This window comes from Gardnerella sp. C0684A1 (genome assembly GCF_055326835.1).
Window position 1 is genome coordinate 1 of the sequence record NZ_JBLTSX010000004.1, and the last position, 57,671, is coordinate 57,671.

General features: G+C 40.6%; 45 protein-coding genes, 4 tRNA genes and 1 riboswitch (1 of these 50 running past the window's edge). Of the genes, 33 read left to right on the top strand and 16 right to left on the bottom strand.

Features of this window, described 5'->3' with window-relative positions:
* Positions 1-153: 153 nt before the first annotated feature.
* From ACNEUN_RS04445 to ACNEUN_RS04470, 6 genes are all read left to right on the top strand, one after another.
* Positions 154-1,122, top strand: a complete 969-nt coding sequence (locus ACNEUN_RS04445) for an ABC transporter permease (protein WP_463631112.1) — start codon at positions 154-156, stop codon at positions 1,120-1,122.
* A gap of 64 nt (positions 1,123-1,186) precedes the next feature.
* Positions 1,187-2,071, top strand: a complete 885-nt coding sequence (locus ACNEUN_RS04450; RefSeq protein WP_463631114.1) for an ABC transporter permease — start codon at positions 1,187-1,189, stop codon at positions 2,069-2,071.
* A gap of 16 nt (positions 2,072-2,087) precedes the next feature.
* On the top strand, positions 2,088-3,779 hold the full coding sequence (locus ACNEUN_RS04455) for an ABC transporter ATP-binding protein (RefSeq protein WP_463631116.1): 1,692 nt from the start codon (positions 2,088-2,090) through the stop codon (positions 3,777-3,779).
* Between the two features lie 91 nt (positions 3,780-3,870).
* On the top strand, positions 3,871-4,365 hold the full coding sequence (locus ACNEUN_RS04460) for an S-ribosylhomocysteine lyase (RefSeq protein ID WP_463631118.1): 495 nt from the start codon (positions 3,871-3,873) through the stop codon (positions 4,363-4,365).
* An 82-nt stretch (positions 4,366-4,447) separates the two neighbouring features.
* Positions 4,448-5,803, top strand: coding sequence for an alanine racemase (gene alr, locus ACNEUN_RS04465; RefSeq protein ID WP_463631120.1), 1,356 nt, complete (start codon positions 4,448-4,450; stop codon positions 5,801-5,803).
* Between the two features lie 81 nt (positions 5,804-5,884).
* On the top strand, positions 5,885-7,168 hold the full coding sequence (locus tag ACNEUN_RS04470; RefSeq protein WP_463631276.1) for a deoxyguanosinetriphosphate triphosphohydrolase: 1,284 nt from the start codon (positions 5,885-5,887) through the stop codon (positions 7,166-7,168).
* A gap of 388 nt (positions 7,169-7,556) precedes the next feature.
* Here ACNEUN_RS04470 and ACNEUN_RS04475 read toward each other — a convergent pair whose 3' ends face one another.
* The gene (locus tag ACNEUN_RS04475; RefSeq protein ID WP_463631122.1) at positions 7,557-9,308 is read right to left on the bottom strand and encodes a zinc-ribbon domain-containing protein; all 1,752 of its coding nucleotides are present in this window, start codon (positions 9,306-9,308) and stop codon (positions 7,557-7,559) included.
* A 362-nt stretch (positions 9,309-9,670) separates the two neighbouring features.
* On the opposite strand from ACNEUN_RS04475, the gene ACNEUN_RS04480 reads away from it, so the two are divergent.
* The 4 genes from ACNEUN_RS04480 to dnaG are packed head-to-tail and all read left to right on the top strand — an operon-like array spanning position 9,671 to position 13,433.
* A complete protein-coding gene (locus tag ACNEUN_RS04480) occupies positions 9,671-10,879 on the top strand; it encodes an AMP-dependent synthetase (RefSeq protein WP_463631124.1) in 1,209 nt (402 codons plus the stop codon).
* A 7-nt stretch (positions 10,880-10,886) separates the two neighbouring features.
* A complete protein-coding gene (locus ACNEUN_RS04485; RefSeq protein ID WP_463631126.1) occupies positions 10,887-11,078 on the top strand; it encodes a hypothetical protein in 192 nt (63 codons plus the stop codon).
* A gap of 2 nt (positions 11,079-11,080) precedes the next feature.
* Positions 11,081-11,341 (top strand): hypothetical protein, encoded by a 261-nt coding sequence (locus ACNEUN_RS04490; RefSeq protein ID WP_463631128.1) that lies wholly within the window; start codon positions 11,081-11,083, stop codon positions 11,339-11,341.
* A 10-nt stretch (positions 11,342-11,351) separates the two neighbouring features.
* Complete coding sequence (dnaG, locus tag ACNEUN_RS04495; RefSeq protein ID WP_463631130.1) at positions 11,352-13,433, top strand: DNA primase; 2,082 nt, start codon at positions 11,352-11,354, stop codon at positions 13,431-13,433.
* A gap of 90 nt (positions 13,434-13,523) precedes the next feature.
* On the opposite strand, the gene ACNEUN_RS04500 is transcribed toward dnaG, so the two are convergent.
* Complete coding sequence (locus tag ACNEUN_RS04500; RefSeq protein ID WP_463631277.1) at positions 13,524-15,218, bottom strand: acetolactate synthase large subunit; 1,695 nt, start codon at positions 15,216-15,218, stop codon at positions 13,524-13,526.
* 310 nt (positions 15,219-15,528) lie between these two features.
* On the opposite strand from ACNEUN_RS04500, the gene ACNEUN_RS04505 reads away from it, so the two are divergent.
* Together ACNEUN_RS04505 and ACNEUN_RS04510 are read left to right on the top strand one after the other, a co-directional pair.
* Positions 15,529-16,722, top strand: a complete 1,194-nt coding sequence (locus tag ACNEUN_RS04505) for an SLC13 family permease (protein ID WP_463631279.1) — start codon at positions 15,529-15,531, stop codon at positions 16,720-16,722.
* A 72-nt stretch (positions 16,723-16,794) separates the two neighbouring features.
* A tRNA-Arg gene (locus ACNEUN_RS04510) sits at positions 16,795-16,867 on the top strand.
* A 77-nt stretch (positions 16,868-16,944) separates the two neighbouring features.
* Here the strand turns inward: ACNEUN_RS04510 and ACNEUN_RS04515 are convergent.
* The 5 genes from ACNEUN_RS04515 to ACNEUN_RS04535 all read right to left on the bottom strand — a co-directional run bounded on the left by ACNEUN_RS04515 (position 16,945) and on the right by ACNEUN_RS04535 (position 23,512).
* Complete coding sequence (locus ACNEUN_RS04515; RefSeq protein WP_427877255.1) at positions 16,945-17,343, bottom strand: Fur family transcriptional regulator; 399 nt, start codon at positions 17,341-17,343, stop codon at positions 16,945-16,947.
* 229 nt (positions 17,344-17,572) lie between these two features.
* Positions 17,573-18,745 carry a 5-(carboxyamino)imidazole ribonucleotide synthase gene (gene purK, locus ACNEUN_RS04520; RefSeq protein WP_427877253.1) on the bottom strand — a complete coding sequence of 391 codons (1,173 nt, stop codon included), beginning with the start codon at positions 18,743-18,745 and terminating at the stop codon, positions 17,573-17,575.
* Positions 18,729-19,193, bottom strand: coding sequence for a 5-(carboxyamino)imidazole ribonucleotide mutase (purE, locus tag ACNEUN_RS04525; RefSeq protein WP_463631281.1), 465 nt, complete (start codon positions 19,191-19,193; stop codon positions 18,729-18,731). The genes purK and purE overlap by 17 nt, the downstream gene beginning before the upstream one ends.
* A 165-nt stretch (positions 19,194-19,358) precedes the next feature.
* Positions 19,359-22,145 (bottom strand): bifunctional lysylphosphatidylglycerol flippase/synthetase MprF, encoded by a 2,787-nt coding sequence (locus ACNEUN_RS04530; protein ID WP_463631133.1) that lies wholly within the window; start codon positions 22,143-22,145, stop codon positions 19,359-19,361.
* Positions 22,142-23,512 carry an alpha/beta hydrolase gene (locus tag ACNEUN_RS04535; protein ID WP_463631134.1) on the bottom strand — a complete coding sequence of 457 codons (1,371 nt, stop codon included), beginning with the start codon at positions 23,510-23,512 and terminating at the stop codon, positions 22,142-22,144. Before ACNEUN_RS04535 ends, ACNEUN_RS04530 begins: the two co-directional genes overlap by 4 nt.
* 354 nt (positions 23,513-23,866) lie before the next feature.
* Here ACNEUN_RS04535 and ACNEUN_RS04540 point away from each other — a divergent pair, with 354 nt between their 5' ends.
* Complete coding sequence (locus ACNEUN_RS04540; protein ID WP_463631136.1) at positions 23,867-26,059, top strand: LTA synthase family protein; 2,193 nt, start codon at positions 23,867-23,869, stop codon at positions 26,057-26,059.
* 122 nt (positions 26,060-26,181) lie between these two features.
* On the opposite strand, the gene purD is transcribed toward ACNEUN_RS04540, so the two are convergent.
* The 6 genes from purD to purT all read right to left on the bottom strand — a co-directional run bounded on the left by purD (position 26,182) and on the right by purT (position 36,321).
* Positions 26,182-27,453 carry a phosphoribosylamine--glycine ligase gene (gene purD / locus ACNEUN_RS04545; protein WP_463631137.1) on the bottom strand — a complete coding sequence of 424 codons (1,272 nt, stop codon included), beginning with the start codon at positions 27,451-27,453 and terminating at the stop codon, positions 26,182-26,184.
* Positions 27,454-27,503: 50 nt separating this feature from the next.
* Positions 27,504-28,538 carry a phosphoribosylformylglycinamidine cyclo-ligase gene (gene purM / locus ACNEUN_RS04550; RefSeq protein ID WP_463631138.1) on the bottom strand — a complete coding sequence of 345 codons (1,035 nt, stop codon included), beginning with the start codon at positions 28,536-28,538 and terminating at the stop codon, positions 27,504-27,506.
* A gap of 46 nt (positions 28,539-28,584) precedes the next feature.
* Positions 28,585-30,063, bottom strand: a complete 1,479-nt coding sequence (purF, locus tag ACNEUN_RS04555; RefSeq protein WP_463631140.1) for an amidophosphoribosyltransferase — start codon at positions 30,061-30,063, stop codon at positions 28,585-28,587.
* Between the two features lie 48 nt (positions 30,064-30,111).
* Positions 30,112-33,855 (bottom strand): phosphoribosylformylglycinamidine synthase, encoded by a 3,744-nt coding sequence (locus ACNEUN_RS04560; RefSeq protein ID WP_463631142.1) that lies wholly within the window; start codon positions 33,853-33,855, stop codon positions 30,112-30,114.
* A gap of 169 nt (positions 33,856-34,024) precedes the next feature.
* Complete coding sequence (gene purC, locus ACNEUN_RS04565) at positions 34,025-34,804, bottom strand: phosphoribosylaminoimidazolesuccinocarboxamide synthase (protein ID WP_463631144.1); 780 nt, start codon at positions 34,802-34,804, stop codon at positions 34,025-34,027.
* Between the two features lie 173 nt (positions 34,805-34,977).
* Positions 34,978-36,321, bottom strand: coding sequence for a formate-dependent phosphoribosylglycinamide formyltransferase (gene purT, locus ACNEUN_RS04570; RefSeq protein WP_463631146.1), 1,344 nt, complete (start codon positions 36,319-36,321; stop codon positions 34,978-34,980).
* 140 nt (positions 36,322-36,461) lie between these two features.
* Here purT and ACNEUN_RS04575 point away from each other — a divergent pair.
* From ACNEUN_RS04575 to ACNEUN_RS04605, 7 genes are all read left to right on the top strand, one after another.
* Positions 36,462-36,537, top strand: a tRNA-His gene (locus tag ACNEUN_RS04575).
* Positions 36,538-36,687: 150 nt separating this feature from the next.
* Positions 36,688-39,402, top strand: coding sequence for an FtsK/SpoIIIE family DNA translocase (locus ACNEUN_RS04580; RefSeq protein ID WP_463631147.1), 2,715 nt, complete (start codon positions 36,688-36,690; stop codon positions 39,400-39,402).
* 134 nt (positions 39,403-39,536) lie between these two features.
* Positions 39,537-40,265: a CDP-diacylglycerol--glycerol-3-phosphate 3-phosphatidyltransferase gene (gene pgsA / locus ACNEUN_RS04585; protein WP_463631148.1), complete on the top strand. Its 729-nt coding sequence runs from the start codon at positions 39,537-39,539 to the stop codon at positions 40,263-40,265.
* Between the two features lie 44 nt (positions 40,266-40,309).
* The gene (locus ACNEUN_RS04590; RefSeq protein WP_463631149.1) at positions 40,310-40,981 is read left to right on the top strand and encodes a CinA family protein; all 672 of its coding nucleotides are present in this window, start codon (positions 40,310-40,312) and stop codon (positions 40,979-40,981) included.
* Between the two features lie 12 nt (positions 40,982-40,993).
* On the top strand, positions 40,994-41,227 hold the full coding sequence (locus ACNEUN_RS04595) for a DUF3046 domain-containing protein (RefSeq protein ID WP_463631151.1): 234 nt from the start codon (positions 40,994-40,996) through the stop codon (positions 41,225-41,227).
* A 197-nt stretch (positions 41,228-41,424) separates the two neighbouring features.
* Positions 41,425-42,552 carry a recombinase RecA gene (gene recA, locus ACNEUN_RS04600; RefSeq protein ID WP_427877228.1) on the top strand — a complete coding sequence of 376 codons (1,128 nt, stop codon included), beginning with the start codon at positions 41,425-41,427 and terminating at the stop codon, positions 42,550-42,552.
* A 50-nt stretch (positions 42,553-42,602) separates the two neighbouring features.
* A complete protein-coding gene (locus tag ACNEUN_RS04605; RefSeq protein WP_427877226.1) occupies positions 42,603-43,271 on the top strand; it encodes a regulatory protein RecX in 669 nt (222 codons plus the stop codon).
* A gap of 66 nt (positions 43,272-43,337) precedes the next feature.
* Here ACNEUN_RS04605 and thrC read toward each other — a convergent pair whose 3' ends face one another.
* Positions 43,338-44,858 (bottom strand): threonine synthase, encoded by a 1,521-nt coding sequence (gene thrC / locus ACNEUN_RS04610; RefSeq protein ID WP_463631153.1) that lies wholly within the window; start codon positions 44,856-44,858, stop codon positions 43,338-43,340.
* Between the two features lie 179 nt (positions 44,859-45,037).
* On the opposite strand from thrC, the gene ACNEUN_RS04615 reads away from it, so the two are divergent.
* The 10 genes from ACNEUN_RS04615 to ACNEUN_RS04660 all read left to right on the top strand — a co-directional run bounded on the left by ACNEUN_RS04615 (position 45,038) and on the right by ACNEUN_RS04660 (position 53,510).
* Positions 45,038-46,393 (top strand): glutamate-5-semialdehyde dehydrogenase, encoded by a 1,356-nt coding sequence (locus ACNEUN_RS04615; protein ID WP_463631155.1) that lies wholly within the window; start codon positions 45,038-45,040, stop codon positions 46,391-46,393.
* A 110-nt stretch (positions 46,394-46,503) separates the two neighbouring features.
* Positions 46,504-46,998 carry a phosphoribosylglycinamide synthetase gene (locus ACNEUN_RS04620; RefSeq protein WP_427877572.1) on the top strand — a complete coding sequence of 165 codons (495 nt, stop codon included), beginning with the start codon at positions 46,504-46,506 and terminating at the stop codon, positions 46,996-46,998.
* Positions 46,988-47,812, top strand: coding sequence for a nicotinate-nucleotide adenylyltransferase (gene nadD, locus ACNEUN_RS04625; RefSeq protein ID WP_463631283.1), 825 nt, complete (start codon positions 46,988-46,990; stop codon positions 47,810-47,812). Before ACNEUN_RS04620 ends, nadD begins: the two co-directional genes overlap by 11 nt.
* 97 nt (positions 47,813-47,909) lie before the next feature.
* Positions 47,910-48,932 carry a ribose-phosphate diphosphokinase gene (locus ACNEUN_RS04630; RefSeq protein ID WP_427877568.1) on the top strand — a complete coding sequence of 341 codons (1,023 nt, stop codon included), beginning with the start codon at positions 47,910-47,912 and terminating at the stop codon, positions 48,930-48,932.
* Between the two features lie 130 nt (positions 48,933-49,062).
* Positions 49,063-49,133 (top strand) — tRNA-Gln (locus tag ACNEUN_RS04635).
* 68 nt (positions 49,134-49,201) lie between these two features.
* Positions 49,202-50,662 (top strand): bifunctional UDP-N-acetylglucosamine diphosphorylase/glucosamine-1-phosphate N-acetyltransferase GlmU, encoded by a 1,461-nt coding sequence (gene glmU, locus ACNEUN_RS04640; RefSeq protein ID WP_463631156.1) that lies wholly within the window; start codon positions 49,202-49,204, stop codon positions 50,660-50,662.
* Positions 50,663-50,728: 66 nt separating this feature from the next.
* The gene (rsfS, locus tag ACNEUN_RS04645) at positions 50,729-51,151 is read left to right on the top strand and encodes a ribosome silencing factor (RefSeq protein WP_463631158.1); all 423 of its coding nucleotides are present in this window, start codon (positions 50,729-50,731) and stop codon (positions 51,149-51,151) included.
* 24 nt (positions 51,152-51,175) lie between these two features.
* Positions 51,176-51,994, top strand: coding sequence for a histidine phosphatase family protein (locus ACNEUN_RS04650; RefSeq protein ID WP_463631160.1), 819 nt, complete (start codon positions 51,176-51,178; stop codon positions 51,992-51,994).
* A gap of 476 nt (positions 51,995-52,470) precedes the next feature.
* Positions 52,471-52,971, top strand: a complete 501-nt coding sequence (locus tag ACNEUN_RS04655; RefSeq protein ID WP_463631162.1) for a LytTR family DNA-binding domain-containing protein — start codon at positions 52,471-52,473, stop codon at positions 52,969-52,971.
* An 89-nt stretch (positions 52,972-53,060) separates the two neighbouring features.
* Positions 53,061-53,510 carry a DUF3021 family protein gene (locus ACNEUN_RS04660; protein WP_463631163.1) on the top strand — a complete coding sequence of 150 codons (450 nt, stop codon included), beginning with the start codon at positions 53,061-53,063 and terminating at the stop codon, positions 53,508-53,510.
* Between the two features lie 147 nt (positions 53,511-53,657).
* Here the strand turns inward: ACNEUN_RS04660 and ACNEUN_RS04665 are convergent, their stop codons facing one another.
* Positions 53,658-54,062 (bottom strand): pyridoxamine 5'-phosphate oxidase family protein, encoded by a 405-nt coding sequence (locus ACNEUN_RS04665; RefSeq protein ID WP_004106472.1) that lies wholly within the window; start codon positions 54,060-54,062, stop codon positions 53,658-53,660.
* A 361-nt stretch (positions 54,063-54,423) separates the two neighbouring features.
* Between ACNEUN_RS04665 and ACNEUN_RS04670 the strand changes: the two genes are divergently transcribed.
* The 3 genes from ACNEUN_RS04670 (at position 54,424) to ACNEUN_RS04680 (ending at position 57,506) form a co-directional block, all read left to right on the top strand.
* On the top strand, positions 54,424-55,401 hold the full coding sequence (locus ACNEUN_RS04670) for a DMT family transporter (RefSeq protein ID WP_463631165.1): 978 nt from the start codon (positions 54,424-54,426) through the stop codon (positions 55,399-55,401).
* A 174-nt stretch (positions 55,402-55,575) separates the two neighbouring features.
* Positions 55,576-55,648 (top strand) — tRNA-Ala (locus tag ACNEUN_RS04675).
* A gap of 115 nt (positions 55,649-55,763) precedes the next feature.
* A riboswitch (Lysine riboswitch) is annotated at positions 55,764-55,950 on the top strand.
* A gap of 149 nt (positions 55,951-56,099) precedes the next feature.
* Positions 56,100-57,506 carry an amino acid permease gene (locus ACNEUN_RS04680; RefSeq protein WP_427877566.1) on the top strand — a complete coding sequence of 469 codons (1,407 nt, stop codon included), beginning with the start codon at positions 56,100-56,102 and terminating at the stop codon, positions 57,504-57,506.
* 91 nt (positions 57,507-57,597) lie between these two features.
* Here the strand turns inward: ACNEUN_RS04680 and ACNEUN_RS04685 are convergent, their stop codons facing one another.
* On the bottom strand, positions 57,598-57,671 hold the end of the coding sequence (locus tag ACNEUN_RS04685) for an ATPase (RefSeq protein WP_463631166.1). It continues 832 nt past the right edge of the window; 74 of the gene's 906 nt are visible here — the last part of the coding sequence; its start codon lies beyond the right edge, outside the window; it ends in the stop codon at positions 57,598-57,600.

Consider the following 57,671-nt stretch of genomic DNA (forward strand, 5'->3'; position numbering starts at 1 on the left):
GGCAGAATGGGACACTCGCGCAGAACGCAATCTGCGCTAGTGTCTTAAAACAGGCAGAATGGGACACTCGCGCAGAAATCATACTGCGCGCGTGTCCGAATTCGTATACTTGCGGTGAGCTTTGACTGGAAGCCTATAAAAAGGAGGCGGTTTATGTTTCGCATGATATGCCAACGTTTGCTGCTTTTCATTGCGGCGTTATTTTGCATTTCTACAGCCGTATTTCTTGCTTTGCGTGTTCTTCCAGGAGATGTTGCGCAAGTTATGGCCGGCTTGAACGCTCCTAGCGGTAAAGTAGAGCAATTGCGCGCTGAGCTTGGTATTGATAAACCACTTTTTACGCAGTATGTTGACTGGATTTGCGGCGTTTTTCGTGGTGATTTTGGTGTATCTATGTTAACCGGCCGTTCCGTAAGTTCAACTATTGCTATGCGCGCTTCCATTACTTTCCCACTTATTATTATGGGATTGATAATAGCTCTTGCAATTGGTATTCCGTTAGGATGTCTTCAAGCTATTTACCGCAAAAGTAAACTTGTAAAATTAACTCGTTTTATGGCGCTAACTGCAGGGTCTGTGCCGGCTCTTTGGGGCGGTATGCTGCTTATTTTGCTTTTAGGAAAAGGCGTTGGCGTTTTTAGAATCCTACCTACTCAAGGTTTTCCAACTGATGGCTGGGGTGAGTTTGGTGAAGCTTTTTATTCTCTGCTTCTTCCAGCTTTTAGTGTTGGAATTATTGTAGGCTCTGGTTTTATGCGTTACACGGCTGCCGTTTTAGAAAATATTTCGGATAGCGAAATTGCTTCTCAATCTATGGCTTGTGGAATGACTAGAAAGGAAGTTGTTTGGAAGGTAGGCTTACGTTTGGCACTTCCGCAGCTTGTTTCTGTTATAGGCTTGACTTTTGCTCACATGGTTATGGGCGTTATGGTGATTGAGAATCTTTTCTCGCTTCCAGGAATGGGTATGGGTTTGGTGAGAGATGTTGGTTTACGAGATCTTATTGCAGTTCAAGGCGAGCTTTTTATGCTCTCAGCTTTGTTTTTAACTATCGGATTTATAGTAGATGTTTCTCACCAGCTTCTTGATTCACGCTTATCTCAAGATTCTGAATCTAACTAGTTTTTAAAAGTTGAGTAAGAGTAAGGAAGTGAGTTTAGTGATGAGTTCCGTTATTAGTTCCCTTATGAGTTCCGTGAGTAAGTTAATTAATAAACTTAAGTTTTTATTTTTAGTGAGATTGTGGAATATTTCTTTTGGTAAATTTGTGTGTGTAACGCTCGGCTTGTGGATTACAGTATCCATAATTTCTTTATTCTGGACGCCGTACTCACTGCTTTATACTAACGGTTTTGCAGTATGGCAGAAGCCGTCTTGGTCTCACTGGCTTGGAACTGATGGTGCTGGATCAGATATTCTTAGTTGGCTTATGGCTGGTTCTCGTATTGAACTTATTTTAGTTATCTGTACCGTGATTATTTCTGCTAGCATTGCCTCGCTTTTGCTTAGTTTAATGATTTCTAAAACCCAGATTATTAGTGGCTCAAGTGTTATGTTCGTTGATGCGCTGATTTCAATACCGACTGTGTTAATTGCGCTTATGCTTGCTGTTCCGCTTGGTGCTAGTGTTCTTGTAATCGTATTGTCTTGTGCAATTGGTTATGGGCTTAATTTGGCTCGAATTGTGCGTCCAAGTGCTGAACTCGCTTTGCGATCTGATTATGTAACTTTCGCAGTTTCTCAGGGTGCTTCTAGACGTTACGTACTTATTAGTCACGTATTTCCTAATATAATTCCTGTTGCATTAGTTCAGCTTTCGCTTTCTGCAGGAACCGTAATTTTAGCAGAAAGCGGTTTAACTTATTTAGGAGTTGGCGTACCTTCCGGTGTTGCAAGCTGGGGAAGAGTTTTGGCAACTTCTGTAACTCTTATTCATGTAAATCCTTTAGCGGTACTTTGGCCTGGTTTAATAGTTACTTTAGTTGTTGTGGCGTTGAATTTATTTGGTGATGTACTTAGAGTCGCGTTAAAACCTACATCTAAAAGTAGTGTAGTTGAGTTAAAAAATTAGGTTGAGGGGTAGTTAAATGAGTTTAATTGTTAATAATCTTAACGTTACTTTAGGTAATTCTTGTGTATTAAATAACGTGTCTCTTAAAGTTGCAGATGGTGAGCGTGTGGGTTTAGTTGGCTCATCAGGATCCGGTAAGTCTATGCTGATTCGTGCTGTTACTGGTTTACTTCCAGAAGGTGCAAAAGTTTCTGGATCTTGCAAACTGGGTGATTTGCAGACAGTTGGGGCTAGTGATATTGAAATAGCAAAACTTCGCGGAAAATACGTGGGAGTTGTTTTTCAGCAGGCTAATCGCGCACTAAATCCTGTTTTAACAGTAGAACAGCAGGTTTCATTGCCTCTTCGAATACACTATCTTCTGAATGACGATGATGTTCATAATCGTGTTTGTAATATGCTTGAGAAGGTTGGTTTATCACCTAAACTTGCTTCTAAGCGCACTTTTGAGCTTTCTGGAGGCCAGCAGCAGCGTGTAGGAATTGCCACAGCGCTAATTACATATCCAAAACTTATTCTTGCTGATGAGCCTACTACGGCTCTTGATTCTGTTACTCAGCGTGATGTTGTAAGTATGCTCACTTCACTTGTGGACGATATGGGCGCATCAATGCTTTTTGTTACTCACGATTTTTCTGTGCTTTCTCATTCAGCTCAGCGCTGTTATGTTCTCGATTCTGGGAATTTGGTTGATAGTGCTTGTGTGAAAGATTTGCTTGAAAATCCTAAAGTTACTTCAACTCGTATTCTTGTTGAATCTGCTAGAAAACTTACGCTTAGAGCAAAAAATTCGGAAAGTGCTTTTTCGGAAAGTGCTTTTTCGGAAAGTGCTTTTTCGGAAAGTGCTTTTTCGGAAAGTGCTTCTGCTTCTGCTAAAGATACTTCCACTGAAAATATTTCTGATAGTATCTGTAAATCTGAAAATTCCGCAACTTTGCTCTCTGCAAAAAACATTCACGTAATATTTGGTAGTGGCAAAAAAAGTTCTGAAGTATTAAAAGGTGTCGACTTAAATCTTAAAGTTGGTGAATCTTTAGCAATTATAGGCGGATCTGGCAGTGGTAAAACTACTCTTATTCGATCCATACTTGGTTTGCAAAAAATTTCAGAAGGAACTATCGAATACGATTCCAACATAATAGCTTTATCAAATAGCAAAAAAAGTGACTTTTTAGCGTTACGTAGTGAAACTTCCTTAGTTTTTCAACATCCTTTCGCAGCATTAGACCCACGCTGGACTGTGGAAAAAAGTGTTGCTGAGCCGCTTAATATAAGACATAAAAATATGAATCTTAGTAAGGAAGATGTAAACAATCGTGTTTATAGTGTTTTGAAATTAGTTGGTTTAAAACCAGAAAATTTTGCGCAAAAATATCCGCATGAGCTTTCTGGCGGTCAGGCTCAGTGCGTTGCTATAGCTCGAGCGCTTATTAGCGACCCTAGAATACTTATAGCAGATGAACCTATGAGTGCTATCGACGTTGCTGAACGTACTCGTATTCTTGAAGCTTTTGCTACGATTCGATCTAAACGCCCAAACATGTCTTGCATATTCGTAAGTCACGATTTAGGTATGATTCAGCATTTAGCTACACGCGTAATCGTACTAAATGACGGAAAAATAGTAGAGTCTGGAAGCGTAAGTCAAGTACTTAACTATCCTAAGAATTCTTATACGCGAGAACTTGTAAACGCAGCAATCTTATAAAATCTAAAGTTATTTCACTCAATTTACTTAATTTGCAGGATACAGTCTAATATGTATATAAGTATTTCATGAGTAAATGAAGGGAATAATTATGAGCGAAAATTCTAAGCAGCGTCCGCGTCCAGAAAGTTTCGAATTAGATCATACTAAAGTAAAAGCTCCTTACGTGCGTTATATTGATACGCAAAAAGGCCCTAATGGTGATGTAATCTCAAATTATGATATTCGCTTAACTCAGCCTAATGAAGAAGCTATTCCTACAGCAGCTTTGCACACAATCGAACATACAATAGCAGTACTTTTAAGGGAACATATTGACGGATATATTGATTGCTCTCCTTTTGGTTGCCGTACGGGCTTCCATCTTCTTACGTGGGGAGAGCACAGCACTGACGAAGTTGCTCGCGCGTTAAAAGAGTCCCTTGAGTTTATAGCTTTCAAGGCTACATGGGATGATGTTCCAGCAACCACAATTAAATCTTGCGGTAATTATCGAGATCATAGTTTGTTTGGTGCGCGTCAATGGTGCAAGGATATTTTAGCTAAAGGTATTAGCTCGGATCCTTTTGAGCGTAAACTCGTGTGAAAGTATCTTAAGGTAAGTAACTAAGTAAGTAACTAATTCTAAATTTGAGCGCATTCTTGAGTGTAAAAGTAATAGGTGAATAATGAGTACAGATCCTAAAAATACGGTGACATTAGCTGAAAACTATGCTCGCGCGTTAAGTACATACCCTGGTCAAGTAATTGTCGATTTGAAGGCGCTTCGAGACAATATGCGCACTTTGGTTGCGCGAGTTCGTAAAGATTTGCAGCCTGGTCAGAATGCGCCGGAAGTTATGGGAGTCGTAAAAGCAGACGGATACGGTCACGGTCTTATTCCTAGTGCGCTCGCGGCTTTAGCTGGAGGCGCTACTTGGCTTGGTACAGCTCAACCATACGAAGCGTTACGTTTGCGTGCAGCAGGTATTGGTTCCAGCCGTTGCCATATTCTCACTTGGCTTACTAGCGCTCCAACTACTAGATTTGCAGATCTGATTACGGAGAATATCGATATCTCAGTAGGCTCTATTGACTCGCTCGACGCTGTAGCTTTTGCTGCACGTGCTTTAGGTAAGCCTGCTCGCGTGCACGTAAAAGTCGATACTGGTTTTGGACGAAATGGTTTTACTCCAGAAGGTTTTAATGCCGCTTTAGAAAAGTTAAAGCAGTATTCGAGCGAAGGTGTGATTGAGGTTATTGGCCAATGGAGTCACTTAGCTGTGGCAGATTCTCCTGACGTTCCAGAATTTGTAGACGCAACCGACCGGCAAATTAATCAATTTAACGAATTTACAGAACGCATGCGCGAAGCGAATGTTGCGCCTAAAATCCGCCATTTAGCGAATACTGCTGCAACGCTTAATCGTCCTGAAATACGTTTTGAACTTGTTCGTCCAGGAATTGGTTTGTACGGATACGAGCCGGATCCTGCAATGGGGGATTCTCAAACTTATGGATTGCAGCCAGCTATGACTCTTCAAGCGCAACTCGGCACCGTAAAATCTGTAGAAGAAGGGCATGGAATTTCATACGGACGCACGTATTTAACTCCAAATAATACGAGTACTGCTATTGTGCCTCTTGGTTATGCTGACGGTATTTTGCGTTCTGCTTCCGGATTTGATATGCAAGGTGCACGTCATGTTGATAAACCGGGCGGACCAGTGAGAGTAGAAACCAATAAGGGTGCGCGAGTTTTGAACGTTTCTGGGCGAGTTTGCATGGATCAGTTCATAGTTGATTTAAAAGGCGATGCTGCAGAGTTAGGCGTTCGAGAAGGCGATACTGTAACGCTTTTTGGACCTGGAAGAGGTGTGGAATTTGCCGAGCCTACTGCTGACGATTGGGCAGAAGCTGCAGGAACAATCAGCTACGAAATCATGACTGGAATCGGGCCTCGTGTGCCGCGGCTTTATCGTAACGCTTACGAAGTGCTATCTTCTAGCGATATTGCAAAACTGGACGCAAAAAGCTTGATATAAAAGCTTGATATAAAAGCTAAACTTAAGCGCTAGATCTAGGTTATTAATTAAGAGGTTTTAATGTGTGACGAAGTTTTTTCTATAAGCGATGAAGTTATCGCTTCAGATAATGAAGTCGTTGGCGAATACGATTTGCGTGACACTGAGCGTTATGCAAGCGAGCCTCATCATACGCGTGTTCGTACTCCTTTTGAGCGCGATCGTGCGCGAATCATACATTCGTCTGCATTGCGTCGGCTTGGAGCAAAAAGTCAGGTTTTAGTTGCGGGATCTGATGATTTTGTGCGCACTCGTTTGACGCATACTTTGGAAGTTGCTCAAATCGGTAGGCAAATCGCGGCAATGCTTGGATGCGACCCAGATGTTGTTGATTGCGCTTGTTTATCACACGACTTGGGGCATCCTCCTTTTGGCCATAACGGCGAACGCGTACTTGCGCAAATAGCGAAAAATATTGGCGGTTTTGAAGGTAATGCTCAAACTCTCCGCTTACTTACGCGTTTGGAGCCGAAAGTTTTTCGAGAAAATGGCAGTAGCGCAGGTGTTAATCTTACTCGAGCAGCATTAGACGCTACTGTAAAGTATCCGTGGGGATTAGAGGATGCAAAAGCGCACGATAAAGGTGAGCGTGATCTGAAATTCTGCGTGTATCCAGATGATCGCGACGTGTTTGAATGGCTGAAAATTGGTGCTCCTAAAGATGCGCGTCCAATGGAATGCCAAATAATGGATCTTTCGGATGATATTGCTTATAGTGTGCACGATATTGAGGATGCGATTGTTGTAGGCGCTTTTAATACACAATGCGTATCTGATCCTTCTTTAGCGGACAGTGTTATTGAAGATACTCATGCATGGTATGGAAAGCAATGGGATTGCGATAAGCTTTTGGCAGCTTTTCAACGTTTGCGTAAGCTTAATGTTTTCCCGGAAAATTTCGACGGTTCGCGCAGATCTTTAGCTAAGTTAAAAAATATAACAAGTATGCTTATAGGACGTTTCGCCGTTTCTGTTGAAAAAGCAACTCGCGAAAAATATGGTGATGGGGCGTTAATCAGATATCGTGCGAATGTTGTGATTCCAGAAAACACAAGTTATGAAATGATTATGCTGAAAAGTTTAGCTGTTCATTTTATTATTGCTCCTCGCGAGCGTGAAGTTTATAGGCGTGAGCAGAAAATCATCACCGATTTAGTGGAAGTTTTTATGAGTAAATCTCCTCGTCCGCACGATGCTATGGAAGAAGTGTTCGTAGGGGATTGGAACGAGTGCACTAACGACGATGAGCGTCTTCGCGTGGCTATTGACCAGGTGGCAAGTCTTACAGACGGTTCCGCTACAACTCTTCACGCGGCTTTGTGCTAAGAGTGTGTTGTTCTGAGTGAGTTGTGAGTGTGTATTTGTTGTAAAGACTAAATTATGTGAAGAAGATCGCGCATGTTTTGCGTAAATTTCGTAAGCGAGATCGGTTGCAGTATTTTTACGTACTTTATATGAATTCCGCTTTTTAGATTGTTTATTTCATCAAATGATTTTGTGTTTTCGACAGTTTCGCCCTTAATTCTGTTTATTTCATCGGCTGGTTTTGTGTTTTCGACAATTCCGCCTCACATTTTGTCGATTTCACCAAATGATTTTGTGTTTTCGACAGTTTCGCCTCACATTTTGTTGATTTCACCAGATGACTTGGTGAAATAAACAGAATTCGTATAAAAGCGTTGTTAATACCTAATCGCTGTATACTAAGCGCATCTTACAATGATTCGCTAGTGGAAGTATTCCAATCGAAAGGCTCTTCCACAAGATAGTACGCGTTCGAATCATCCGGGGCTGGAGCGAACGGCACTGCACGACCTTTTATACTAGGAATAAAAGGACTCCAATCAGGATAGCTAGTCTTAGGCAAATCAACTCGCGTTTGCTTGTACAATTTAGGATTCCTGCGCAAAATAAACGGACGCTTTAAATCCGGTTGATTCTTTCCTTTTCCAACGAAATATCCGCTATTTAAAAGCTCATCGAACTTAGCGCCAACAGGCACAACCACCATAAAATCTTGCATAACGTAGTAGTATCCAACGCCATAACCAGGATCCTTTTCAATATCATCGTCTCCATTTGTGCCATCCATAACTGTTTCGGCATCAATATACTTGCCATTTACACATGCTGACCTGTCGTCAGCATTATGCTTAATATGTCCGTCACAGAACGATGAATCCCTTCCAGCATACAATTCAACTGCGCCTGTATCTCCAGAAATAAGATTGTTCTTCATATATTTTGTATTTTCAATATTTTTATCATATATAGCATAATCAGTAGGATCTTGGCCCCACACACTCATATAAAGAACATCTATATCGTTATAATCAGCAGTAGAGCCGCTTTTGTCAACTTCTTCCGTAATGACGCCGTTAATATATTTTTCTTCTGACCCAAGGAATGAATACGGCAACAGTTTTATGCAATTACCACTCTTCGTGCACCACTTGCCAACAAAAGAGCCTGCTCGAGTTACAAGATAAGCCGTTTTATCGCCGAAATCCGTCGGCTCACTAACAACATCCTTAGCTTTGGAAGCGTCAACTCCATAGTAAAGTGTTACTGAACTTGGATTTCCCTGAGTGCCCAAAGGTGGGTAAGCACCAACGATTTTGCCGAAATATTTTGCAGAAGAAAACTTCGGGCGAAGATCCACGCTGAAAGGGTTGGAAGATAGCATATCCTTGGCTTTGTCTTTATCCACACCAAACACGTCAACTGGCACGCCGTCAGTGTTTTCGCCAACTGCGATATGTATTACGCCGTCTTTACCAACAGCGTTTCCAGGCATTGGGCTAGACGCAACTATCTTGTCAGTAGACTTTTCGCTTACAGGCACGTGGTGAAGCTTCACAGGTACACCCATTGACTTCACAATTTTTTCGGCTTTTTCTAAACTTGCACCGACAACGCCTTTCGCTGGAACGCCAGGACCTTTAGATCTTAAAATCTTAACAACCTTGCTAGTAGACTCCTGTGAACCAGACTTAACATTCACATATCGAAGGAAGTTTCCCTGTTTCTCAGAACTAAACTCGTCTATAACTTCCGTGCGGAAACCTTTATCATTCAAAGCTTTTTCAACACTATTTGCAGACTCTCCAAGTTTTGCACTAGGAATTGTTGCGGAATTTTTAAGGTAATACCATACTGCTCCAGCTAATACAAGTGCAATTGTTAGCACTATGCTGGTAATGATGATTGCAATTTTTCTTCTACTATTATTTGACTTATTGTTAGTTTTTTGATCTTCAACGGTTTTATTTTGTTGGAGTAGTTGTAATTGAGAAGATTGTTGCTCAGATTGTGTTGGTTGTGTTGGTTGTGTTGGTTGTGTTGGTTGAGTAGGCTGTGCTTCTTGAGATTGTTTAGTATATGTATAACCTTCAACAGGAGCTCCACACAAACCGCAGAACTTGTCTCCTGTATTAATTCTGTTTCCACAATTCTCGCAAAACATGTTCAACCTTCTTACAATCTTTACAGAATTTCTACTCTTTCTGATAATAAATATCTATTTATATATTACATTCGAATTAAATAATTTTGCTATCAATAGAAATGTCGATTTCACCAAATGATTTGGTTTTTTCGACAGTTTCGTCCTTAATTCTGTTTATTTCATCAGACGGTTTGGTGTTTTCGACAATTCCGCCTCACATTTTGTCGATTTCATCAAATGATTTGGTGTTTTTGACAGTTTCGTCCTTAATTCTGTTTATTTCACCAGACGATTTGGTGAAATAAACAAAATAAATACCCTATATCCACATTGCAAAAAATTTATTGCTCCTGCGTTACTTTAAAAATAATCTTAATTTCATGAACAGAACAAAGTTAAATCTAATTGCAGAAAATGCAGAAAAAGAAAAGCGTTGTATATATGCGACAGATGTAAATCAGCATCAATCGCTGATTAGGCAGGTGAAAGCGGGTACGTTTGTGCGAACTTTTCGTAATCTTTATGCTCGAAAAGATTATTGGGAAAAACTTTACTTGCATGAAAAGATACGACATATAGCTATTCCACTTATGGAACGTCATTCAAATTGGAAATTCACTGCTTCCACTGCAGCTGCGCTTATTGGATATCAGGTTGTAGAAAATTATGATGATCCTGATTATGTGCATAAAAAAGGGAATGTATCGTATCCTGCTACGCAGATTTATATTAGTTGCGGAAGCTATAAATCTAATACAGATAATCCATGTTTGAACAGAATTCATGCTACTGGCAATGAGCAAGATGGCACAAGTGATGATGTTCGCATTGTGACTTATGACGGTAGTACAAACAGGCATAATGGAACAATGAGCGCAATTGGCAAAACTAGTGCTGGAAATGGTAGACGTGCAGGAAAGTTAATAAAGCTTCCGCATTTTAGCGACAACATTAGTGATGATATAAAAAGCCATATTGTAGATAAAAGCACAATGCTATTTGACGCGTCTATAACAAAGCCATTTAGATCTGCTTTAGCAATTTTCGATTCAGCAGCAAAAGACAATGTGAATTTTGCTAAGGTTATTGAAATTTGCCGAAGAAGATGTGAAAATGCTAAAGCTTGTAAAAGCAGTAATCATATTACGGATTTTTCTTATGATATTGAGGATTTTGGGGAAACCTATAACGAATATGATGAATCATCTGGAAAGTGCTACGGTACAAATTATTCCGGTCAATTAGGCTATATGCAAAATCGCGTAACGGCAAATTCTCAACTTTCGTTTGAGAATGTATTTGGAAGTAACATACAAGATAATTTGACTCAATTACGAAAACTATGTTACTTCGCAAATGGTTTAAGTGAAAACGGAGGCGAATCATTCGCGCGCGGCACAATGATTACTCTTGGTTTTATGGTTCCTAAACTGCAGCACGAGTTTGTGTTACAAAGTTACGGTATTAAATATAGGTCTGATTTTCTTTGGAAACTTCCTAATGATGATTTAATTATTGGAGAGCTTGATGGATATAGCAAATATTACATTGATGAATTTGATAATAATCATGCAAATATTGATATATAACAACCAGATGCTACGAAATTCATATAATCAAAGCGTTATTAATCATAATATTGACAAACAGGCGGAGCGTGAGGCGCTTCTTATGAAAGAGTGTGGAGTAAGTAAAATAGTTCGTTTTAATTTTTCGGAAGTTATTGATTATAAAAAGTTGGAAAAGAAGCTTACTGCTGCTGGAGTGCCAAGAATTATGAGGATGTGAATGTGAATATGTCGATTTCACCAAATGATTATGTGTTTTCGACATTTTCGTCCGGTATTTTGTTGATTTCACCAGATGGTTTGGTGTTTTTGACAGTTTCGCCTCACTTTTTGTCGATTTCACCAGATGGTTTGGTGTTTTCGACAGTTTTGCCTTGCGTTTTGTTTATTTCATCAGATGGTTTGGTGTTTTCGACAGTTTCGTCTTGCGGAAAGCAAACGAAAGTTATGTGCGTAATACCGCTAGCCGCAGGTTTGCGATAAGCTAGATAGCATGGTTGGAATGATTGTGAAAGAAGACATTGAGCGCGTGCGCGCTGCGGCAGATTTGTACGATATCGTATCTGCATCAGTTACGCTTAAGCCTTCCGGAACCGGCACTTTTGTGGGACTTTGCCCATTCCATGATGAAAAAACGCCAAGTTTTAGTGTGCGACCGAGTTTGGGAGTGTGGCACTGCTTTGGCTGCGGTGTTGGCGGCGATGTGTTTAAGTACGTCGAGCAGAAAGAGAATATTGATTTTCGTGAAGCTGTTGAGTTTTTAGCAGACCGGTACCATATTGAAATGCATTATGAAAAATCGCAATCAAGCGATTCTAAAGGTAATGCTGGTTCTAAACGTGCAAGACTTTTAGAAGCTAATGAGGAAGCTCAAAAGTTTTTTGTGTCACAACTTAATACATCTGAAGCAGCTCCTGCGCGAAATCTTCTTGCCGGCCGTAATTTCACTGAGCAGCAAAGTGAGCGTTTTTCTTGCGGTTACGCACCTAAAGGTTGGGATAATTTAGTTAGATATTTATCTAATAAAGGTTTTACTCGTCAAGAGCTGTTAGACGCTGGCTTGGCTAGACTCGGTCAGCGAGGAATATACGACTACTTCCGTGGGCGTTTAACTTGGCCTATACGCGATTCTACTGGCCGCACGCTTGGTTTTGGTGCTCGTAAACTTTACGAAGATGATTCTATAAGCGCAAAGTATATTAATACTCCAGACACTGCATTGTATCGTAAAACGCAAGTTTTGTACGGCATTGATTTAGCTAAAGCAAATATTGTTAAAAAACGACAGGTAGTAATTGTTGAAGGCTACACGGATGTAATGGCATGCCATTTAGCTGGTATCGATACTGCTGTTGCAACATGTGGTACAGCTTTTGGCGTAGAGCATGCGAAGATCATACGTAGACTTATTGCAGATGATTCTTTAGGTGGAATTCAGCTTATTGGCCCTCTAAAAGTGAACGGGCAGTCAGTTAGTTCTAGAATTGTGTTCACTTTCGACGGTGATGCTGCAGGACAGAAAGCTGCGTTACACGCTTTTGGTTTAGATTCAGCATTTTTGACGCAGACTTTCGTCGCTGTAGCAGATAATAATCTTGATCCTTGCGATTTGCGTATTCAGCGAGGCGACGAAGCTGTGCGATCGCTTGTTGCGCATGCAAGTCCACTATACGATTTCGTTATTGATACGGTAATTAACCGTTTTGACACATCCTTAACTACCGGTCAAATGGGTGCGGCTAAAGCAGCAGCTCCACTTATAGCGCAGATACGCGATCGTTCACTTCTTGATTTATATACTCGAAAAGCGGTTCGTCTGATTGGTGTTGATTTGGCTGTTATGCGTCGTGAGGTTGAAACTGCTAGGCGACGTTTGAGAGTAATAGACGACGATGCTTACACTCAAAAATATAATATTCCTCAAAGTTTAGGAGTACGGCAGGTATTAGATTCACGTTCTAGCGGTTCTAATCTTTCGCGTATTGCTGCAGCGCGTAGCGCGGCTTTAAATCAGAGTTATTACCGAGTTGACGATACTGTATTTATGTGCGAGCAGCAGTTTATGGCGTTACTTTTGCAAGTGCCTCTTGCTTTTGATGAGAAGCTTTTTGCGCAACTTACTTTGAATAATTTTATGACTCCGGTATTTCGTACTCTATTTCAGGCTTTTGTTGCTGCTGGAGGTTTGCCAACAGGTAACGTTACGCAAGGATTATGGCTGCATATTATGACTAAGTCTGCGGGTCCTTTACTTGAGCCTGTAATTACTGAGCTTTCTGTTATGCCTTTGCCACTTCAATCTACTTATAGTTCTTCAGTTGATGAAAATTCTCAGCAGAATCAGCAATCTTCATCTGGTTCTCCTTCGGATTTTTTGCGCGTTGCTACTTCGGCTGAAAGTAAGTATGCTAATGAGCTGCTTATTCGATTACTTGATGTTGGTTATATGCGTCGCATTGGTGCAGCTCGCGCTCGCATGGCTAAGCTTCCTGATGGTCAGGAAAAGATTGCATTGCTTGGGCAGATTACTTCAATGGAAACTGCTAGAAAAGATTTACAGTCGCAAATTATGTAAATTAGAAATATAAAACGTACTTAACACTGATTAGTTCGGTGTTAAGTACGTTTTCTAGTTTATTTTCTATTTATTACGGAATCGTTTTATTTAGTTACTAAAATCAATATCGCCAAGCTTTTCAATAAGCTTCATATTTTCGCTGTAATCAACTGGGCAAGAAATTACGTCAACGCCGCTTTCCTGTTCCAAAGCTTCACGCAGCATATTGTACAAGTCTTCCGGCTTTTTAACTACGTGACCTCGCGCACCAAAACTTTCAGCCAATTTTGGCACATCCGGATTATGAAAATCAACGTACTCATGTTCGCCTGCGTGAAGTTCCATTTTCCACTTAATTAAGCCGTAAGCGTTATCTTCCCAAACAAGCACCACCATGCGGCTTCCAACGCGAACAGCAGTTTCTATTTCTTGCACATTCATCATGAAGCTTCCATCGCCCATAACAGCCAAAATTGGTTTCGTGTTAATTTTGCCGCAATCGTTACGAATAAACGAAGCACCAACAGCGCCAGGAAGTGTCCAAGCCATAGTTGAAAGACTGTTGTCGATTATGCAAGTATTCGGATGCATAGTTGGATACAAGCGTGCCATCCACATTTTCAAAGCACCTGTATCTACCAGTACTTTCGTGCCTTCAGGAACAGCGCGACGAATATCGTATACTACGCGCTGTGGTTTCATTGGCATGCTTTCATCGTTTTCGCAAGAATGTAGTTCTTCTGTAAGTAGCTGTCGAATACGCGGGTGGCTTACGTCGAAAGTAATGTTGCGTGTTTTTAATACTGAAGTAAGAGTTTTAAGCGTTTGGCCAATATTTGCCATAATGTTCAGCGCAGTAGGGTAGTGCGCATCAGTATCTTCCACGAAAGTATTGATGTGAATAATGGTTTTATCAATATTCGGGTTGATTTTCTTAGGATCAAACTGCTGAATCGAAAAACCTACGGCAATAATTAAATCAGCAGTGTCAAAAGCGAAGTTTTCGTAGTCGCGATGCATAAAACCAACGACGCCAAGTGCATTCGGATGATTATCTGGGAAAACGCCTTTACCTTCGAAAGTAGTTGCAACAGGTACATTAAGCTGCTCAGCAAACTCGAGAAGCTGATTTTCCGCGTGCGAGCGTGCAACGCCATTTCCTGCCAAAATAATAGGCTGCTTTGCTTTACTAATGATTTGAGCGGCTTCGTCAATAATGTCTGGTGCTGGCATGATGTGAAGCGGATGCGGAAGTGGAAGAGGCTTTGCGTCGTCAGGCGCTGGCATTTCGCTAATATCTTCCGGAATAACAAGGCAGGTAGCTCCTGGACGGTTGCGTCCTGCAATAGAGAATGCTTTTCGAACCATTTCTGGCGCAGAAGCTGGAGCAAGCATCATAGAAGACCATTGTGTAATCGGCTGGAATAGTGCAACCAAATCTATAATCTGGTGAGATTCCTTATAAAGTCTAGAAACGTTACCTTGCGCGCAAATCGCAACAAGTGGGGTAGTGCTTGCGTTTGCTTGAGCTACAGGAAGCGTAAGATTTAGCGCTCCTGGGCCAAGAGTTGCCAAGCATACGCCCGGCTTTCCGGTAATGTGAGCGTAAGTTGCGGCCATAAAACCGGCGCCTTGTTCGTGGCGAGTGAGTACAAAACTAATTCGACCGTCGCGCTCAATCGCTTCAAGAAGTGGAATATTTTCCTCGCCTGGAATGCCAAATACTACTTCTACGCCTTCATTTACTAAACATTCGACTATTAAATCTGCTGTATTGCGTTTGTGATTTTTACGTAGATGCATCTGTCGTTCAAGTTTTTGTTTAAGCTTCTGGTCTTCAGTTTCTTTTATTTCTGCCATAATCCGCTTCTTGTTTAGACAACAAATTCTTTGCTCTATATGATATACATATTTTTGTCTTTTGTAACAATTAAGTCTATGCGCGTGTCATAAAAAAGGGCGGATTTTTGTGTTGCGTATTTGCGGCTAAATCTAGCCCTTAATACTTCCTAATACCTTGCTATTTCAACGATTTTGTCGGGAGTTGTAAATGTTAAGGGAATGGGTTTCTAGTATAATAGAACGAGTCATATTTGCTGTTTACGGAGGAATGATGAGGCGCTGGCTGCTGAATCTCGTCAAGTGTGAAACTATCCTTATCGTGGCAGCTATTTTAGCGGTTATTTCTTGTTTTCTTGTACCACCAGATCCACAATATTTTGGCTACATTCACGTTAATACTATTTTGCAATTAGTTTGCCTTATGATGGTTGTCTGCGGTTTTCAGCGTATTGGCGTATTTCGTGCTATTGGTGCCAGATTGTTGCGAAGAGTGCATACTGAGCGCGGCTTGGTTTTGATATTAATTTCGCTAACGTTTTTCTCATCTATGTGGATTACTAACGATGTGGCGTTAGTTACGTTTGTGCCGTTTGCTTTATCTGTGCTGGTTATGGCTAATGCTGAGAAGCATGCGATTCTTGTTATAACCCTTATGACTATTGGTGCGAATGTTGGCAGTATGTTAACGCCTATTGGTAATGCGCATAATTTGTATTTGAAGGCGTTGACTCACATGTCTACCCAAGATTTTTTGGCTATTATGGCGCCTTACACTGTTACAGCTGCATTGCTTATGGTTGCGTTTGCTTTTGTTTTCTTCAAATCAGATCGTGTTGATCAGTTTGAAGGATTGCATGGCGAAGATATTGAGCAGAGTGTTCTTGCTCCTTCTCATGGTCGTCCGCAGCCTGATGAGATTCGTATCATGGGTTATGGTATGAGTTTCACTCGTTGGCGAGTTGCGGTTTATAGTGCTCTATTTGTTGTGTGTTTACTTGGTGTAAGTGGTTTGATTCCTGATTGGGCAATGTTGCTTATTATGGTTCTAGCCTTTTTCTTGTGTGATCGACACGTTTTTCGAGTGCTTGATTGGGCATTGCCTCTTACGTTTATTATGTTCTTTATTTTTATTGGCAATATGCGTCGCGTACCAGGTTTCAGCGATCTTGCTCAAATGTGGGTTGGTACGCATCCTATGGAAGTTTCGATTGCTTCAAGTCAATTTATTAGCAATGTTCCGACTACAATTCTTCTTTCTGGTTTCTGTAATCAGTGGAAGCTTCTTATTATTGGCACAAATCTTGGTGGCATGGGTACTTTGATTGCTTCCATGGCTTCTCTAATATCGTATAAGTGTCTTACTCATGATTATCCGAATCATAAGGGTAGATATCTTCTCACGTATACTATTGTGAATCTGTTCTTCCTTATGGTTCTTATGACTCTCGCTTGGGTTATTGAATAAGTGTAAGTTTATTTTTAAAATCTTCTTTTGAAGGCGTGTTTATATTAAGTTTTTGCTATAATTGCAGTTTGCGCCTCTGTAGCTCAAAGGATAGAGCAACGGCCTTCTAATCCGTTGGTTGCGCGTTCGAGTCGCGTCGGGGGCACTAAAAAAGCCCGGAATTTCAACAATTTCGGGCTTATTTTTTATTATTATTTTATTACTGTTTTTTACTATTATTTATTACGCATTTTGGCATGATTCACATAAGCCAAAAACTTCCAGCGTGTGATCAACTACAGTATATCCGTGAGATTCAGCCACTTTATGAATCCAACCTTCGTCGTCAGGTGGCTCAATATCAACAGTTTTACCACATTTTTCACAAACTAAATGATGGTGATGAGTGTTCTCGTCACAAATGCGAAATAGCTGCTGTCCGTTAAAACGCACTGTATCAACGTCGCCACTTTGCGTAAGTGCGTTAAGTTGTCGGTACACGGTAGCTAAACCGATAATTTCGCCATCTCCTGCGAGTAGTCTGTGCAAGTCTTGTGCAGAAATAAAATTACGAGACTCACGCAGATAACCTAGTACCGTATCTTTTTGCTTAGTGTGTCTTCGTACTGGATTACTGGCCATCTTGAGTCCTTTCAAATGCTTTACTCTTATTTAAGTTTAGTACTTGTTTGAGCTTTGAGACTAGTTCAAAACCGAATTCTACATGAATTATACAATTCAAAATCAATCGTCGTAATGCGTTCTACTTCTTATTATCATCTTGCATGCGATAGACCCTAACGTATCGCGAATAATACGTTAGGGTCTATTACACGTTCTTCGAGCTGTAAGATATTTTATTAAATGTAACTTAATCTAATTCATCATCCCAGCAACCAGTAGCGTCTAACTCTGCGGCAGCTTTTATAGGATCGTCGCACAGAACCGTAATATGCCCCATCTTTCGGTTTTTGCGCACTTCAGCTTTACCATAATCATGAATATGCCATTCAGGATGATCGAGAAGCATAGAGCGCACAGGAGCTACGTGTTGACCTAGTACGTTTACCATAACCGCAGGGGATAGAAGTCGTGGTTTTTGCAAAGGCCATCCTACGATTCCTCGAATATGAGCCTCAAACTGATCAATATCGCAAGCTTCTATCGTGTAATGCCCAGAATTATGCGGTCTAGGAGCAAGCTCATTTACTATTACGTGATTGTCGTGCGTAACAAAAAGCTCAATTCCTAAGGTTCCTGCTAATTTAAAGCCATTTGCGATTCTCATAGCTAATTCGTGAGCTTCTTTATCTACCTGCGGATCTACATCTGCAGGAACAAGAGTCATGTGCAAAATACTGTTATGATGCACGTTTTTAGCAAGAGGATAAGTAACGTAGTCTTTTCCGTTTCCTGAAACAATTATTGAAGCTTCAAAAGCAAAATCGACGAAGCCTTCAAGAATGGAAGGAGGGAACTTTCCGCCACGATCTGCGCGATGATGAATATTCGCAACATCTTCTTCTGTGCGCAAAACGTCCTGTCCGTGGCCATCGTATCCGCCTCGGCGAGTTTTTAAAATCGCAGGCAAACCGATTTCGTTAATAGCAGCGTCTAATTCGTCAAGATTATTGACTTCACGCCATGGAGCAGTTTGAGTGCCATGCTTGTTAATAAACTGCTTTTCGAACACGCGATCTTGTGTTACTCGAAGCAAATCAGTTCCTTGCGGAATGGCAGTTAGATGACGAACTTTATCGAGTGCATCAGCGTTAACGTTTTCGAACTCGTATGTTAGTACATCGCAACGTTCTGCAAGTTCTCGTAATCCTTCAGGATCATCATAGTTTGCTTCAACCTGCAAGTCTGCAACCTGAAATACAGGGCAGTCTAATGTAGGATCTAACACTCCGATTCTAAATCCCATGTGTCTGGCTGCAATAGCCATCATACGACCTAGTTGACCGCCGCCAATAATTCCTATTGTTGCGCCTGGCATTAATCTTTCTACGGCACCATTAGTAACTTCAGATAAGCTCGGCATTAGATTCCTCGACTTTCGCCTTTAATGATTCGCGATACTGGTCGAGTTCTTTAGCCAGACGCTCATCTGTTATACTTAGTATGCTCACTGCAAGAAGACCAGCATTAGTTGCGCCAGAATTACCTATTGCTGTTGTTGCAACAGGTATTCCACCTGGCATTTGAACAATAGAAAGTAACGAATCTAATCCCGATAATGCGTGAGAACGCACAGGAACACCAACAACTGGTAGTGTTGTTTGTGCTGCAATCATGCCTGGTAAATGCGCAGCTCCTCCAGCTCCAGCAATAATCACACGGAAACCAGCAGAGCGAGCGTTGTGAGCAAAATCTGCCATAAGTTCTGGTGTTCTATGTGCTGAAATTACTTGTTTCATATATGGGACATGGAATTTGTCGAGCATTTCGCAAGCGTGACGCATGGTTTCCCAGTCACTTGAAGATCCCATTACGACTGCGACGGTTGGCTTTATTTCTAACACGATGACCTCCCTGACGTGCAATAGTTACTTTACGCAGAAGTGAGGAGAAAACGCCGACAGAACGTGTTATCAGCACGTTAAATCAAACAAAATTTATGTTACATTTTCGTATATGCTGCGTTGCGCCGCAGATTATTTTTTATTACGCAGTGACTTTACCATTTCTAAAAGTTGTTTTGGTTTTGCTTCAGGAAGGTATGAACTAGTAACTGCTAATGATATTTGTGCGAGTTTAGCGGAATCAAGATAGCATACATACACTGGGCTTGCTTCAGGCTGGAACTTCTTTTTAAAGAAGTATAAAGATTTAAAGCCATAAGCAGGTTCTAGAATATCAGACATCATTGCAAGAGTGTGATTCATAATATTTGTTGATTTTTTACTTCCGCTTGTTAGCTCGTCCTCTTCGATTCCTGCTAGAGGAGCTGCAGATAGGCTCATAAATTCTACTGCCGAATCAGGATTGCTGATTCCTTCATCGCGTAAGCGTTCAGCCATTCTTGCTATAAGAAGTTCCATAATTCCGTTAGGACTGTCTGTACGATGTCTCATAAAATCAAGAGTCCAGCCAATTACCTTATTGTTACGGTACGTAGGCATCCAACTTGTTACTCCTAGTACTTTTCCGCTTTCGTCTATAGCGTATAAAATTTTCACACGATTATCGTGTAATTCATCTAATCCGCCTAGAGTAAATTTCATTTCAGGAAGTGCTTTTAATTCTGCCCACTCTTCAGAAATTTCGACGATTTGCTGCTGTACTTCATTAGGAGCTTCCTCGTACGTGCTAAGCACATCTATAATACCGTCGCGTTTTGCCTTATTAATAGCAGTTCTAATATCCTGCCATTTTCTACCCTTAGTTTGCCACTGATTAGGGTATACGAGCATGTCTGTGCCAATTTTAAGAGATGTAAAACCTAATTCTTCTAGCGCTTCGCGTTGTTTTTCGTGCACTGCGTAAAATACAGGTGACCATGAGTTCTTTTCGCAAAGTTGTATAAAGCCGTTAAAATCCTGCTTATACTCTTTCTCATCTCCAAAAGGTCCTGTAAGAGTTAAAGCAATATCGTATTTTAATCTGTACGCTATAGCGGATTTTCCTGTATGAGAGAACCAGTAGTGGTTTCCTGGCCATGTAGTCATGAAACTCATTGTGTTTCCGCCAATTTCCACTAGTTCGCTAGCTTTGATCCTATCGTTTTCGTTGGTAACAAGCTTAATTCTGAACCATGTGAAGCATACTACGAATAGTACGAGCCAAAACACTACGCCAACGCCTTGTGTTACGAAAGATGCTAGAGGTGTTCTAGGTATAAGCATAGCGTTTGAACGATTTCCGAATCCCATCGGCATCCATCGTCCTGGCAAATCTCTAAGCAAATGGTACAAGTCAGCAGAAGGTAGGAAGCTTCCTGGAGTCATTAATCCGAAGAAAACGTAACTTGCTCCAGTAGCGCATAGGGTGATAATAATAACAGCAAAACCTATGCCTACGCTCACAATCTTCGTATCGTTTGAAAAATGACGTATATGAATAGCAAGCAATATTGCTATCAAAAGCGGAGGAAGTGCCGTAAGCATAAACGCTACTGCTACAGCGTTTCTTTGATGTATTATAGAGCTTTGTTTCGTAGCAATAATAGGCAAAAACATAAAGTACATTGTGGCGTACAAGGCTGTAATAGCGTTAAAAATTATGGCTGTCCAAGCGGCTAATCGTCTACCTTTCAGAAGACCCCATGCTATTAGCATAAGAGTTAGCATAGGAAGCATAATTCTAATCCATAATCCACCAATAGCTACATGTTGTAAACCTGAGTGGATAAGGCAGCTTGCAGAACTGTGGTTGGTCATGCATCTTGCAAGCCAGGTTTTAGTGCCCATTTGAGGCGACATAAAAAGACCTAAAGTTGTTAAAATTCCTGCATGAGATCTGGAAGATAAAGCAAAAATTGGTCCTGAAGCCATTACTAATTGCGTTACAGAAAAAAGTCTGCGTATCTCGTAATCGGTTCCTTCCCACCAATTAACATTCTTATTGGCAGACTTATTTTTTTGCATAAGATTTCCAATAACATGTCCCGTAAGAGCCGCAAAAATAGTGCAATAATCGCCAGGATTTCCACTATAAAGCAGCATTGCAGATGTTATTGCGTATCCCAAAACCAGCATTCTACGATGCCAAAGAATAGACTCATACGTTGCTGCAGCCATAAAAGCGCCTATAAAAAGCGTAAAAGGCGAAAGTCGTATAGGAATACGTGTAATCCAATGCATATTACTTATGATGATAGAAAGATTTCCTATAACCATAAGGCCAATTAGCATACCTACTAGTGTGCTGGTAATAGAAACCAGCAGCATTCGAAGCTTTCCCATTTTTGTTTCTGCTAATCCAACTAGTAGGATAGCGAGAATTACGTTTACTAAAAGAGAAGGAACACTGTTTACGAAGAATAGTGTGTGACAAAGTTTTACGAGAAGCGTGCCAATATTTCCGTGGCCGAAGAATAATGTAGGGCCTTGAGTAGGTTTGTGTCGTGCGAAAAATTGCGAAAGTGTAGCGTTTGCTCCATATTTGTAAAAATGTAAAACAGTAACAACAACCCAATTTATGAAATTAACTGCTATAAGAGCAATAGCTACAGCTACAGCGCATGAACGTTGTTTCAACCATTCATAAATATCTTTAGCGAGAATTACTACGTGCTGAGTTTTATTATTAGCTGAATTTAGCCTAGCATGTGAGTTTAGTTTTTCACCTGATCTTAGATTATGGCTTTCGCCACTGTTTTCTGAGAACGCTATGCCAGTTGCGCTATTCGCTTCTTTAGAATCGTTCGCGTAGTTTTGATTTTCGTTGCTTTTTAAAGATTTATGATTATCAAAGAAAAATAGTGACATTGTTGCTCTCATTTCCCTTTAATATCGTTGAGTATTTTTACATCAGCATAAGAATTAAGTTCTGCAGTAGTGTCTGAAATTCCAGCTTGTTTACAGAACTGATCAATAACAACATGCAATCCTGCTTGCACAGTATGCCAGTCGTGTCCTGATTTTTGAGCAAGCATTGTGATTACACGCATTCCGCTTTTATGAGCAGTTATAGAAATAGTTGATTGATTCGACTGAGATTTTGGATCCCACAATCCGGCAATAGCATAATAGTTTTGTTTAAGAGGAGCGTTTTTTCTCATAATCTTTTCAGGAATATGGCTTTCGTAATCTTTTTTATTACCGTTGAAGTATCTACTAATAGTTTGATTTTCGTCTTTCCAAGTAGGTTCTATTTCGCCGCCAGCAGAATACATACTTGAGAAAATATCCGGGTGTGCAGGAACAAGTTGCGTAGCGCAAGTGCCGCCTTGCGAGAAGCCACCCATAAGCCAAAGCTTAGGGTCTTCGCTTACAGGAAGGTGCTTTTTAATCCAATTAGGCACATCTTTAGTGAGATAAGTTTCTGCTTTACCGAAAACAGGAGTGTCAGCACACAGAGAGTTATGAGAAGATGAACCGTTTTGATCTGGAGAAATCACTATAGGAGCAAGTCCTGAATGATTTTTTGCGTATTCGTTGAGCATGGATGCGATATTGCTTGCTGAGAAGAATCTTGTAGGACTACCAGGCTGTCCTGCTAGCATAACCATTACTGGAAGTTTAGGAGCGTGTTTACTTAAAGCTGCAGGAGGCAAATAAACATTAGCTGTTCTCGCTTTAAAGTTAGATTCTGTTGCTGGAATATGTACGGAACGCACTATGCCTTGATTGCGTACGTGAATTTTTCCACTTTTATAAAGTGCTTTCCATTGATCTATTGTCGTAGTTGGAGCGTTCTGCTCGCTTTCTCTTAAAGTAGGAAAACTACCCCAACCAAATAGTGAGCCTATAGTTGTGTATTCTCCATAAACCATATCTACGCAAAGCATTGTGCACAATATTGTCAAAAGTGATGCTAGAACACAAACTACAAGTCTTATACCCTTAGACATGAATGCTGTAGCAATTGCAAAACCCAGGAAAGCGAAACCTGCGGATATTGCGAAAATAACAAGCCAACCTAAACTTACGCCAAAAACTAAGAATACGTCTGAAATCAGCCAAGCTATTAATCCACCAACTATAAGACTTGCGAAGGCTGCTCCAAGCTGAATTGCAAGCGGAATCCAATACTTTCCGCGTTTTGATTTAGTAAAAACAAGAAAAGCTATTGCTATGCCAGTAATAGAAAAAAGTACTGTAGGAAACCAGCCATCCATCAAACTAATGTTTGCTAATTGCTTCATTCCGTTGCGTTCCTACACTTTCCGTTAAAACACACTTCTACTATTAGCTAGCGTTTGTTGCTATCTTTAATAGACTGCACATACAGTTTTACTATATGCACAATATTAAATCGCTGATTCTACGTCGGGTTTTCATTTTATTCACATCAAATTTTTGTGTGAATATCAAACACATTTAATCATAGATATTATGGACGATTATTTAATCAATCTAAGGTATGAATTTTGTGAAATTTAATAGTTTTAAGCAAAAATAAGCTTTATGTTTGTGTTTTATTATGCTATGACGATAGCAATTACTACAATTTATTACTATTAGCAAATTCGCATATACTTAATGAGCATGAGGATACTATGGATTCAACGGATTCAACACTGAAAGAGAAAGATTTAAAAGATTTATCCAGTGATGAAACCATTGATAAAGCTAGCGATAAAAATAGTAATAAAGTTGCTAGCAAAACTAGGAATGTTTTTGTTGCGCGCTGCTTTGAAGTATTAAAATCAATACATTTTACAGTTCCAGTGTGGGTTTATGCAGTCCTATTTGTTCTTATAGACGCTCTTATAGTTTTTGTTATACAGCTTGGCGTTAGGCGCAGCGGACGCGTTGGTATGACATCTTCAGCTGCAGGAAAATACTTCTACATTTTTACTAAAATGTGGAAGAATCTAAATTTTGTTTTCCTGCTTAATATGCTTATTGTTGCATGCATTTACGGTCTTATACTAATGATTATTAACAGGTTCTGGGTCACAAGCATGCTTATGTTTGCGCTCGCTGTTGTTATAGCGGTTATTGAGTATATGAAAGTTAATGTTCGTTACGAAACTGTACTTCCTGCTGATTTGAATTTTCTAAAAAGTAATACTGGCAATATTGCAACATTCCTTCCAGATAATGCTCCTACTGTTATTACTCAAGCTGTTTTGTGTATTTTTATTTCTTTGCTTATAACAGTGGCTTTGCATATGGTTGACAGTAGGCGAGGAAAAGTTTTTTATTTTAAAAATTGGCGTTACTGCATACTTAGCCGCATAGTTATTTCGATTATGCTTCTTTCTGGGCTTAGCTGGTATATTTCTGGAGTTGGTACCGTTGATTCTTCTGCGAATAAGTTTGCTAGATATTTTGGCGATTCTGCAGCAATGTGGGATTCTGTTTATGATGCGCAAAGAAACGGTGCGCTGGTAGCGTTTTTGCGACAGATTAATCCTAAGATTATGGATCAGCCTGCACAATACAGTCAGGAAACTATGGAGGCTGTTTATAAGCGTTACAAGCAAGAAGCTAAGGAGATTAATCGTCTTAGAACTGAAAGTATGAAAGACAATACTGTAGTTTATATACTTTCTGAATCTTTCTCCGATCCTTCAAGAGTTCCAGGTATTAGTGTTAATAAGAATCCTATTCCATTTATAACTGATGTTAAAAATCGTACAGATAGTGGTTTGATGCTATCTTCTGGTTACGGCGGTGGTACTGCGAATCTTGAGTATATGTCTCTTACTGGGTTAAGTATGGTGAACTTTGATTCATCTCTTACAAGCCCTTATCAGCAGCTTGTGCCGAATGCTTCTTGGACTCCTACTGTGAATAGATATTGGGGTGACAAATCTAATTCCGTGGCATTCCACCCGTATGAGCCGAGCATGTATTTGCGTTCTACTAACTATAAAAAGTTTGGTTTTAGTAAGTTTTATGCTTTGCAAGGACCGGACGTAATACAGCATAAGGATATGATTGATAAATCTCCATACGTTTCCGATGATTCTGCTTATACAAGTGCTTTAGATGAGATTTCTTCTGCTAAAAAATCTCAGTTTGTGCAAATTGTTACCATGCAAAATCACATGCCTTACCGTAATTGGTATGCGAATAATGATTTTAAAGTTCAGGCTTCTGAAGGAAGTCAAGATCTTGGTGACGATGAGACATCTTCTATAGAAACATATTCTAAAGGTATTAATTATACGGATCAGGCAACTAAAAAGTTTTTGGATGGTTTAGATAATCTTGATAAGCCTGTTACTGTAGTTTTCTACGGTGATCATTTGCCAGGAATTTATAGTACAGCAAGTGACGATGATAAGAATTCTCTTGCGCTTCACTTAACTGACTATTTTATTTGGTCTAATAAAAAGTCGCTTGAGATTAAAGATGAGTCTAAAAATAATGTAGAAGATAGTAAAGAAAATAAACAGAATAACCAGTACAAAACTGGTGTGTATTCTTCACCTAATTTCTTTATATCTCAAGTTGCAGAACACATGAACGCTAAAGTTTCTCCATACCTTGCGTTTTTGACTAGGCTTCACGAGAATATTAGCGCAATGGAGCCTCCTGTTGTTAATAGTATTCAGGGTTGGGATAGGATTCCTGCTGGACAGCCTATTTATTTAGACGGCAAAGGAAACCCTATGGCTGTAGCTGACATGGATAAGAAAACTCGTGATCTTTTGGAAGACTATCGTCTTATACAGTACGACATAACTTGCGGAAAGCACTATCTTAAGAATACTGATTTCTTAAATATACCTAGCTGATTTTAGTGCAGTGCGCGTTAAGTAAATAGTATGTGTAGAATTTAGTTTTGGCCTGCAACAATATTTTTATTGCAGGCCAAACGAGTATATAAAGATGAATAAGAGTAGATAAATAATTTAGTCTACTGCAAAGCTTTAGATGCGATATCGTGCCTAAAGAACATGTGCGGAAGATTAAGATTATCTAATATGCTATAAACGTTGTTTTGAGCGTCTTTTACGTCGTTTCCATGCACTTGTACAAGAGATACTCTGCCTGAAGAAGTAAGAAGTTTTCCGCTTTCGTCATCGCTTTTTACTCCTGCATAATACACGTGCTGACCTTTATTTTCGTCAACAGGAATTTGAGGAAGAGGAGTTCCAGTAACTAAAGTGCCAGGGTAGCCTTCGCTAGCAATGATCACACCGAGCGTAACACCGCTATTTTTCCAAGTAAAAGTTGGATTCTTATGCTGCAAAATATTCCATATAGCTGCACCAAAATCTGAAGTGAGGCGAGGAAGTACAACTTCTGTTTCTGGGTCTCCAAAACGAGCATTAAACTCAATAACTTTAGGACCTGTTGCTGTATCAATTAAGCCAGCATAAAGCACACCGGTAAAAGGCGTACCCTCTTTAGCTAATCCTTCAACAGTTGGACGAACAATTTCTTCGATAGCACGCTGAACTGTTTCGTCGCTAATTTGTGGCACAGGGCTATAAGCTCCCATGCCGCCAGTATTTGGTCCTTTGTCGCCGTCGTAAGCGCGCTTGTGATCTTGAGAAATAGGCATAACCCAAAAATCAGTTCCGCTTACGAAACTCATAAGTGAAAACTCTTGTCCTTGCAAAAATTCTTCAATAACAACTTTTGCTCCGGCTTGACCAAAACGATGATCGACGAAAATATCCTCCAAAGCATCAACTGCTGTTTGCTCATCCATAGCAACAGTAACGCCTTTTCCTGCAGCTAAACCGTCCGCTTTAATAACAATTGGAGCGCCGTGTTCAAGAACGTATGCGCGTGCCGGTTCTAAAGAATCAAAAGTGCGATAAGCGGCAGTTGGAACGTTGTGACGAGCCATAAGCTTTTTTGCGAAATCTTTAGAGCCTTCAATTTGAGCCGCAGCTTTGTTTGGGCCAAAAGCGGCAATTCCATGCGCTTCAAAATCGTCAACAATGCCATTCATAAGCGGAACTTCAGGACCAATGAACGCAAAGTCGTAGTTGTGCTCTTTTACGAAGTTAATAAGAGCTTCATGATCTGATTGACTTATATTTGCAGTTTGAATGCCATCTGCTGCAATACCAGGATTTCCAGGAGCAACAGTTACTTCATCAACGCTTTCTCCATTAAGCAGAGAGCGTGCAATAGCGTGTTCGCGAGCGCCAGAACCAACTACTAAAACTTTCATCTTTAATCCTTTATTGCTTTAAGATTTTGCTGTCTACTGTTTTGTGTTACTTACAACAACTCAACTGCAGCGTTTTCGCGCTTAGTCATTTTGCCAATAATATAAGCGGTTTCGTTATGCTCGTTTAATATTCGCATTGTGTCGTTTGCTTTGCTTCCGTCAACTGCCAAAACCATGCCAATGCCCATATTAAAAACGTTGAACATTTCAGCGTGAGCAACGTTTCCGGCTTTTTCAATAACGCCAAAAATAGGTGGAACGCTCCAGCTAGTGGTATCAATTTTTGCAGCCAAATCGTCAGCGTACATGCGTGGAACATTTTCAATAAATCCGCCGCCTGTAATATGAGCAACTCCCTTAATAAGATGCTCAGCAAAAAGTGGCTTCAAAGCTTTTACGTAGATTCGAGTAGGTTCAAGAAGAACTTCTCCAAGTGTCTTGCCATTAAGCTCATCCAACTTCGTATCTACGCTAAAACCTGCTTCTTCAAACAGGGCTTTGCGAACAAGAGAGAATCCGTTTGAATGAACTCCTGAAGAAGGAAGTCCTATAAGCACGTCTCCGGCTGTAATAGTGGAGCCGTCAACAATATTCGAACGTTCTGCAACGCCTACTGCAAAACCTGCAAGATCGTACTCATCTTCGTCGTACATTCCAGGCATTTCAGCAGTTTCACCACCAATTAAACCTGCTTCTGACTGTACGCAACCGTCTGCAACGCCTGAAACTACTTTTTCAAGTATTTCAGGATTGTTTTTTCCGCACGCAATGTAATCGAGGAAGAAAAGCGGTTCAGCACCTTGAGCTGCAATGTCGTTTACGCACATAGCAACGCAATCAATGCCAATAGTGTCATGCTTATTCATCATTTTTGCAATAATAAGCTTGGTTCCAACACCATCCGTTCCAGAAATTAGAACTGGTTCTTTATATCCAAGAGATGCTAAATCGAATAATCCGCCGAATCCGCCAATGCCACCTACAACACCAGGGCGATCAGTGCGTTTAACATGCGATTTTATGCGTCTAACTACTTCGTAACCTGCTTCTACGCTAACTCCAGCTTCATCGTATGCGTGTGGCATATCGTTTCCTTTCTGCGCTTTACTAAAGTATTTTTGCTGCCTTAAATTATTCCGTAATATATTTACTATGCTTAGAAATTTCTTGAATGTGTTTCCGTTCCTCTTCACTTAGTGAGGCAAGAAACTCTTCTCTGTAATCGTCTAAAGCAGTAGGGTAGTCGCCATTAAAATAAGCAACACACAAACCGCCATATGGAGCAGGTTTGTGTAAACCAATTGACTCAATCAAACCATCTAAAGATAGAAAAGCTAAAGAGTCAGCTTCGATATATTCGCGAATTTCTTCAACAGAATGTTTTGCTGCTATAAGCTCTTTAGTGGTTTGAATATCAATACCGTAGAAGCACGGGTATTTTAATTGTGGAGAAGATATGCGTACGTGAACTTCCTTAGCTCCAGCTTCTCGCAGAAGACGAACTATTCGGCGAGAAGTAGTGCCACGCACAATAGAATCGTCAATAACAATAACTCGTTTACCTTCAACAACTCCTCGCACTGCTGAAAGTTTCATACGAACTCCCTGCTCTCTTAGTGCTTGAGTTGGTTGTATAAAAGTGCGAGCAACGTACTGATTTTTAATTAATCCCATTTCGTTCGGTATGCCACTTTCTTCAGCATATCCGGAAGCTGCAGATAAGGAAGAATTTGGTACGCCAATTACCATATCTGCGTCAACTGGAGACTCTTTAGCTAAACGAGCACCCATACGTTTTCTTGCAAAATGAACATTTATGCCGTAAATATTAGAGTCTGGTCTAGCGAAGTAAATAAACTCCATAGAACATACTGCGTGCTGTATTTTATCAGTGTAACGTTCAATAGTGTAACCATTGTCGTTTATTACTATAATTTCTCCAGGCTCAATATCTCTTATAAATTCAGCACTTACGATATCTAGAGCGCAAGTTTCTGAAGCAAGAACGTACGCTCCATTGCTCATCCTTCCTAAAGAAAGTGGGCGGAAACCGTTAGGGTCTGTAGCACCAATAAGCGCGTCTTGAGTTAGAAGAAGATAAGCAAAACCACCGTGAACAATATGCAAAGACTCTTTCAGCTTATCCATAAAGGTTGGTTGAGATGAGCGTCGGATAAGATGCATAAGTATTTCAGTATCTGAATTTGAATGGAAAATTGCTCCCTCGTCTTCTAGTTTGTTGCGAAGAGTAGTGCAATTAGTTAGGTTTCCATTGTGTGCTAGAGCTACGTCACCATCGTGGAATCTAAATAGGAATGGTTGTATGTTTTCTACGCTTCCAGAACCTGCAGTAGCGTATCTAACGTGACCAATTGCACGGTTTCCAGTAAGACGATCCATTACTTTTTCGTTACTAAAAACTTGTGTGAGTAATCCTAGTCCTCTGTAACCGTGAAGTGTTCCGTTATCGTTAGAAACAATTCCGGCACCCTCTTGGCCGCGATGCTGTAAAGCATGCAAACCAAAATACGTAAGTCGTGCAGCGTCTGAATGTCCCCACACGCCAAAAACGCCGCATTCTTCGTGGATGTCTTCAAGTTCCGCAGACATACAACCCCTTATCTCTAGTTATCTATCAATAAAATTTTAGTATAAAAATCAGGCAGTGAAATATTCGACACCAGCAGCAAACAGTGGTTGCGAAGTAAAATCTGGAATATTTTTGTACAAATCGCAGCCGGATCGTTCACAATGTCCCATTTTTCCTAGCACTCTTCCGTCAGGGCTGGTAATTCCTTCAACAGCCATAATCGAGCCGTTTGGATTTACTTTCAAATCCATGCTTGGAACTCCATTGCTATCAACATACTGAGTGGCAATTTGGCCATTTTTGATCATATTTTCTAATACTTCAGGTTTAGCAATAAAACGACCTTCGCCGTGAGAAATAGCCACAGTGTGAATATCTCCAACTTTAGTATTTGCTAACCATGGTGAACTGTTTGAAGCAATTCTTGTTCTAACAATACGGCTTTGATGGCGACCAATCGTATTGTAAGTAAGAGTTGGGCAGTTCTCGTCAATTGGCACAATATCTCCAAACGGTACAAGTCCTAACTTAATAAGCGCTTGGAAACCGTTGCAAATGCCTAACATTAAGCCGTCGCGATTGTTTAGCAAATCTCTTACAGCTTCAGTAACTTCAGGATTTCTAAAGAATGCTGTAATAAACTTTGCAGAACCGTCAGGTTCGTCACCGCCAGAGAAGCCGCCAGGAATCATAACAATTTGACTTCTTTTAATTTCATCAACTAATTGTTTAGTTGATTCAGCAATATTCTTAGCATTCAAATTATTAATGATGAGCGTGTGAGCGTCTGCGCCAGCTTTTTCAAATGCAGCTTGCGTATCATACTCACAATTATTTCCTGGGAATACTGGAATAATTACTCGAGGGTGAGAAAGTTGCGTATGTGAATGTTTAGTAGTTGATGCTGAATTTTCTTTGTTATAAGACAAAGTTTGTACAACTTCGCCCTTCTCTCTGTAAGGGAATATGCTTTCTAAGCCTCTTTCCCAAACTTCTTGGATTTCAGCTAAATCAATACTCTCTCCAGTTGCGGAAGTAAGCACATAGTATTTACTTGTTTCGCCTACTGTGGAAATATCAACGCAATCATCAGATTCATCTAATTGCGTATTATTTTCAAGCTCAATGTAGAAACTACCGTAAGAAGGTTTAAATAGTTCTTCATCGGCAAAAGTATTGCACAAGTTAATTCCAATATGATTGCCGAGAGTCATCTTAAACAAGCTTTCTGCTCCTGCTCCATAACCTGGAGTTGATATAGCTAAAGCTTGCTTGTTTTTAGTAATATTTTCTACAATTTCAAGAACTTTCAGGAAACTTTCTTTTTCAGGAGTTATTCCGTCTTCCTTATATTTAGGCGAAATTCTAACTATCTTATGATCGGATCCCTTAAATTCAGGAGAAACTGCAAGTCGAGCATCGCCAGTAGAAACTGCGAATGAAATCAAAGTTGGTGGAACATCGAGATTTTCGAAACTTCCACTCATAGAATCCTTGCCGCCTATTGCGCCAACACCGAAATCAATTTGTGCACTTAAAGCTCCAAGAACAGCTGCAGTAGGCTTACCCCAACGTTCAGGAACATCTTTTGGTTTTCCAAAATACTCTTGCAAACTTAAGTAAGCTCGTTCTCTAGTAAAGCCGCTGGCAACAATCTTTGCTAAAGATTCCACAACAGCAACATAAGCACCAGTAAACTGATTCTTTTCCATAAGATACGGATTGAAACCCCAAGCCATTGCTGAAGCAGTGTGAGTTTTACCAAAAACTGGGAATTTAGCTACCATAGCTTGAGCAGGAGTAAGCTGACGTCTGCCGCCAAAAGGCATAAGAACAGTTGCTGCTCCAATCGTAGAGTCGAATCTTTCTGACAAACCTTTATTTGAAGCAATATTAATATCGCTTACTAGTTTGATCATTCTAGCGTTTAGAGATTTTTCTTCTCCGCAAAGCCAAGGCATGGAATAGTTTTCGCTATTTTCCACATGCAAGGCTTGCTGTTTTGCAGCTCCGTTAGATGCTAGGAAATCTCTACTTAAATCAACAATAGTGCTTCCTCGCCAAGTCATGCGCATGCGAGCTTCTTCTGTAACAGTAGCAATAATCTCTGCTTCAAGATTTTCTTCACGTGCGTACGATAAGAAAGTATCTGCATCTTCTGCAGCAATGTCAACGGCCATGCGTTCTTGAGATTCAGAAATTGCAAGTTCTGTTCCGTCAAGACCCTCATACTTTTTTGATACTTTATCGAGGTTTATTACTAGGCCGTCTGCGATTTCTCCTGTTGCAACAGAAACTCCGCCAGCACCAAAATCATTACAACGCTTAATAAGCTTGCAAGCGTCTTTTCTGCGGAAAAGTCGTTGCAGTTTACGCTCAATAGGTGCGTTACCTTTTTGAACTTCTGCGCCGCACTCTTCGATACTTTCTGTATCTTGAGCTTTAGAAGCTCCAGTAGCTCCTCCAATACCGTCGCGTCCAGTGCGACCGCCGAGAAGAATAATAACATCTCCAGGAGTTGGAGTTTCTCTACGCACGTGATCTGCTGGGGTAGCAGCTACAACTGCTCCAACTTCCATTCTTTTAGCAACATATCCAGGATGGTAAAGTTCATGCACTTCGCCAGTTGCTAAACCAATTTGATTTCCGTAAGAAGAGTATCCTGCAGCAGCAGAAGTTACTATTTTTCGCTGCGGAAGCTTACCTTCAAGCGTTTCGTTTACGGGAGTTCTTGGATCTGCAGCTCCCGTAACTCGCATAGCCTGGTAAACGTAAGATCTACCTGAAAGAGGATCTCTAATGCATCCTCCTATGCAAGTTGCAGCTCCACCGAAAGGTTCAATTTCTGTAGGATGATTGTGTGTCTCGTTTTTGAATAAGAATAGCCAATCTTCGTCGTGACCGTTTACGTCTACTTTAACTTTTACAGTGCAAGCATTAATTTCTTCAGACTCATCTAAGTTTTTAAGAATTCCTTGCGATTTCAAATACTTAGCACCTATAGTTGCCATGTCCATAAGGCAAATAGGTTTATTTTCGCGATGTAATTCTTTTCTTAAAGAAAGATACTTGTTAAAAGCTTCTTCTACAGCACTGTCATCAATAGTAATATTCGTAAGTTCTGTACCGAAAGTAGTGTGACGGCAGTGATCAGACCAGTACGTGTCTATAACGCGTATTTCCGTAATAGTAGGATCGCGCTGCTCTTTTTGGAAGTATTGCTGGCAGAATTTAATATCAGCAAAATCCATAGCTAAGCCGCGTTTGCAAATAAACTTTTGCAATTCAGCATCGTCTAAATTAATAAAACCATTTAATATCTCAACGTCAGCTGGCACTACTGATTCTGTTTGTAAAGTTTCTACAGTGTCGAGAGATGCTTCACGAGCTTCAACAGGGTTAATAATATAATGCTTTATTTTTTCAATACTGTTATTATCAAGATTGCCTTTTAGTGCAATAACCTTCGCACTTCTTACTCGTGGGCGCTCGCCTTGGCTAATAAGCTGAATGCATTCGCTTGCAGATTCTGCTCTTTGGTCAAATTGTCCTGGCAAAAATTCTATTGCAAAAACTTTTTCGTTTGTGTTAATTGGAAGATAATCATAAGTGTTGTCAACAGGAGGTTCACTTAAAACTGTTTTAACCGCTGTGTTGAATAAATCTTCACTTATACCTTCAACGTCGTAACGGTTTATAATGCGCACTGAATTTAGCGCATCCATTCCGAGATTCTCTTTTAAATCATGTAGAAGATGTTGTGCTTCTACGTCAAAACCAGTTCGCTTTTCCACATATACGCGAAATACCACGAGAAACCTGCCTTATTGGTTGATAAATGGTTCGTTGCGATGTTTAAGTTATAAGCTATTTTATTTTTATTTATTTTTAAGTTTTAATTTTTAATCTGCTAAGTTTGTTTATTTTGCGTCTCTTATAATGCGTGTGGCTCGTGCATTTTTAGCACGAGCCACAAAAACATTAATCTTTTACGCACTCTTCAGGTTTACGCACAGTAACGTCTAAACCTTCGCTGTTTGCGAGTGCTTCGAGTCTTTTATGAATTTCTTCGTAAGCAGGAATAATGTCGCCTAAATCGCGTCGGAAAAGATCTTTATCTAAGTGACTTACGCCTGCTTCAGCATTGCGCTTATCCCAAAGTCTGCAAGTATCTGGTGTTATTTCGTCAGCAAGCAGAATATTTCCTTCAGCGTCTACGCCTTCTTCAATCTTAAAATCAACGAGTTGCACGTCGATCTTGGAGAATATGTCAAGAAGAGCATTGTTTACAGCATGAGCCTGTCGGGTTATTTCCGCCATTTCTTCATCTGTTGCTAATCCTAAAGCCACAACACCTTCAGGATTAATAAAAGGATCGCCAAGTTCGTCAGATTTAACGCAGAACTCAAGTAGAGGCTTCTTTAATGGTGTGCCTTCTTTAACTGCGTAGCGCTTAGCAAATGAGCCGGCAGCAGTATTGCGCATAATGATTTCCAGTGGGAACATGCGCATACGTTTTACTAGCTGTTCGGTGTCAGAAATACGTCCGAGGAAGTGACTTTTTACGCCACGAGCCTCTAGTAGATGGAATAGTAGGGAAGTGATTCGGTTATTTAGGCTGCCTTTTCCGGCTATCTGAGCCTTCTTAAGGCCGTTACCAGCAGTGGCCTGATTCATGTATTCTACCCAAAGCACATTTGCATCATCGGTAGCATACAGTTTCTTCGCTTTGCCTTCATACAACTTGTCAAGTTTTTCCATTGACTTGCCTCTCTTATGCATCCATAGTTGTAGGCGTAAACCAACAATATTTGTAGGTTTACCTGACCTTGGCCAGCACGTTCAGACTAACAATTGTTACCTACAAATTTTCCTTTAGCGCGTACTGTAAATTATTGTTGCTTTTAACTCATATGCCTTAATTTTCAATGTATCTAAGCATTTGTTTGTGTAGTTTTTAGTGTTAAAGCAATGCGTGTCGCGTTTTCTCTAGCTTTACTAGAAGTAGATCCAGTTGCTAGCGCTACTGCCATTCTTCTGTGTCCGTGTACTTCTGGTTTGCTAAAAATTCTTAGATTAAGTCTGAAGTTTTCTTTTGAGTTTTCTTCATGGCTCTCTGCGCAATTGTCTGTACAATTGTCTGTACAATTTTCTGTGCATAGTGCGTTTTCTATATTTGTGAAGCCTACTGCACCATTTCCCTCGATAACTATTGCGTGACTTGCTGCAAATTCATTACTTTTTAGCGAAAGCTCAGTGTAATTTTCAGTAATTGGTACGCCTAAAATAGCCAGTACGTGTAGTGCAAACTCGCTGTAATGCTGCGAAATCATAGTTACCATACCAGTATCGTGAGGTCGCGGAGAAAGTTCGTTAAATAGTAGCGATCCATCTTTTAGTACAAATAGTTCAACACCATAAACACCCCAACCAGTTTCTCCTGCTTTTCGTGCAATATCAGTTAAACCTTCTACAGCACGCTTTGCAATATTCTTAGCTTGTGTGCGAATAGATTCTGGAATATTCGCAGGCTGCCATGATTCCCTATAGTCTCCATCCTGCTGGCGTTGGGCTATAGGTTCGCAAGTAGTAACACCTGCAGAAGAGCTAATAGTTAGTACAGTAAGCTCATAATCAAGCGGAGCTAAAGCTTCAACTATTACTCGAGAGCACTCATTTTCGTGACCTTTTGCTGCACGTCTTCCGTGCTGTGCTTCATTCCATGCTGCAAGTAAATTTTCTGGGCTATAAACTATCGATTGTCCGTGTCCAGAAGAGCTCATAACTGGTTTTACTACGCAAGGATAGTTTACTTCTTTAGCGCCAGTTTCAAGTTCTTCATAAGAAGAAGCAAAACGGTACGGTGTGGTAGGAAGACCTAAATCTTCGTGAGAAATAGTTCGAAGTCGTTCGCGATCCATTGCGATGGATGCAATGTCGGAGCTTGGAACAACTTGTATATTTAGTTCTTTTGCCGCGTAAGATAATACTTTTGTTGAAATTGCTTCCACTTCTGGAATTATTATATTTGGTTGAATTTCTTCGATTAGATTTTTTAATAATTCGGGATCTGCCATGTCTATTACGCGACTTTCGTGCGCAATTTGCATAGCTGGAGCGTTTTCGTAACTATCTGCTGCGCATACTCGCACACCTAATCGCATTAGTTCAATCGCAATTTCTTTACCAAGCTCACCTGAACCAAGTAGAAGTGCGGTTGTGTTACTGATGTTTTCAGTTACGCCAAAAATGCGATTATTTTGCTCAGAAAAACTCATATGTATATTGTTACATTTCCTATTGTCTAGTCAAAATCCATTAATCACGACGCGCCGAAGTGTGTTGTGCTAGCGTAAATCAAGAAAATCGTGTATAGTATTCCTCTGTTGTGTGATTCCGTTAAGGTCTTATGCACATGGTGGCTATAGCTCAGTTGGTAGAGCATCTGATTGTGGTTCAGAAGGTCGCGCGTTCAAGCCGCGTTAGCCACCCCACTTCTTTTTTACGGCTGTTTTGGCCGTTTTTTTTTTACTACTATTTGTGAATATCCTCGCGCATAAGAGTAGACTTATTAAGTTAGTAATGTAGACGTAAGTTTTGTGCTTATATTTTATTTTGCATAAGTTGCATAGAAGGAGCTTCTAATGGCAGGTAAGGAGTCATCTCGTGAGCCTCGCGAACCATTTTGGGAATCAGCGTTGCTGCTTGTGCCTAGAACGCTAGGTAAACTCGTGCGTTCACTTTTTGGTGTAGGTGAGTACGATGAGGCGTATAGGCGCGATGGACTTTGCTTTACAATGCTTGTTCTAGCACTGCTATTTTGTGCTTCCGAATGGTTTAGAGTAAGCGGATTTATTGGTTTAAGCTTGCACTTGTTTGCTTCAAGTCTTCTTGGTTTAATGAGCATAGTTTTACCTATCTGGTTATGTGCGGTGGCTGTACGACTTATGCGAAATAGTGGAGCCGGATCTGGTAATCCTCGTGTAATTAGTGGTTTTATACTACTTCTTTGGTCCGTTTGTTCCATTCTTGACGTTGTTGCTACGCCAAAGCATCACGGTTTTGATTTTGATTTAATTCGTAAAGCAGGAGGATTGCTTGGTTTTTCACTAGGCTCTCCTTTATCTTGGGGATTGTCTCGCATATTTGCGCTAGCTATATTTGTTCTTGTTGCGCTATTTTCTATTCTTCTTATACTGCGTTTGCACGTTACTGACATTTCTCATATGATCGGCTCTTTTGTAACTAAGCTTCGTGATAAGAATAAGAACGCTGAAAATGAAGATCAAAATAATACGACTGACAGTAAAGATGACACTTCTATAGAGTTCGCTGAAGGCGTTCCTGAGCATAACGATGAAGATGCTGAGGATGTGAGTGCTAAGAAATCTTATAAGGGTGTTTCTGGATTTGTGCAAGGCATATTCGCATCGCTGTTTTCTAGTAAGAAGAAGGAAAATAGTAAAGAATTATTAGATGAGTATGCCGGTGACGATGCGTTTTCTCATGCTGCTGCCATTCACGGTGAGACAAATGAGCAGCATGAAGGATCTGGTTTTGCTGAGCCAAGAACTGTAAGTAGTAGTTACGAAAATACAGAACCTGAAGATTCTAATAATCCTAATAATTCTAAACAAACTGGTCGTTCTGTGCGTTCTGGAGATCCTATTGCTAGAACCGCATCTTCTGTTCCAATGTCTATTGATGTCATGCCTAAAGCGCCTATGAGCACTTCTTCTTCAGCAGTAGACCCTTGGTCTCAAGTACCGGCTGAGCGTATGGATCAGTATAGAACTTCGCAAGAGTCACAAAACGAGCAAGTATCATCTGAAGTTTCGCCGATTTCTGAAGTTGATTCCAATATTGAGCCTTATCATCTTCCAGATTTGAACCTATTAGTTCATGGAAAGCCACATGTTGCGAGAACTCCAGCAAACGACAACGTTATTCGCGCATTAACTTCTACTTTTGAGCAATTTGACGTTGATGCCCACGTTATTGGATTCCTTAGAGGCCCATCTGTTACACAATACGAGGTTGAGCTTGGTCCTGGTGTAAAGGTCGAAAAAGTCACCAATTTGCAAAAAAATATTGCATACGCTGTAGCTAGTACGGATGTTCGTATTTTGTCGCCAATTCCAGGAAAATCTGCTATTGGTATTGAAATTCCAAACGTCGATCGCGAAATTGTGCATTTGGGAGACGTTCTGCGCTCGCAAAAAGCTATGAATGATCCTAATCCTATGCTTACAGGCGTTGGAAAAGATGTTGAGGGTCATTTCGTAACGGCTGCTCTCGATAAAATGCCGCATTTGCTTGTTGCTGGTGCTACTGGATCTGGTAAGTCGAGTTTTATTAACTCAATGCTTACTTCGATTATTATGAGGGCAACTCCTGAGCAGGTTCGAATGATTATGGTAGATCCTAAGCGTGTGGAGCTTTCTGCGTACGCTGGTATTCCGCATTTGCTTACGCCGATTATTACTGATCCTAAAAAGGCTGCGCAGGCTCTTGAGTGGGTTGTTAAAGAAATGGATGCTCGCTACGACGACTTGCAATTCTTTGGTTTCCGTCACGTTAAAGATTTCAACAAGGCTGTTCGTGAAGGAAAAGTTCATGCGCCGGCCGGTTCTGAAAGAAAAGTTGCTCCATATCCGTATTTGCTTGTGGTTGTAGACGAGATGGCTGATTTGATGATGGTTGCTAAGAACGATGTTGAAAGTTCTATTCAGCGTATTACTCAGCTTGCTCGAGCTGCAGGTGTGCATTTGGTTCTTGCTACTCAGCGTCCGTCTGTTGACGTTGTAACAGGTTTGATTAAAGCGAATATTCCTTCTCGATTGGCTTTTGCTACTTCTTCTGCAACTGATTCAAGGGTTATTCTCGATACTGTTGGAGCGGAAACTTTGATTGGTCAAGGTGACGCTTTGTTCCTTCCAATGGGTGCTGCAAAACCTCAGCGTGTGCAGGGATCGTGGGTTAGTGAATCTGAAATTCGTAAGGCTGTGGAGTATGTTCGCACTCAGCGCAAGCCGAAGTATCGTGAAGATATTGAACAAATGGCACAAAAAGCGGATGCTCAAGCTCAAAGCAAGCTTAAAACTAGCGATATTGGCGACGATATGGATGAGTTGCTTCAGGCTGCAGAGCTTGTTGTCGGTTCGCAGTTTGGTTCTACTTCAATGCTTCAGCGAAAGTTGCGCGTTGGATTTGCAAAAGCAGGTCGATTGATGGATTTGCTTGAATCTCGAGGAGTTGTTGGACCTTCTGAAGGTTCTAAAGCTCGCGAAGTTTTGGTTCAGCCGGAAGATTTGCCAAAAGTTTTGGCATTTATTAGAGGTGAGTCAGACTCTATATAATTTCTCTTTTTATATTGAGTTTTAGCTAACAAATTAATGGTATTTAATTATAAAATTAAGTATTTTCTACTTACCTGCTCAAAGTTTGCGCGTGTATAGAAGTTTTGAGTTTGAGATAGAATGAAGGTATGCGTATGAAGAAAAAAGGTAAATCGTCACTGTTTGATGGTTGGGATTGCGCTCCTAATATTGTGACGTATGCTCGTATTGTTCTTTCAATATTGTTCATTGGATTGTACTTGTATGCAGGTCCTTTGGGTGAAAAATCTGTTGGTGTGCGTTGGGCTGCGTTTGTAGTTTTTGTTGTTGCAGCAGCAACAGATAAGCTTGATGGATGGATGGCTCGTAAATACCATCAGGTTACTGAACTTGGCAAATTACTTGATCCTATTGCAGACAAGCTTCTTATGCTTGGTGCTTTGATTATTGCCGCTGTTTTTGAAGAGATTACTTGGTGGATTTCACTTCTGTTCGTTTTGCGAGAAGTTGCTATTACTATTATTCGCTTCTACGTTGTTCACAAAAACGGTAAGGTAATTGCGGCATCTTCTGCAGGAAAGTATAAGACTTTGACTCAGGCTATTGCTTTAGGCATGATTATTTTGCCGGTTTTGATTATTTGCATAAGAAGTGCAGATGCTGAATTGCCAAACTGGGTTGTTTCCTACTACGCAGTTGCCTACGGTTTGCTCGGTATTTCTTTGGGACTTGCATTGTATTCTGCAGCTATTTACGTGTATGAAGCTTTCTTTAAAAAGAATACTGCACGTTCTAAAGTTTCGTCTACTAATTCTGATTCAGAACAGTTAGAAGATAAGCCGGCTTCTCCTCGTAGGATTGTTACTACAAATCATAGTGAGTGAAATAATAGCCAGTATTTTAAGAATAGTGAGTAATTCTTGTGAATATGCCATCCACTAAGGCCGCTTGTTTGTTAAATAAGTGTGCAAACTGTGGGTGGCATATTGCTTTAGCGGAGTCTTTAACTGGAGGATTGCTTGCGGATGCTTTTGTGAGCATTCCAGGCGCTTCTAAAGTGCTATTAGGTTCTGCTGTAACGTATGATATTCATGCTAAAGCGAAGTTGCTTGGCGTGGATTTTGAGTTATTAAAAAGCGAAGGTGCTGTCCATCCGCAAGTAGCAATGCAGATGGCAAGTGGAACTGCAAAAATTTATCGCGGCAGTGGCTGGCAGTACGAGTCGGAAAAGAAAATTCCACTTGAATTGCAGGAAGAATCGTTCCCTGTAATAGGCTTATCTACTACGGGAGTTGCAGGACCTGGACCAGATGGATCTAAACCAGCAGGTTTAGTGTATGTAGGAATGTATGTTCCTAAAGTTTTAGTAGATACTTTTAATCGTAACGATTTTGTTAAATCTGTATCTAATATTCCTTGCGTTAAAAATGTGTATTTAGATTACAAGAGTGGAGCGTTGTGTTCTGCTTTTGAACTGCGATTTAATGGGAGTCGTAGTCAAGTTAGAGTTTCTACAGTTAATACGATTATTACGATTGCATATACTGCAATTGTGGAATTGAATGAATCAAAAAATATTAGTGCAAATTTGTCTGAATAATCAGGGGCTGTTTTGAAAGAGCGTGAATTTTGGGAACTTCTTGAGGAAGTTTTCGGTAGGGAATTTGGTCGCAGTATTGCGCGCGATCAGGGATTGCAGAAGCTCGATGGTATGAACGTGTATGAAGCTTTAGAAGCTGGCGTGGAACCTCGAGTTGTTTGGAATGTTTTATGTGATCATATGAGTATTCCGGATAGTAAACGGTGGGGTAAAGATCATAATGCTCCGCCGATGCCAGCGCGCTGAACTACACACAACACACCATCGAACAAATGTTCGCACGTGGTGTATACTGATAATTGCTGGGCTTCTGCAGCGTGTAATATCGCGGAATACCAAGGTTTTTAGACCCTGTATCCACAATGCTATAAAACGCTTGCATGGGCATCTTGTATCAGATTAATGTCATGTGATACATAACGGCATGCGAAAGGAGTAGCAACATGGTGCAAGCCAAATCTAAAGTGGCAGTGGATCGACTTATTGATGCCGATAAAACAGATCCACGCCGTCAAGCTGCGTTGGAAACAGCGTTAGCTAATGTTGAGCGTCAGTATGGTAAAGGTTCTGCAATGCGATTGGGTGATAGACCAATGCAAGATGTAGAAGTAATTCCTACTGGTTCGCTAGCTCTTGATATGGCACTTGGTATTGGGGGCGTACCTCGTGGTCGTATTGTTGAAGTGTATGGTCCTGAATCTTCTGGTAAAACAACATTGGCATTGCATATTGTGGCCAATGCTCAACGAAAAGGTGGCGTTGCTGCGTTTATTGATGCAGAGCACGCACTAGATCCTGTTTACGCGCGCAAATTGGGCGTGGACACTGATTCTCTTATTGTTTCGCAACCAGATAATGGTGAGCAGGCGCTAGAAATTGCAGATATGCTTATTCGTTCTGGCGCATTAGATGTTATTGTTGTTGATTCTGTTGCAGCTTTAGTTCCAAAAGCAGAAATTGACGGAGATATGGGAGACAGTCACGTTGGTTTGCAAGCTCGTTTAATGAGTCAGGCATTACGCAAGATGACAGGTGCTCTTTCTCAAGCTGGAACAACAGCAATTTTTATTAATCAGCTTCGTGAAAAAATTGGAGTATTCTTCGGAAATCCAGAAACTACTACTGGCGGAAAAGCTTTGAAATTCTATGCGTCGGTTCGTATGGATATTCGAAGGGTTTCTACTATTAAAAATGGTGAAGAAGCAGTTGGTAACAGAACTAAAGTGAAGATTGTTAAGAATAAAATGGCTCCGCCTTTTAAAACTGCTGAGTTTGATGTTTTGTATGGTGAAGGTATCTCTACTGAAGGTTCAGTTATTGATATGGGTTTGCAGGCTGATGTTATTAAAAAATCTGGATCTTGGTTTACTTACGAAGGCGAACAACTCGGTCAGGGTCGTGAGAACGTTCGTAAGTTCCTGAAGGATAATCCTGCTATCACTGAAGAAATTAGTGAGAAAGTAAAAGCCGCATTAGGTCTTATGCATAGTGAAGATCAGTTTGCTGAAGACGAAAACCATGATGATGTTGAAGTTGAAAGCAAAAATGATGTTTCAGAGCCAGAAGAGTAGTAGGAAAATAAAACATTAGTTATTTGATTAATAGCAGAAGCGAAAAAATCATGGTAATTAGTGTCGAGAATTTTCTTCGTAATCATCCAGTAGCGCATACTGGAGAAGATAACGAAAGTAATAGTGCAACGCTACATACTTGCGAAGAATTGTCGAATAAGTCAGTACTTTTAAGCGCAGAAAATAATACAAAAAACATGCCGTATGTAAAAAGCGCTAAAGTAAATGATTTAAGCGATGAGATTTGCAATAGTAGTGAAGATGATTGCAGGGAAGCAGCTTTAAGGCTTTTAGATTATGCTCCTCGTTCTGTTATGGACATGCGAAAGAGGCTTAGTGAAAAAGGTTACACGGAAGTTGCTATTGATGCGGTTATTAATCGTTTGCTTGAATTGCATCTTCTTGATGACAATCAGTATGCTCAAATGGTGATTCGCTCCTGCGCAGCGAGGCTTCTTGGTGCTAGAGCTACTCGAATGGAATTGCAGCGTAAAAATGTTGATCCTGCTGCTATTTCACAAAACGTAGCTTCTGCTCAAAACTCTGGAGTATTCACTGAAGCAGCTTGGGAGCTTGGCCGCAAAACTGCTCAGCGTACAAAAAATCTTGAGCCTTTAGTTAGAAGACGAAGATTTTTTGCAGCAGCTGCCAGAAAAGGCCATGATTTAAACGTTATTAACGAAGTGTATGCAGCTTTATTTGAGAGTAATAACGAATAATAGTAAAAGAGGCTGGCTTATAGAAAGTAAACCAGCCTCTTTCACTTAAAAACTTATGGCTTATGATTATCTTGCGAAATTATGCGCTTGAGTTAACACATATTCAGGCATATCTTCAACATTAATAACATCATTAAAACGTGGAGATTTATTCTCAAGATTTCTAAGCATGCTTGGAGCTTTTGTGCCTGTTGCTTTACTAAGAGCATCCATGCATTGGAAATCATCCATATTATTCACGTCAATATTCAAAGCTTCATTTACCACACGAGGGAATTTATATGGGCTTGCAGTGCTTAAAAGCACTCGTGGCACATTGCCATCGTGAGGCATATGTTGCATAACAAAATATCCACAAGCCGTATGAGGATCAATCACGTACTTATGCTCATTCCAGCAATCGTAAATAGCAGAACGGATCTGATCTTCGTTAGCCCAGCCGCAGCCAAAAAGCGCACGTATTTTAGCAAGAACGTTTTCCGGAATCTCAAAAGCGCCCCACTGAGCCAAATCGTTCATAAGCATTTGGATTAAACGCGTATCCTTATCGCACATGTAATAAAGCATGCGTTCCAAATTAGAGGAAACCAAAATATCCATAGAAGGAGCCACAGTATGATAGAACGGGCGCTGACGGTTATAAGTTCCACTTACCAAAAAATCAAACAAAACATTGTTACTATTGCTTGCAACAATAAGATGCTTCACAGGAAGACCAAGCATTTTTGCATAATATCCAGCAAGAATATCACCAAAATTGCCTGTAGGAACACAAAACTCAACTTCGTCACCAAGCTGTATGTTTCCAGAATCTACAAGCTGCTTATAAGCTGCAAAATAGTACACAACTTGCGGTACGAGCCTACCAATATTAATAGAATTTGCGGAAGATAACGAAGTGTGAGAAGAATTACGTAAATCATCATTAAGATCAGTTTTAGTAAAAATCTTCTTAACGCCAGTTTGAGCATCATCAAAATTGCCGCGAACTGCACAAACTCGCACATTGCTGCCATTTTGTGTAGTCATCTGCAACTCTTGAACGCGACTTACTTTACCTTCTGGGTAGAAAGTAATCATAGAAGTACCAGGAACGTCAGCGAAACCTTCTAAAGCAGCTTTACCAGTATCTCCAGAAGTAGCAGTGAGAATCATAACGTTCTCATTGTTGTTTTCTAATTTATTCTCCTGAGTGCGAGACATAAACTGTGGCAAAATTTGCAAAGCAACGTCTTTAAACGCGCAAGTCGGTCCGTGGAAAAGTTCCAGAACAAAATCCTTAGTATTCCCAAGCTGCTTAAGAGGAGTGATAGAAGAATCAGACCATTGAGATCCGTAAGCATTTTTTACGCAATCGTTAAGTTCGTCGGAAGTAAAATCTGGAAGTAGTATGCCTAAAATGTCGCGCGCAATGTCTTGATAAGATTTTCCAGGAAGATTTGCTAGATCATATCGCTTATCTCCCAAAGTATCAGTTACAAATAATCCGCCATCTTCAGCAATACCCTTACGGATTGCTTGTTTTGCACTAAATGAGTGCGCGTTTGAACGAGTGCTGTGAAAAACAGCATTATTCAAAGATTCCATGAATTCCTCCGCTTATTGTATTGCTGTACGCGCATACTTATGCGTATTCTTTAAAAGAATAAGCTTTACGTACTAATGTTACCTGATGAGCTGGGCGAACTTTAGTGTGCTAATCTTTTATCAACGGTAAATCGCGAGTAAAGCAAGCTCTTCGGCTATGAACAAGGGGACAATTCGAAATGGGCACTCAAATGGATACTAGAAAAGTAGAATCCTCACAATCCTCACAATCCTCACAATCCTCACAATCCGCAGAATTAAATATTGATGCAGTTGTTTGTAAAAGAGCCGATTTAGCTCGCGTTGCACAACGAGTTTTTGCGCATGCTGATACGCAAAAAAAGAATAAAATGCTTGAAAAAATAGCGGACACTTTAGAAGCAGAAGCTGAAAATATTGCAAAAGCTAATAAAAAAGATATTCAGGAAGCACAAAATAATGGAATGGACGCTGGAAAGTTAGATAGGCTTAAATTTGATGAAGAGCGAATCAAAGCTTCAGCAAAAAGTGTTAGAAAAATTGCTCAATTGCAAGATCCTGTAGGTCAAGTAGTTCGTGGGTACACTCTTCCTAATGGAATTAAACTTTCGCAAGTTCGAGTACCAATGGGTGTTATGGGAATGATTTACGAAGCTAGACCGAACGTAACTATTGATGTAGCAGCTTTGTGTATTAAATCAGGAAATGCTGCGATTTTACGCGGCGGAAGTGCTGCTGAAAATACTAATAAAGCAAGTATTAATGCTATACAGGCTGCTCTTAGTGAGGAGAATTTTAATCCAGAATTAATACAGTCAGTTGACGATTTAGGAAGAGCCGGCGCTACAGCAATGATGCATGCACACGGTCATATTGACGTTCTTGTTCCTCGTGGAAGTGCAAATCTTATTGCTGCAGTTGTTAAGGAATCAACTGTTCCTGTTATAGAAACTGGCGCAGGTAACGTACACATTTATGTTGATAAAAGTGCGGATATTACAAAAGCAATTCCGATTGTTATTAACGCAAAAACGCAGCGAGTAGGCGTGTGCAACGCTGCAGAAAAGTTGCTAGTGCATAGAGATGTTGCGCAAGAATTTTTACCGAAAATCGCTGCTGCTTTAGCTGAACATAACGTAATTTTACACGCAGACGATAAATCTTACGAAATTTTACAAGCTGCTAATATTCAAGGATTACAACTTGAGCACGCAACTGACGAAGATTGGAAACGCGAGTATTTGTCGCTAAATATGGGAATAAAAGTAGTAGAAAATGTGGATGATGCTGCAAATCATATAGCAAAATATTCCACTGGTCACACGGAAACGATTATTGCTGAAGATTACTCAACAATTCAGCATTTTATATCAAACGTAGATTCTGCTGTGGTGATGGTAAATGCTTCAACACGTTTTACAGATGGTGGAGAATTTGGTTTTGGAGCCGAGCTTGGTATTTCCACGCAGAAACTTCACGCAAGAGGTCCAATGGGTTTGCAAGAAATGACTACAACAAAGTGGATTGGTTACGGTGAAGGCCAAATACGCTCTTAATGCTGGTTTTAATAGTCACATGGCGGTAAGGTAAGAATATGTCTCAGAATGATGTGAATGTGTCAGATAAAACTGCGAACATTTCGAAAGCTACTAACCAAGCAGAAACTATGACTGCGCTTGAAGTTCTTAACGTTGCAGCAGAGCGACTTTCGATTGTGCGATACGTGTTCTTAGTTCAAATAGAAGATGGTATTGCTTCAGCTTCTCAGCGCTCATCTTTGGAATACGCTGACGCAGTGTTAATGGGATGGCCTGATGGAGACGAAAATGATGTGATTCTGCCAGCTGACGAACAGTTGGAGAAAGTTCGTAGCTATGTAGAGAAAATGGAAGAGTATATAGCATCATTTTCTGATCTTGAGCGTGCTGCTGAAGTAGACGATATGGCGAATATGCTTGTAAAAATAACAGAGTGCGTTGCAGAAATAAGAAGTACTTATCAATCTGATTTCCCTCTTCCTACTTTCGCTGAAATTAGGCGAGTTGTTCAAGACGAATGGGATGAGGAAATAGGTAATATTAATCCAGATAGTGCAAATGATGCTGTAAGTTTAGTTGATGAAACTCAGGCAGAAGATAAGGCTGAAAGTGATGCATCCTGAGCAAAAATCAAGTATGCAAAAAAATGCAGAAGAACGCAGAATGTCTGATTTATTTCAAGGATCTTTAAGCGGTAAAGAAGCTGCTCCTCCTGCTGTAGCAACAGTAAAGCGCAAACGTACTTCTGCACGAGGAAATGTGCATGAAAAGCAACGCATTGGGATTATGGGTGGCACTTTTGATCCTATTCATAATGGTCACTTGGTAGCAGCTTCGGAAGTTGCTTGGGTATACGATTTGGACGAAGTTATTTTCGTGCCAACAGGTAGGCCAGTTTTTAAGCTTGATAAAAAAGTTACTAATGCTGAAGACCGTTATCTTATGACGGTTATTGCTACAGCATCTAATCCGAAATTTACTGTTTCTAGAGTAGATATCGACCGCCCGGGAGTAACTTACACTATTGATACTTTGAAAGATATTCACTCACAGCATCCGGATGCTGAACTTTTCTTCATTACAGGTGCTGACGCTGTTGCAGAAATTATGCAGTGGAAGAATGCGCGAGAAATGTGGAATTTAGCGCGTTTTGTGGCAGTAACTCGTCCGGGCTACTCTAGGCCAGAAAAATTAGCTGAATCAAATTCGTCTATTATTACTCGAGAGCCGCATTTGAACGAAAATTCGGTTGCTAACTTAGATGACATTGCTAATTGTGATGAACAGCATTTGCCTGTAGATATTTTAGAAATACCAGCGTTGGCTATATCTTCTACAGATGTTCGTCATCGTGCAGAACGTGGCGAGCCTGTTTGGTATTTAGTTCCAGATGGAGTAGTTCAGTACATTGTTAAGCACGGTTTGTATCGCGCGTAATTATTGATTTTTTCGGCTTGTCGCCGCAAGTCTGCGCAAATAGCTAGTATTGAAAACGTTCATTTCGCGAATTATAAGCGAATTAGCGTTTGGAGATATGGTGAACATCGTCCTTGAAGGAAAGCCAGATAAAAACCTTGTTCTCGTCACTGGTCGTACTCATCCGAAACTTGCTCGTGATGTAGCAGATCAGCTCGGTATCGAAGTGCTTGAAACAACCGCATACGATTTTGCTAACGGTGAAATGTATGTGCGCTACACACAGTCGGTACGTGGTACAGATGTTTTTGTGCTACAAAGCCACAGTGACCCTGTCAACAAGTCCATTATGGAACAGTTGATTATGATTGACGCTTTGAAGCGCGCATCTGCTCGTTCAATTACAGCGGTATGCCCGCTTTTAGGTTATTCTCGTCAAGATAAAAAGCATCGTGGTCGCGAGCCTATTTCTTGCCGTTTGATGTTTGATCTACTAAAAACTGCTGGTGCAGACCGTATTATGAGCGTTGACTTGCATGCTGCACAGTCGCAAGGCTTTTTTGACGGTCCAGTTGATCACTTAATTGCTATGCCAGTTTTGGTTGATTATGTGCGCGATCGTTTTAGTGACGATCTTGCAAACGTAACTGTTGTCTCTCCGGATGCTGGTCGTATTCGAGTGGCAGAACAGTGGGCGCAGCGTTTAGGCGGCGGTCCTTTGGCTTTTGTGCACAAGACTCGCGATATTACTTGCCCTAATAAAGCTGTTTCTAACCGCGTAGTTGGTGACGTTGCTGGACGCGACTGTGTGATGGTCGATGATTTGATTGACACTGCAGGAACTATTGCTGGAGCTTGCAATGTGTTAAAAGAGGCTGGAGCTAAGTCTGTTACGGTAGTTGCAACTCACGGTGTGCTTTCAGGGCCTGCAGTTGAACGCTTAAAGTCTTGCGGCGCTCGCGAAGTGGTTTTGACTGATACTGTGCCAATTCCAGAAGAAAAGCGTTGGGATGGTTTGACTGTTCTTTCTATTGCTCCACTTTTGGCAAGTGCTATTAAAGCTGTGTTTGAAGACGGTTCAGTTGCAAAGCTTTTCGACACTTATCCGGAACATCACGGTCAAGGCTTCCTATTTGCGTAAACGCTGATTTTGCTTTGATTAGTTGGTTTCGCGGGGTGAAAATTGCTTAGTTGAGCAGATTTGCGCCACGCCAAATTTGACGAAGTCAGCTGATGTGGCATAATAGTGACTTGGCGGTTTTTTCCGCCGTTCCCTCATGGTGTAATGGCAGCACACGGGTCTTTGGAACCCTTTGTCTTGGTTCGAATCCAGGTGAGGGAGCTTAATGTGGCGCTACTTGTTTTAAGTAGCGCCTTTTTGCGTTTTGAAGGGCGATAAGACGTAATAGAATGAAAAATAGTAAAAAAGTAGTTAATACAACATATGTAAGGAGCGCATGCGTGAAAGAGCATAATGTGGCCGCGGCAATTATTTTGGCAGCAGGTGATGGGACGCGCATGCGTTCTACAACTCCTAAAGTATTGCACCTATTCGCTGGAAAAACTTTCCTAAATCGTGTTATAGACGCAATGTATGGCGTAAATCCTAATAAGCTTGCTGTAGTTGTTCATGCTCAAGCTGAGCGTGTAAGCGAAGCGGCATTAAGCTATAACAGCAGCGTTCTAATCGTAAATCAAGACGATAAGCCTGGAACAGGTCGCGCAATTCAGTGTGCTATGAAAGATCTTAATGAGATTGCAAAAAACGAGACGGAAGAATCCATTAAAGGTGCAGTGCTGATTTCCGCAAGCGATATGCCTCTTTTAAACACTGAGACTTTGCAATCTCTTGTTGAATTTCACAATAATCATGGGAATGTTGCAACAGTTCTTACTACAGTGTTGGATGACGCTACAGGCTACGGACGTATAGTTCGTGAAGCAAACGGTGACGTTCTTCGCATAGTGGAGCATAAAGATGCAAACGCTGGAGAGCTTGAAATTCACGAAGTAAATACTTCTGTTTACGTATTTGATGCGCAAGTACTTTCAGATGCTATTGCAAATATCAATTCTCAAAATGCGCAAGGAGAATTCTATTTAACTGATGCTCTAGAACATGCTAGAAAGTTTGGTCATGTTGGAGCAATGTCTGCTTCTGATTCGCTAGTGGTTGAGGGTGTAAATTCGAGGGTTCAACTGTCTGCTCTTGCGAAAGCTTATAACAAGCGAATTTGCGAACGTTGGATGCTTGAAGGCGTGACAATTCTGGATCCTGATACTACTTGGATTGAAGATAGCGTTACACTCGCGCAAGATGTTACTGTTCTTCCAGGCTGCTTCCTTCAAGGACATACTGTGGTTGCAAGTGGGGCTGTAGTTGGTCCTTATACGACTCTTATTGATGCGCAAATTGATGAGGATGCTGTTGTTGAGCGTTCGAGAGTGCAAGAATCGCATATTTGTAGAGCCGCAAATATTGGACCATGGACTTATTTGCGTGCTGGAAACACTCTTGGCGAGGAAAGTAAGGCTGGCGCTTTTGTAGAAATGAAGAAAGCGCATATTGGTAACGGTACTAAAGTGCCTCATTTAAGCTATATTGGCGATGCTGATTTGGGTGAACACACTAATATCGGCGGTGGCACGATTACTGCAAACTACGATGGCGTGCATAAGAATCATACTACGATTGGTTCTGGTGCTCACGTTGGTGCTGGAAATCTGTTTGTGGCTCCAGTTACTGTGGGAGATGATGTTACTACCGGTGCTGGTTCGGTGGTGCGTCACGACGTTCCATCTGATTCTATGGTGTATTCGGAGAATACTCAGCATGTAGTCGAAGGCTGGAAGCCGGCTTGGGAACGCTAATTTAAACATTTATTTTGTTTATTTTATTTGTTTTGTTTATTTGTGAAATTAAGGAGTACTAACGTTATGGCTGCTTTAGAAAGTTCGATTAGTGCAATTCGTATCGCTGCTGCTGCAGCAGACAGGCTTAAGGCTACTGATGAGCAGGCTTTTGATGTTAGCAATTTGCTTGGTATTACTGATGCAATGTTGATTGTTTCTGCTTCTAATGAGCGTCAGGTATTGGCTGTTGCGGAAGAAATTGAAAAAGATTTGTTCTTGAAAGACAACAAGCGCAAGGCTTTATCTCGTGAGGGCTTGGAATTAGCACAGTGGATTTTGCTTGATTTTGGTGATTTTGTTGTTCATGTTATGCACGAGGAAGCGCGCGCATTCTATCGTTTGGAACGCTTGTGGAATGATTGCCCGGCAATAGATTTGCAACTGCCAGATCATGCTAGCGGAACTGAAGATGCTAGCGAAACTGAAGATTCTAGCAAAACTGAATAACAAGAAGAAAGTACGGTACAAACCATGGTTGATTTCGTAGAAAATGTTGCGAGTAACGTAAATAATTCCATTAATAGTGCGCACGAAGGAATTGCTCGTTCTGTTATGCTTATTCGCCACGGTCAAACTCCGTATAATGCGCAGTTTCGTCTTCAAGGCATGATTGATATTGCTTTGGATGAATCTGGAATGGATCAGGTTACTCGCTCTGGAAAAGCTTTGCGCGTGCTTTTTGGTGCTTCTGATTTAGAAGATCCAAAGGATCCTAATAGCGAAGAGCATGTGCGCATTACGCCGGAAGAAGCGGACGCGAGTTTTGTGGCGATTGTTTCTCCACTTATTCGCGCTCAACAGACTGCTCACGCTTTTGCAGATAAGATTGGCCTTCATGTGCATATTGAAAATGGTGTGCGCGAGCGCTTCTTTGGCGAGTGGGAAGGTTTGAACCGCAAACAGATTAGCGAAAAATGGCCGGAAGATTTTAACGCTTGGGTAAAAGGCGAGGGTGGCGAGCTTCGTCATGGTGCTGAAGCTAAGCAGGAAGTAGGAGAGCGCGCTGCTGCAGCAGTTGAGGATTGGACGCGCAAAACCGGTTCCGACCGCGATTTGCTAGTATTTTCGCACGGCTCTTGTCTTTCGCAAACTGTTCATAAACTGCTTGGATTAGATAAAGTAGATCCTTCTTACAAGACGATTGGCGGCATGGGAAATGGTCGCTGGGCGCGCTTAATTCCAAGTCTTAACGCGGATGGTTCAATTCGTTGGCGTTTGGATGCTTACGATCAAGGTCCTGCAGCTGACCCTACAAGCCAGCGTCTTATTCGCATTTGGGGTGCTGCGTAAGTTTTACTCCCGTACGCTCCTTTCTAAGCATTTGCGATTGGTGATAGTGTAGATTTCTTGGTGTTTTAGACAAAAAGTGATGCAAAATTGTTTATTTCACCAAGTGGTTTGGTGAAATGAACAGAATGTGGGCTGGAATTGTCGAAAACATATAATCATTTGGTGAAATCGACAAAATATGGTCTTTGGTTGTTTATTTCACCAAATCGTTTGGTGTTTTAGACAAAAAGTGATGCGAAATTGTTTATTTCACCAAATCGTTTGGTGTTTTAGACAAAAAGTGATGCGAAATTGTTTATTTCACCAAATCATATGCGATATAACTAGTTAGCGTTTTGATTTTCTTGCGTTTTGTGATTTACCGCTTAATTACCGAAAACTACCGTTTAGCGATTTTGTAAAGACAGACTATTTACAGTGCCGTATAGTCAAAATTACAAAACAAAAGATAACGGTAGCGTACGGAAGGAGGACTGATGAAAGTAACGATTGCTATTGTTCCGCCAGAAGAGGAACAGTCCGCGCAGTTGTCAGTTCACAATATTGACGATAATCTTAAACGAATTATCGCTCAATTGCAAAGCGTTGATTCTAAGTCTGCAAAAGCAAGTAACGCTGAAAATAATACTGAGAATGCGGCAAATAGCAACAATAATTCATTCATATACGGTTATATTAACGATTCGATTATTGTTATGCACGAGCCAGATGTGATTATGATTTGCGTGGAAAATTCGCGCGTAATTATTCACGGTGATAAAGGCGAGTGCGTTTCTTACAAGCGCCTAATGGATTTTGACAATCCGCAATTCGCGTCGTTTGTGCGCATATCTAAATCCGCAATCGTGAACTTGAATCGAATTGTTCGAGTCGATCCGGGATTCGGCGGAAGTATGAGCGTAAAAATGGACGATGGAAGCGTTGAGTGGATTAGTCGCAGATGCTTAGCTGGGTTCAAAAAGCGCTTAGGAATGTAGTTTTAAGCGTAGTTAAATATAAAACTATCAAAATTTTAATACTAATTATTTATTACTAGATTTTAATACTTAAAAAGGAAACGATTATTATGGAAAAGCAAGTTACAACTTTAGGCAAAACAATGGCAAAAAACATTGTTAAAGGCATTGGCATAGGATGCACTATTTTTACTGCAATCAGTTTTGTGTCTAGCCTGTTAGCGCATAGCGCGGTTGGAAACAGAATCGCATCTTATGCTGTAGCAACGTTTGTTATAGGCATCAGCTATGGAGTGTTCGCTATTTTTTGGTCGAATGAGCGTATGTCAAATCTCGCAAAGTTCGTTTTTGCGCTAGTTCCGCCAATTGCTATTCAATTTATTGTATCGGTGATTGTTGGGTGGATTTCATTCAAAGATGAGCCATCTGTGATTTGCGGATGGATTGTATTCACTGTTATTTTCCCGATTGCGATTGCTGCAATAATTTATTACTTCGAGAAGAAGAAAGCGGAAGAAATGAATGTTAGGTTGCAAGCATTGCGTAAAGAAAACAAGTAGATTAGTGAAAATTAAATAAGCAAGTAAAGAATTGAGTGGTGTTCATCTTCGCCTTTGAGGACGAACGCCACTCGATATTGTATGCCGCTTGCTTGAAACGTAGTAATTCGGCGTTTTGCAGCAAGCTATAAATTAATCAGCTATAAATTAATCTTTTGCAATAGTTTTGCCGGCAGTGGCTCCAGAAGTTAAATCCTGAATCTCAGTGATCTCCATAACCGGAACTGCAGCTGGCTTCTTCGTGCCTTTTTCTTCAGCTACGCGAACCTGCTCTTCGTAAATCGCGTCATCAGTGTGAAGAGTTACGGTTCCGCGGAAGCGATAGCCCTTCTTTTCTGCCAAATTTGCAACTGCTACAACCAGCTGGCTGCCGTCTTGCAAGTTCTTGTAATGCTGGCCGGCAGTGCGCTCATGGTAGGCGAGATGATTGTCGTCAAGCACGAACATAGACATTTTTGGTCCAAGATCAAGCTCGCCATCCTTGCTCACTGTTGCAATCCAAGCCAAATTATTCGCAATAAATTCCTTCATATCTGCGCTAAGAGTTGCCATAATATTTCCTTTCTTATACGTTCCTGCGCATTTTAACAGGCGCGCAAAATATACAAGTACACGTCTAGCATAGCTTCTTTATGTTTTATTTGGTTAGATTATCGCTTAAATATATGGAAAATATAGGTTAATTTGATGCGATTTTTAATAAAATATCGAAATCTGAAATATATAAGGTAAAAGCATCACTAATTAGTTATTTATATCGTTAATATAGGAAATTTTCCAGAGGAACGCCGAAGGGTTGTACTTTTACTAAATTTATAGCTATTCTATTAATTTTATAAGGCAAACTTGTTGTCTTAAAGAAAATTTTAAAGCTAATAACATAACTTGTTACGCATAAAGCGAGGTGAGTGACATGAGTACGTTGAATACAACAGTTCAAACAAATGGTACAAGTCGGATTAATTTACATGTTGCTCGATTTATGCTGATTGTTTGCACTGCTATTTGGGGTGGAAGCTATCTTTCAGTTAAGTACTGCTTGGATTATTTTCAAGTTCAGTGGCTTATAGGAATAAGAACAATTGGTGCTTGCCTAATTATCGGAGTGCTTTTCTTCGATGTTATTCGTAAAAGTTTTAATAAAACTTTCGTTCTTGCTTCCTTGCTTACTGGAGTTACATACTACGGTCTTATGGTTCTTCAAACTGCTGGCTTGCAATCAGTAGAACCGGGTCGCAGCGCGTTTTTAACAGCAGCTTACTGCGTAATTACTCCTTTTTCAGCTTGGCTAATTTTCCGCAAAAAACCTACTTTAATTAGTCTTATTGCAGCAGTTACATGCATTGCTGGTGTAGGATTTGTGGCTCTTAAACCTGGTATGCTTACACTTTCGCTTTCGAATGGGGATCTTTTAACTCTTGCCTGCGCTTGCTCGTTCGCTTTTAATTTAACTTTCCTTTCGTATTACACAAGAACTATTAATCCTGTTGCATTATCGTTTGGGCAATTTGTTGTTGCTGGAATACTTTTCATTACTGGCGCTGCTTTTACTGAGCCGTTGCCAAATATTTCTAGCGTTGAGCATCTTAGTGTTTTTGCAAACTTGTTCTACTTGACCGTTATTGTTACCGTCCTTGCGCAAGTAATGCAAAATTGCAGTCTGTCTGTACTTTCTCCTTCTAGTGCCTCTGTGATTATGTGTGCGGAAAGCTTATTTACACTGCTATTCTCTGTTATTCTTTGCAATGAGCAGGTTTCACAAATGGCTCTTATTGGTTTTGTACTAATTTTTACTGCTATTGTTGTTGCCAGTCTTGGTGAAAGAAGCGACAATGTCAGTAAGTCTAAGTCAAAATCTATTGATGTAAAGAAAGTTGCAGCTTCTGCCTGAATTTAATTTAGTTTTGTCCTGATTTTTATGCTGAGAATGCTGTGAAATGACGAGAATAGAAAAAATAAAGCTACTTTACTTTGTAATATTTCGTTTTCGACACGCCGGCATTTGGCTATAACGAAGATTTGTTGTATTCTATCAAAGGTTCGTTTGAACGGCATAAATAAAAACGGGGCTATGGCGCAGCTGGTAGCGCATCTCCATGGCATGGAGGGGGTCGGGGGTTCGAATCCCCCTAGCTCCACAAATTTTAAACGTCACTTCTTATGAAGTGGCGTTTTTTTTGTTATTATTTTTCGATTTTTATGCGCCACGCCGTATTTTTTACAGTTTGTCTGCAAGTCGTACTAATAATGAACAACATCGACCAGAGGTCGCGCTCGACAAGAGTAGTAAGCATGAGCTTGGGAAAGCGTTGATTGTTTACAAAAGGGGAGAGCGCCGAAGTTTACTGCTTAATCCCAAAAGTAGTGAGCTGGGACTTGGCTTAATATACCAAGGACTGTCGCAGTGATTTGGCATTCGCTGCGGAGAGCTATCGACACGCTTGCTTTTGCTTGCTTGTTTTGCCTCTGATTGTTATGAAAGGAGGAAAAATGAGTAGTTCATTATCATCTACTGCTGCACAGAATACTCAGCAGAATACTCAACAAAATAACGATGTTCACCGCGCTTTAAAAACGCGACATATTTCCATGATTGCTTTAGGTGGCAGCATTGGTACCGGCCTGTTTGTTGCTAGTGGTGCAACAATTCATATGGCTGGCCCTGGTGGCGCTTTGTTCGCCTACGCTGCAATTGGCATTATGGTTTACTTCCTTATGACTTCCCTTGGCGAAATGGCCACTTTTATGCCTATTAGTGGATCATTTGCATCGTATTCTGGACGTTTTATTGATCCTGCACTTGGTTTTGCAATGGGTTGGAACTATTGGTTTAATTGGGCTATTACGGTTGCAGTGGACGTTAGTACCGCGGCAATAGTTCTGCAATACTGGTTCCCAACAGTGCCAGTATGGATTTTCTCACTGTCGGTTCTTATGCTTATTTTGCTGATTAACGTTCTTACAGTTAAGTGCTTCGGTGAAACTGAGTATTGGCTTTCTATTGTAAAAGTGCTTGCAGTAATTGTATTCCTTGTTATCGGTTCACTTACGATTGTTGGCATTATTGGCGGTAAAGCTACGTTCTTGCAAAACTTTACGCATAAGGATGCTCCATTTGCAGGTGGTGTTCCTGCAGTGTTGTGTGCGTTCGCTATTGCTGGCTTCTCGTTCCAAGGAACTGAGCTTATTGGTATTACTGCAGGCGAGTCTGCAACTCCAGAAAAGAGTATTCCGAAGGCTGTTAAGCAAGTATTCTGGCGTATTCTTCTTTTCTACATTCTTGCTATTTTCGTTATTGCTTGCATTATCCCTTACACCAGTCCAAATCTTCTTGGATCTGAAGCAACTGATATTGCTATTAGCCCGTTCACACTTGTATTCCAGCGTGCTGGTCTTGCAGCTGCTGCAGCAGTTATGAATGCCGTGATTTTGACTTCTGTTATTTCTGCAGCAAATTCTGGTATGTACGCTTCAACGAGAATGCTTTATGCGCTCGCAAAGGATGGTAACGCTCCAAAAGTATTTGGCAAGGTAAGTCTTCGTGGTATTCCTGTTCCTGCGTTGATTGCAACATTTGTGGTTGCGTTGCTTACTTTCTTTATGAGTATTTTTGGCGATCAAATATACATGTTCCTGGTTGCTGCAAGTGGTTTGACTGGTTTTATTGCTTGGGCTGGTATTGCTGCAGCTCACTACCGCTTCCGCAAGGCATATGTGGCTCAAGGCCATTCTTTGGACGATTTAGTTTATCGTGCAAAGTGGTATCCTTTCGGACCTATTGTGGCGTTCCTTTTGTGCGTTCTGGTTATTGTTGGTCAGGATTTGCATTCATTTGCAATTCTTAACTGGCAGGCTATTGGTATTACTTACATGTCTGTGCCGCTATTCTTGATTCTGTACGTTGGTTACAAGATTAAGAATCATACTAAGGTTATTCCGCTTGAAGAAGTTGATTTAGCTGGTATTAGAGCTGCTAATCGAGTAAATGCTGAATAATTAATAATATTTATATATGTAAAAAAGCTCCCTGCGAAATAATTCGCTGGGAGCTTTTATCTATTCTCTTTATGAGTTTTTAGTTTTCAGATCATGCCTTTGCATGTGGCCTTGGTTCCGTTGGTTTTTGATCTGGATTCGTACCCGGATCCGTATTTGTATGTT

Bases quoted from the DNA above. Each gene is read 5' to 3' on its own strand.
- ACNEUN_RS04445 (WP_463631112.1), top strand. From the start codon at position 154: ATGTTTCGCATGATATGCCAACGTTTGCTGCTTTTCATTGCGGCGTTA.
- ACNEUN_RS04450 (WP_463631114.1), top strand. From the start codon at position 1,187: ATGAGTTCCGTGAGTAAGTTAATTAATAAACTTAAGTTTTTATTTTTA.
- ACNEUN_RS04455 (WP_463631116.1), top strand. From the start codon at position 2,088: ATGAGTTTAATTGTTAATAATCTTAACGTTACTTTAGGTAATTCTTGT.
- ACNEUN_RS04460 (WP_463631118.1), top strand. From the start codon at position 3,871: ATGAGCGAAAATTCTAAGCAGCGTCCGCGTCCAGAAAGTTTCGAATTA.
- alr (WP_463631120.1), top strand. From the start codon at position 4,448: ATGAGTACAGATCCTAAAAATACGGTGACATTAGCTGAAAACTATGCT.
- ACNEUN_RS04475 (WP_463631122.1), bottom strand. From the start codon at position 9,308: ATGTTTTGCGAGAATTGTGGAAACAGAATTAATACAGGAGACAAGTTC.
- ACNEUN_RS04480 (WP_463631124.1), top strand. From the start codon at position 9,671: ATGAACAGAACAAAGTTAAATCTAATTGCAGAAAATGCAGAAAAAGAA.
- ACNEUN_RS04485 (WP_463631126.1), top strand. From the start codon at position 10,887: ATGCTACGAAATTCATATAATCAAAGCGTTATTAATCATAATATTGAC.
- dnaG (WP_463631130.1), top strand. From the start codon at position 11,352: ATGGTTGGAATGATTGTGAAAGAAGACATTGAGCGCGTGCGCGCTGCG.
- ACNEUN_RS04500 (WP_463631277.1), bottom strand. From the start codon at position 15,218: ATGCATCTACGTAAAAATCACAAACGCAATACAGCAGATTTAATAGTC.
- ACNEUN_RS04505 (WP_463631279.1), top strand. From the start codon at position 15,529: ATGAGGCGCTGGCTGCTGAATCTCGTCAAGTGTGAAACTATCCTTATC.
- ACNEUN_RS04515 (WP_427877255.1), bottom strand. From the start codon at position 17,343: ATGGCCAGTAATCCAGTACGAAGACACACTAAGCAAAAAGATACGGTA.
- purK (WP_427877253.1), bottom strand. From the start codon at position 18,745: ATGCCGAGCTTATCTGAAGTTACTAATGGTGCCGTAGAAAGATTAATG.
- purE (WP_463631281.1), bottom strand. From the start codon at position 19,193: ATGGGATCTTCAAGTGACTGGGAAACCATGCGTCACGCTTGCGAAATG.
- ACNEUN_RS04530 (WP_463631133.1), bottom strand. From the start codon at position 22,145: ATGAGAGCAACAATGTCACTATTTTTCTTTGATAATCATAAATCTTTA.
- ACNEUN_RS04535 (WP_463631134.1), bottom strand. From the start codon at position 23,512: ATGAAGCAATTAGCAAACATTAGTTTGATGGATGGCTGGTTTCCTACA.
- ACNEUN_RS04540 (WP_463631136.1), top strand. From the start codon at position 23,867: ATGGATTCAACGGATTCAACACTGAAAGAGAAAGATTTAAAAGATTTA.
- purD (WP_463631137.1), bottom strand. From the start codon at position 27,453: ATGAAAGTTTTAGTAGTTGGTTCTGGCGCTCGCGAACACGCTATTGCA.
- purM (WP_463631138.1), bottom strand. From the start codon at position 28,538: ATGCCACACGCATACGATGAAGCTGGAGTTAGCGTAGAAGCAGGTTAC.
- purF (WP_463631140.1), bottom strand. From the start codon at position 30,063: ATGTCTGCGGAACTTGAAGACATCCACGAAGAATGCGGCGTTTTTGGC.
- purC (WP_463631144.1), bottom strand. From the start codon at position 34,804: ATGGAAAAACTTGACAAGTTGTATGAAGGCAAAGCGAAGAAACTGTAT.
- purT (WP_463631146.1), bottom strand. From the start codon at position 36,321: ATGAGTTTTTCTGAGCAAAATAATCGCATTTTTGGCGTAACTGAAAAC.
- ACNEUN_RS04580 (WP_463631147.1), top strand. From the start codon at position 36,688: ATGGCAGGTAAGGAGTCATCTCGTGAGCCTCGCGAACCATTTTGGGAA.
- pgsA (WP_463631148.1), top strand. From the start codon at position 39,537: ATGAAGAAAAAAGGTAAATCGTCACTGTTTGATGGTTGGGATTGCGCT.
- ACNEUN_RS04590 (WP_463631149.1), top strand. From the start codon at position 40,310: ATGCCATCCACTAAGGCCGCTTGTTTGTTAAATAAGTGTGCAAACTGT.
- recA (WP_427877228.1), top strand. From the start codon at position 41,425: ATGGTGCAAGCCAAATCTAAAGTGGCAGTGGATCGACTTATTGATGCC.
- ACNEUN_RS04605 (WP_427877226.1), top strand. From the start codon at position 42,603: ATGGTAATTAGTGTCGAGAATTTTCTTCGTAATCATCCAGTAGCGCAT.
- thrC (WP_463631153.1), bottom strand. From the start codon at position 44,858: ATGGAATCTTTGAATAATGCTGTTTTTCACAGCACTCGTTCAAACGCG.
- ACNEUN_RS04615 (WP_463631155.1), top strand. From the start codon at position 45,038: ATGGGCACTCAAATGGATACTAGAAAAGTAGAATCCTCACAATCCTCA.
- ACNEUN_RS04620 (WP_427877572.1), top strand. From the start codon at position 46,504: ATGACTGCGCTTGAAGTTCTTAACGTTGCAGCAGAGCGACTTTCGATT.
- nadD (WP_463631283.1), top strand. From the start codon at position 46,988: ATGCATCCTGAGCAAAAATCAAGTATGCAAAAAAATGCAGAAGAACGC.
- ACNEUN_RS04630 (WP_427877568.1), top strand. From the start codon at position 47,910: ATGGTGAACATCGTCCTTGAAGGAAAGCCAGATAAAAACCTTGTTCTC.
- glmU (WP_463631156.1), top strand. From the start codon at position 49,202: ATGAAAAATAGTAAAAAAGTAGTTAATACAACATATGTAAGGAGCGCA.
- rsfS (WP_463631158.1), top strand. From the start codon at position 50,729: ATGGCTGCTTTAGAAAGTTCGATTAGTGCAATTCGTATCGCTGCTGCT.
- ACNEUN_RS04650 (WP_463631160.1), top strand. From the start codon at position 51,176: ATGGTTGATTTCGTAGAAAATGTTGCGAGTAACGTAAATAATTCCATT.
- ACNEUN_RS04655 (WP_463631162.1), top strand. From the start codon at position 52,471: ATGAAAGTAACGATTGCTATTGTTCCGCCAGAAGAGGAACAGTCCGCG.
- ACNEUN_RS04660 (WP_463631163.1), top strand. From the start codon at position 53,061: ATGGAAAAGCAAGTTACAACTTTAGGCAAAACAATGGCAAAAAACATT.
- ACNEUN_RS04665 (WP_004106472.1), bottom strand. From the start codon at position 54,062: ATGGCAACTCTTAGCGCAGATATGAAGGAATTTATTGCGAATAATTTG.
- ACNEUN_RS04670 (WP_463631165.1), top strand. From the start codon at position 54,424: ATGAGTACGTTGAATACAACAGTTCAAACAAATGGTACAAGTCGGATT.
- ACNEUN_RS04680 (WP_427877566.1), top strand. From the start codon at position 56,100: ATGATTGCTTTAGGTGGCAGCATTGGTACCGGCCTGTTTGTTGCTAGT.